The 56,974-nt window shown below is 65.4% G+C and carries 55 protein-coding genes (1 of these 55 only partly in view); 33 read left to right on the forward strand and 22 right to left on the reverse strand.

The genetic code is table 11. From position 1 onward, the window contains the following. Positions 1–202 carry the beginning of a nuclear transport factor 2 family protein gene (locus GDN70_RS29845; RefSeq protein WP_038972141.1) on the reverse strand. Its footprint begins 242 nt before the window's first position, so 202 of the gene's 444 nt are visible here — the first part of the coding sequence; its start codon is at positions 200–202; its stop codon lies beyond the left edge, outside the window. Positions 203–293: 91 nt separating this feature from the next. Here GDN70_RS29845 and GDN70_RS29850 point away from each other — a divergent pair, with 91 nt between their 5' ends. Then, positions 294–1,211, forward strand: a complete 918-nt coding sequence (locus tag GDN70_RS29850) for a LysR family transcriptional regulator (protein WP_152103756.1) — start codon at positions 294–296, stop codon at positions 1,209–1,211. A 195-nt stretch (positions 1,212–1,406) separates the two neighbouring features. On the opposite strand, the gene GDN70_RS29855 is transcribed toward GDN70_RS29850, so the two are convergent. Then, positions 1,407–2,027 carry a glutathione S-transferase family protein gene (locus GDN70_RS29855; RefSeq protein WP_152103377.1) on the reverse strand — a complete coding sequence of 207 codons (621 nt, stop codon included), beginning with the start codon at positions 2,025–2,027 and terminating at the stop codon, positions 1,407–1,409. A 126-nt stretch (positions 2,028–2,153) separates the two neighbouring features. Here GDN70_RS29855 and GDN70_RS29860 point away from each other — a divergent pair, with 126 nt between their 5' ends. Next, positions 2,154–3,434 carry a flavin-dependent oxidoreductase gene (locus GDN70_RS29860; protein ID WP_152103378.1) on the forward strand — a complete coding sequence of 427 codons (1,281 nt, stop codon included), beginning with the start codon at positions 2,154–2,156 and terminating at the stop codon, positions 3,432–3,434. A 705-nt stretch (positions 3,435–4,139) separates the two neighbouring features. Beyond that, positions 4,140–4,598 (forward strand): hypothetical protein, encoded by a 459-nt coding sequence (locus tag GDN70_RS29870; protein ID WP_028141689.1) that lies wholly within the window; start codon positions 4,140–4,142, stop codon positions 4,596–4,598. 3 nt (positions 4,599–4,601) lie between these two features. On the opposite strand, the gene GDN70_RS29875 is transcribed toward GDN70_RS29870, so the two are convergent. Then, positions 4,602–5,021, reverse strand: a complete 420-nt coding sequence (locus GDN70_RS29875) for a PaaI family thioesterase (RefSeq protein ID WP_038948304.1) — start codon at positions 5,019–5,021, stop codon at positions 4,602–4,604. Between the two features lie 52 nt (positions 5,022–5,073). Next, complete coding sequence (gene mutY / locus GDN70_RS29880) at positions 5,074–6,192, reverse strand: A/G-specific adenine glycosylase (protein ID WP_095426915.1); 1,119 nt, start codon at positions 6,190–6,192, stop codon at positions 5,074–5,076. Positions 6,193–6,390: 198 nt separating this feature from the next. On the opposite strand from mutY, the gene GDN70_RS29885 reads away from it, so the two are divergent. From GDN70_RS29885 to GDN70_RS29925, 9 genes are all read left to right on the forward strand, one after another. Beyond that, positions 6,391–6,882 carry a DUF721 domain-containing protein gene (locus GDN70_RS29885; RefSeq protein WP_028141692.1) on the forward strand — a complete coding sequence of 164 codons (492 nt, stop codon included), beginning with the start codon at positions 6,391–6,393 and terminating at the stop codon, positions 6,880–6,882. Between the two features lie 140 nt (positions 6,883–7,022). Beyond that, positions 7,023–7,679: a DsbA family protein gene (locus GDN70_RS29890; protein WP_038972146.1), complete on the forward strand. Its 657-nt coding sequence runs from the start codon at positions 7,023–7,025 to the stop codon at positions 7,677–7,679. 217 nt (positions 7,680–7,896) lie between these two features. Beyond that, positions 7,897–11,361, forward strand: coding sequence for a chromosome segregation protein SMC (gene smc, locus GDN70_RS29895; RefSeq protein ID WP_028141694.1), 3,465 nt, complete (start codon positions 7,897–7,899; stop codon positions 11,359–11,361). 111 nt (positions 11,362–11,472) lie between these two features. Next, entirely contained in the window at positions 11,473–12,453 is a 981-nt protein-coding gene (locus GDN70_RS29900; RefSeq protein WP_038948307.1) for a small ribosomal subunit Rsm22 family protein, read from the forward strand. Between the two features lie 138 nt (positions 12,454–12,591). After that, the gene (locus GDN70_RS29905) at positions 12,592–13,152 is read left to right on the forward strand and encodes a LemA family protein (protein WP_018323315.1); all 561 of its coding nucleotides are present in this window, start codon (positions 12,592–12,594) and stop codon (positions 13,150–13,152) included. A gap of 34 nt (positions 13,153–13,186) precedes the next feature. Beyond that, the gene (locus GDN70_RS29910) at positions 13,187–14,401 is read left to right on the forward strand and encodes a M48 family metallopeptidase (RefSeq protein ID WP_095426911.1); all 1,215 of its coding nucleotides are present in this window, start codon (positions 13,187–13,189) and stop codon (positions 14,399–14,401) included. A 208-nt stretch (positions 14,402–14,609) separates the two neighbouring features. Then, positions 14,610–15,362, forward strand: a complete 753-nt coding sequence (locus tag GDN70_RS29915) for a hypothetical protein (protein WP_028141697.1) — start codon at positions 14,610–14,612, stop codon at positions 15,360–15,362. A 60-nt stretch (positions 15,363–15,422) separates the two neighbouring features. Next, positions 15,423–16,091 (forward strand): hypothetical protein, encoded by a 669-nt coding sequence (locus GDN70_RS29920; RefSeq protein WP_095426910.1) that lies wholly within the window; start codon positions 15,423–15,425, stop codon positions 16,089–16,091. Positions 16,092–16,178: 87 nt separating this feature from the next. Next, entirely contained in the window at positions 16,179–16,511 is a 333-nt protein-coding gene (locus GDN70_RS29925) for a GIY-YIG nuclease family protein (RefSeq protein ID WP_028141699.1), read from the forward strand. Between the two features lie 16 nt (positions 16,512–16,527). Here the strand turns inward: GDN70_RS29925 and GDN70_RS29930 are convergent, their stop codons facing one another. The 6 genes from GDN70_RS29930 to petA all read right to left on the reverse strand — a co-directional run bounded on the left by GDN70_RS29930 (position 16,528) and on the right by petA (position 23,861). Further along, on the reverse strand, positions 16,528–17,067 hold the full coding sequence (locus GDN70_RS29930; protein WP_018323310.1) for an adenine phosphoribosyltransferase: 540 nt from the start codon (positions 17,065–17,067) through the stop codon (positions 16,528–16,530). 119 nt (positions 17,068–17,186) lie between these two features. Then, on the reverse strand, positions 17,187–19,352 hold the full coding sequence (locus GDN70_RS29935) for an anthranilate synthase component I (protein WP_152103380.1): 2,166 nt from the start codon (positions 19,350–19,352) through the stop codon (positions 17,187–17,189). A gap of 260 nt (positions 19,353–19,612) precedes the next feature. Further along, positions 19,613–20,227 carry a hypothetical protein gene (locus GDN70_RS29940; protein ID WP_240536435.1) on the reverse strand — a complete coding sequence of 205 codons (615 nt, stop codon included), beginning with the start codon at positions 20,225–20,227 and terminating at the stop codon, positions 19,613–19,615. Positions 20,228–20,259: 32 nt separating this feature from the next. After that, entirely contained in the window at positions 20,260–20,934 is a 675-nt protein-coding gene (locus GDN70_RS29945; protein WP_028141701.1) for a dienelactone hydrolase family protein, read from the reverse strand. 261 nt (positions 20,935–21,195) lie between these two features. Next, on the reverse strand, positions 21,196–23,268 hold the full coding sequence (gene fbcH, locus GDN70_RS29950) for a cytochrome b/c1 (RefSeq protein WP_095426908.1): 2,073 nt from the start codon (positions 23,266–23,268) through the stop codon (positions 21,196–21,198). Positions 23,269–23,330: 62 nt separating this feature from the next. Next, positions 23,331–23,861, reverse strand: coding sequence for a ubiquinol-cytochrome c reductase iron-sulfur subunit (gene petA, locus GDN70_RS29955; RefSeq protein ID WP_028141703.1), 531 nt, complete (start codon positions 23,859–23,861; stop codon positions 23,331–23,333). A gap of 287 nt (positions 23,862–24,148) precedes the next feature. Between petA and GDN70_RS29960 the strand changes: the two genes are divergently transcribed. From GDN70_RS29960 to GDN70_RS30015, 13 genes are all read left to right on the forward strand, one after another. Beyond that, positions 24,149–24,610 (forward strand): tRNA (cytidine(34)-2'-O)-methyltransferase, encoded by a 462-nt coding sequence (locus tag GDN70_RS29960; protein ID WP_028141704.1) that lies wholly within the window; start codon positions 24,149–24,151, stop codon positions 24,608–24,610. 15 nt (positions 24,611–24,625) lie between these two features. Further along, positions 24,626–25,258: a 7-carboxy-7-deazaguanine synthase gene (gene queE, locus GDN70_RS29965; protein WP_028141705.1), complete on the forward strand. Its 633-nt coding sequence runs from the start codon at positions 24,626–24,628 to the stop codon at positions 25,256–25,258. Between the two features lie 19 nt (positions 25,259–25,277). Beyond that, positions 25,278–26,165: an oxygen-dependent coproporphyrinogen oxidase gene (gene hemF, locus GDN70_RS29970; protein WP_028141706.1), complete on the forward strand. Its 888-nt coding sequence runs from the start codon at positions 25,278–25,280 to the stop codon at positions 26,163–26,165. Beyond that, positions 26,162–26,902, forward strand: a complete 741-nt coding sequence (locus GDN70_RS29975) for an HAD family hydrolase (protein WP_173015890.1) — start codon at positions 26,162–26,164, stop codon at positions 26,900–26,902. The genes hemF and GDN70_RS29975 overlap by 4 nt, the downstream gene beginning before the upstream one ends. Before the next feature lie 364 nt (positions 26,903–27,266). Continuing rightward, complete coding sequence (locus tag GDN70_RS29980; RefSeq protein ID WP_028141708.1) at positions 27,267–27,473, forward strand: YodC family protein; 207 nt, start codon at positions 27,267–27,269, stop codon at positions 27,471–27,473. 543 nt (positions 27,474–28,016) lie between these two features. Then, positions 28,017–30,938: a monovalent cation/H+ antiporter subunit A gene (locus GDN70_RS29985; RefSeq protein WP_152103382.1), complete on the forward strand. Its 2,922-nt coding sequence runs from the start codon at positions 28,017–28,019 to the stop codon at positions 30,936–30,938. Continuing rightward, positions 30,938–31,279: a Na+/H+ antiporter subunit C gene (locus tag GDN70_RS29990; RefSeq protein WP_152103383.1), complete on the forward strand. Its 342-nt coding sequence runs from the start codon at positions 30,938–30,940 to the stop codon at positions 31,277–31,279. The genes GDN70_RS29985 and GDN70_RS29990 overlap by 1 nt, the downstream gene beginning before the upstream one ends. Further along, the gene (locus GDN70_RS29995; protein WP_152103384.1) at positions 31,276–32,895 is read left to right on the forward strand and encodes a monovalent cation/H+ antiporter subunit D; all 1,620 of its coding nucleotides are present in this window, start codon (positions 31,276–31,278) and stop codon (positions 32,893–32,895) included. Before GDN70_RS29990 ends, GDN70_RS29995 begins: the two co-directional genes overlap by 4 nt. Further along, a complete protein-coding gene (locus tag GDN70_RS30000; protein WP_152103385.1) occupies positions 32,892–33,380 on the forward strand; it encodes a Na+/H+ antiporter subunit E in 489 nt (162 codons plus the stop codon). Before GDN70_RS29995 ends, GDN70_RS30000 begins: the two co-directional genes overlap by 4 nt. Continuing rightward, positions 33,377–33,658, forward strand: coding sequence for a K+/H+ antiporter subunit F (locus tag GDN70_RS30005; RefSeq protein WP_028141712.1), 282 nt, complete (start codon positions 33,377–33,379; stop codon positions 33,656–33,658). Before GDN70_RS30000 ends, GDN70_RS30005 begins: the two co-directional genes overlap by 4 nt. Continuing rightward, positions 33,655–34,005 (forward strand): monovalent cation/H(+) antiporter subunit G, encoded by a 351-nt coding sequence (gene mnhG / locus GDN70_RS30010; RefSeq protein ID WP_152103386.1) that lies wholly within the window; start codon positions 33,655–33,657, stop codon positions 34,003–34,005. Before GDN70_RS30005 ends, mnhG begins: the two co-directional genes overlap by 4 nt. Before the next feature lie 369 nt (positions 34,006–34,374). Next, complete coding sequence (locus GDN70_RS35235) at positions 34,375–34,545, forward strand: hypothetical protein (RefSeq protein WP_154694107.1); 171 nt, start codon at positions 34,375–34,377, stop codon at positions 34,543–34,545. A gap of 189 nt (positions 34,546–34,734) precedes the next feature. Beyond that, complete coding sequence (locus GDN70_RS30015; protein ID WP_152103387.1) at positions 34,735–35,637, forward strand: universal stress protein; 903 nt, start codon at positions 34,735–34,737, stop codon at positions 35,635–35,637. A gap of 54 nt (positions 35,638–35,691) precedes the next feature. Here the strand turns inward: GDN70_RS30015 and GDN70_RS35240 are convergent, their stop codons facing one another. The 6 genes from GDN70_RS35240 to GDN70_RS30040 form a co-directional block, all read right to left on the reverse strand. Next, entirely contained in the window at positions 35,692–35,868 is a 177-nt protein-coding gene (locus GDN70_RS35240) for a hypothetical protein (RefSeq protein ID WP_173015891.1), read from the reverse strand. A gap of 149 nt (positions 35,869–36,017) precedes the next feature. Continuing rightward, positions 36,018–36,788, reverse strand: coding sequence for a sulfite exporter TauE/SafE family protein (locus tag GDN70_RS30020; protein WP_152103388.1), 771 nt, complete (start codon positions 36,786–36,788; stop codon positions 36,018–36,020). Next, positions 36,785–38,053, reverse strand: a complete 1,269-nt coding sequence (locus GDN70_RS30025; protein ID WP_038948318.1) for a CCA tRNA nucleotidyltransferase — start codon at positions 38,051–38,053, stop codon at positions 36,785–36,787. The genes GDN70_RS30020 and GDN70_RS30025 overlap by 4 nt, the downstream gene beginning before the upstream one ends. 10 nt (positions 38,054–38,063) lie before the next feature. Beyond that, complete coding sequence (locus GDN70_RS30030; protein WP_028141715.1) at positions 38,064–38,327, reverse strand: DUF6111 family protein; 264 nt, start codon at positions 38,325–38,327, stop codon at positions 38,064–38,066. Beyond that, positions 38,324–38,995, reverse strand: a complete 672-nt coding sequence (locus GDN70_RS30035; protein ID WP_038948319.1) for a CoA pyrophosphatase — start codon at positions 38,993–38,995, stop codon at positions 38,324–38,326. The genes GDN70_RS30030 and GDN70_RS30035 overlap by 4 nt, the downstream gene beginning before the upstream one ends. Further along, positions 38,992–39,603, reverse strand: coding sequence for a DUF1285 domain-containing protein (locus GDN70_RS30040; RefSeq protein ID WP_028141717.1), 612 nt, complete (start codon positions 39,601–39,603; stop codon positions 38,992–38,994). Before GDN70_RS30040 ends, GDN70_RS30035 begins: the two co-directional genes overlap by 4 nt. Before the next feature lie 297 nt (positions 39,604–39,900). Here GDN70_RS30040 and GDN70_RS30045 point away from each other — a divergent pair, with 297 nt between their 5' ends. From GDN70_RS30045 to GDN70_RS30070, 6 genes are all read left to right on the forward strand, one after another. Then, positions 39,901–40,899, forward strand: a complete 999-nt coding sequence (locus GDN70_RS30045; RefSeq protein ID WP_018323293.1) for a MoxR family ATPase — start codon at positions 39,901–39,903, stop codon at positions 40,897–40,899. After that, positions 40,899–41,843 (forward strand): DUF58 domain-containing protein, encoded by a 945-nt coding sequence (locus tag GDN70_RS30050; RefSeq protein WP_038972158.1) that lies wholly within the window; start codon positions 40,899–40,901, stop codon positions 41,841–41,843. The genes GDN70_RS30045 and GDN70_RS30050 overlap by 1 nt, the downstream gene beginning before the upstream one ends. Then, positions 41,840–44,644 (forward strand): DUF4159 domain-containing protein, encoded by a 2,805-nt coding sequence (locus GDN70_RS30055; protein ID WP_038972159.1) that lies wholly within the window; start codon positions 41,840–41,842, stop codon positions 44,642–44,644. The genes GDN70_RS30050 and GDN70_RS30055 overlap by 4 nt, the downstream gene beginning before the upstream one ends. A gap of 7 nt (positions 44,645–44,651) precedes the next feature. Continuing rightward, the gene (locus GDN70_RS30060; protein ID WP_038972160.1) at positions 44,652–46,715 is read left to right on the forward strand and encodes a membrane protein; all 2,064 of its coding nucleotides are present in this window, start codon (positions 44,652–44,654) and stop codon (positions 46,713–46,715) included. Between the two features lie 138 nt (positions 46,716–46,853). Next, positions 46,854–47,258, forward strand: a complete 405-nt coding sequence (locus GDN70_RS30065; protein ID WP_038972161.1) for a DUF2946 family protein — start codon at positions 46,854–46,856, stop codon at positions 47,256–47,258. 148 nt (positions 47,259–47,406) lie between these two features. Further along, complete coding sequence (locus GDN70_RS30070) at positions 47,407–49,776, forward strand: TonB-dependent receptor (RefSeq protein ID WP_152103389.1); 2,370 nt, start codon at positions 47,407–47,409, stop codon at positions 49,774–49,776. A 101-nt stretch (positions 49,777–49,877) separates the two neighbouring features. Here GDN70_RS30070 and GDN70_RS30075 read toward each other — a convergent pair whose 3' ends face one another. Together GDN70_RS30075 and GDN70_RS30080 are read right to left on the reverse strand one after the other, a co-directional pair. Next, the gene (locus tag GDN70_RS30075) at positions 49,878–50,393 is read right to left on the reverse strand and encodes a GNAT family N-acetyltransferase (protein WP_152103390.1); all 516 of its coding nucleotides are present in this window, start codon (positions 50,391–50,393) and stop codon (positions 49,878–49,880) included. A gap of 149 nt (positions 50,394–50,542) precedes the next feature. Continuing rightward, the gene (locus GDN70_RS30080) at positions 50,543–51,034 is read right to left on the reverse strand and encodes an NUDIX domain-containing protein (RefSeq protein ID WP_038948327.1); all 492 of its coding nucleotides are present in this window, start codon (positions 51,032–51,034) and stop codon (positions 50,543–50,545) included. Between the two features lie 107 nt (positions 51,035–51,141). On the opposite strand from GDN70_RS30080, the gene GDN70_RS30085 reads away from it, so the two are divergent. Beyond that, entirely contained in the window at positions 51,142–52,023 is an 882-nt protein-coding gene (locus tag GDN70_RS30085; protein ID WP_152103757.1) for a metallophosphoesterase, read from the forward strand. 122 nt (positions 52,024–52,145) lie between these two features. Here the strand turns inward: GDN70_RS30085 and GDN70_RS30090 are convergent, their stop codons facing one another. From GDN70_RS30090 to GDN70_RS30100, 3 genes are all read right to left on the reverse strand, one after another. Next, entirely contained in the window at positions 52,146–52,700 is a 555-nt protein-coding gene (locus GDN70_RS30090; protein ID WP_028141726.1) for a hypothetical protein, read from the reverse strand. 196 nt (positions 52,701–52,896) lie between these two features. Beyond that, complete coding sequence (locus GDN70_RS30095) at positions 52,897–53,106, reverse strand: hypothetical protein (RefSeq protein WP_018323282.1); 210 nt, start codon at positions 53,104–53,106, stop codon at positions 52,897–52,899. Between the two features lie 30 nt (positions 53,107–53,136). Then, the gene (locus GDN70_RS30100; protein ID WP_028141727.1) at positions 53,137–54,771 is read right to left on the reverse strand and encodes an isocitrate lyase; all 1,635 of its coding nucleotides are present in this window, start codon (positions 54,769–54,771) and stop codon (positions 53,137–53,139) included. A 231-nt stretch (positions 54,772–55,002) separates the two neighbouring features. On the opposite strand from GDN70_RS30100, the gene GDN70_RS30105 reads away from it, so the two are divergent. Next, on the forward strand, positions 55,003–56,448 hold the full coding sequence (locus tag GDN70_RS30105) for a short-chain fatty acyl-CoA regulator family protein (RefSeq protein ID WP_028141728.1): 1,446 nt from the start codon (positions 55,003–55,005) through the stop codon (positions 56,446–56,448). A gap of 145 nt (positions 56,449–56,593) precedes the next feature. Here the strand turns inward: GDN70_RS30105 and GDN70_RS35245 are convergent, their stop codons facing one another. Further along, positions 56,594–56,887: an antibiotic biosynthesis monooxygenase gene (locus GDN70_RS35245; protein WP_014497428.1), complete on the reverse strand. Its 294-nt coding sequence runs from the start codon at positions 56,885–56,887 to the stop codon at positions 56,594–56,596. Positions 56,888–56,974: the final 87 nt, after the last annotated feature.

Here is a 56,974-nt window from a genome sequence, read left to right on the forward strand (position 1 = left end):
TGCGCACATAGCCGTGCAAATCGTTGAGGATCGACTCCTTGCCTGAGAAGGTGCGCGACCAGGAATACTGGCCGGTCACGACCCATTTGGCGTCTTCGGCAAGGCTTGCAGCGAACAGGGCTCGATCGCGCGCGTTCGGATCGGGATTGGCGGCGGCGGCGAAAATATCCTGCATCAGTTTCTTGTTGGCGATCGCATTCATGGCGGCATCTCCGTTTGGTGGGAACGCGGAGATGATCGCCGCAGCATCAGAATTCTTCAAATCGATAGAGAATATGATATCTATTCGCCTGATGAATTTGAATTCGCTTGACCTCAACCTGCTGACCGCGCTCGACGCCCTGCTGCGCGAGGCCAGCGTGAGCCGCGCCGCGCTGCGGATGGGCCTGTCGCAGCCGGCGGCCAGCCACGCGCTACAGCGCCTGCGCGACATTCTCGGCGATCCGCTGCTGGTGCGCACGGGCGCGCGGATGGAGCTGACGCCGCGGGCGCAGGCCCTGCGCGCGCCGCTGGCGCAGGCGCTCGATCAGGTACGCGGGCTGTTCGTGCCTGATGACTTCGACGCCGCACGCAGCGAGCGGCAATTCCGCCTGATGATGCCGGATCTCGCAGTCGAACTGCTGATGCCGCCGCTGATGGAGAAGGTGACGCGGGCCGCGCCCAACGTCCGCATCGACATCGTGCCATGGCGGGGATCGGCGATTTTCCACGCCGAGTTCGCCCGCACCATCGACCTCGTGATCTCGATCGGCAACGCCTTCAAGGGCTTTCACCGCCAGCTGCTCTACGTCGACAGCGACGCGCTGGCGGTGCGGCGCGGCCACCCCTTGGCGGCGAAGCTGAAGCGGCGCGAGACGTTCCTGGGCGCGCGCCATGTCGGCGTGATCATCCGAGGCAGCAACGAGGATCTGATCGACACCTGGCTGCGCGCCAAGGGCATCGAGCGGCACATCTCGCTGGTCGTGTCAGGCTATCTCGAAGCGCTGCACGTCGCTGCCCGCACCGATCTCGTCGCCTTCGTGCCGCGCCGGCTGATCGCGGCACTGTCAAAACAGCTCGGCCTCGTCACCGTGACGCCACCGCTCGACCCCGGGATCGACGAGCAGTTCATGTTCTACCCGACCCGCGCCCAGATGGACCCCGGCTCGATCTGGCTGCGCCGACTGATGCTGCAGACGGGGCGGGAGCTGGAGAAGCGGAAGGCTGGGTAGGATGCTGCTTCACCAAACACGGTGTCGTCCCGGACAAGCGCAGCGAAGCGGAGCGCCGATCCGGGACCCATAACCACAGGATGCGGTTTGGCGAAGACTGCTCGTTCGGGATTGCTACCGATCGCAATCGATAGATTCCGCGGTATGGGTCCCGGGTCTGCGCTTGCGCTTGCCCGGGACGACACCGCGTATTTGTCACGCCTTCTGCGCGTCCATCACCTTGCGCACAGCGGGGCGGTCAGACATCCGCTTGAAATGCTCGGCGATCTTCGGGGTCGCGTTGATGTCGACGCTGTCGCCTTCGAGCCAGGTCGAGAGGGTGTAGAGATACGGATCGCAGATCGTGAACTGATCGCCCATCACCCAGGGCCCCCGAAACATCTTCTGCTCGATCAGGGCGAAGCAGGCGGCCATGGTCTTCGGGACCATCGCCTTCATGTCGGCGAACGAGCTCTCCTGCGTCGCCCAGCGCGGACCGCGCATCTTGTGGGCATGATTGATGTGCACGGTCGAGCAGAGGTAGGAGTTGAACGACTGCACCTGGGCGAAGTCGAAGGGATCATCGAGCGGCGCGAGCTTCGCCTTGGGGAAGGTCTGCGCGAGATAGGCCAGCATCGCCGGCGTCTCGGTGAGGATGCCGCGATCCGTCACCAGCGCCGGCACACGCCCCTTCGGGTTGATCTTGAGATAGTCCGGGCTGTTCTGCTGGTTGTCCTTGAAGCTCAGCCGCTCGGCCGCGTAGTCGGCGCCGGCCTCCTCCAGGGTGATGTAGGTGGCGAGCGCGCAGGTGCCGGTGGCGTAGTAGAGCTTGAGCATGTCGGACCTCATGGGAAAGCCCGAGGTTAACGGCCCTCCGCCGCCCCGTCCATAGGGGACCTCTTCGCAGTTGCCCACCGCCGCCCGGCTGTGCGAAGACGCCGTCAATCGGAGGGGGATTTTGTCATGACCGTACTCATCGCCGGTGGCGGCATCGGCGGGCTGACGCTTGCGCTCAGCCTGCACCAGATCGGCGTTCCCGCAAAAGTCTTCGAAAGCGTCGCGGAACTGAAGCCGCTCGGCGTCGGCATCAACGTGCTGCCGCATGCGGTGCGCGAGCTGATCGAGCTCGGGCTGATGGACAGACTGGACGCCAGCGGGGTGCGGACGCGCGAGCTCGCCTATTTCTCCAAGCACGGCAAGCCGATCTGGAGCGAGCCTCGCGGGCTGGAGGCCGGCTACAAATGGCCGCAATTCTCGATCCATCGCGGCACGCTGCAAGAGCTCCTGCTCGACACCGCGATCGAGCGGCTCGGCCGCGACAACATCCTCACCAGCCACCATCTGACCGGCTGGACCGAGACGGCAGATGGCGTGCGCGCCGACTTCATCGACCGGGCAACCGGCAAGGCCGCCGGGACTTACGACGGCGCGATCCTGATCGCCGCCGACGGCATCCATTCCGCCGCGCGCGAAAAGCTGTATCCCAATGAAGGTCCGCCGATCTGGAACGGCCGCATCCTCTGGCGCGGCGTCACGCCTTCCAAGGCCTTCCTGACCGGCCGCACCATGATCATGGCCGGCCATGAGATCCTGAAATTCGTCTGCTATCCGATCAGCAAGGCGCCGGACGCGGCGGGCAACCATCTGATCAACTGGGTCGCCGAGCGCCACATGCCGCCGACCTATCAGTGGCGGCGCGAGGACTATAACCGCACCGCGCGGCTGGAGGAGTTCCTGCCCTGGTTCGAGAGCTGGCAGTTCGACTGGCTTGACGTGCCCGGCCTGATCAAGAACTGCCCGCACGCCTATGAATATCCGCTGGTCGACCGCGATCCGGTCTCGCAATGGACCTTCGGCAAGGTCACGCTAATGGGCGATGCCGCGCATCCGATGTACCCGATCGGCTCGAACGGCGCCTCGCAGGCCATCCTCGATGCCCGCACCATCACCCGCGAGATTCTCGCGCATGGACCGACGACCGCGGCGCTGCTCGCCTATGAGGCCGAGCGCCGCCCCGCGACCACCGACCTCGTCCTGCTCAACCGCAAGAACGGACCCGAGCAGGTCATGCAACTGGTCGAAGAGCGCGCGCCCGACGGCTTTGAGGTCGTCACCGACGTGCTGTCGCAGAAGGAACTGGAAGACATCGCCGCCAACTACAAGCGCGTTGCGGGCTTCCAGGTCGAGGCGCTGAACGCGAAGCCGCCGATCGTTAGTGGAGATGCGAAGCGAGCGAGCGCCTGAAGGCGGGGCGGTAAGAGTTGTCCAACCGCCCCGCCTCCGTCACGGCCCATCAATATCCATACTGTCCGGAACACACCCAATTGCCGTAGGCATCGTAGCAACGGTTGTTGTAGTAGCCGTATGCACCAGCCGCCGCCGCTCCGATTCCTACTGCCGCGGCTCCGTATGCCGCTCCCCGGTAGACGCCTCTACGCGCCGCAGTACGTGCGACGGGGTACCCTGCTATCGGCCGGGAGACGTGAGCGCGGCCGCCGTAGCGACCAGCGTGAACGGCACCGCCTCTGTAATGCGCGCCTCCTCCGTGAAATCCCCCTCCCCGATAGGCACCACCTCCTCCGCGGCCGCCGCGGGCGAGTGCGTCATCGGGAACAAGGCTTGCGCCGACAAGAGCGGCTGCGGCCAAGCCAACCAGAGCATATCGAAACATGGGCGTCCTCCCGTCATTGGAGTGCCGGTTCTATCCGCAGGGTGATGCCGTCAACGGGACAGGCACTTGCCCCCATCATTTGGCGCGCCGTGCACGTCCAATTGACCTAGATCAACGCCTGTCTGTTTCAAAGACCCGGGATGGTCCAGCACTTTCAGGCCGAGGCTGAAGACCATGAGCGGCCGCAACCGCCCGCTGGTGCGCTTCGATCTAAGCCAATCCTTGGATGCGAGAGAAATTTGTTCATTCGATAGACGCGAATAACCGAGGCTGCGATCATGAAGTTCCGGGCGGGGTTGCTTGCGGCGGCTATTTTGCTGGCCGAAATGCACGCAAGTCATGCGGCGATACGGATCGCCGGCGATCGTGGCGGGCTAATCGACACCTATGTTGACAGATATGAACGCCTGCGCACTTCCGGAGAGACCGTCATCATCGATGGACTTTGTGCCTCATCGTGCACCATCGTTCTCGGTGCAGTTGCCGCTGACAAAATCTGTGTGACCTCGAAGGCCGCTCTCGGCTTCCACGCTGCTTGGGATTTCGGTCGGAAGGGAAGGACGATTACCGACCCTGACGCCACCAATTACCTATACTCCATGTATCCCGGGCCGGTGCAGCGTTGGATCGCGGCGCGCGGCGGGTTGAGGCCGCAACTCATCTTGCTGCGCGGCAAAGCACTTCGGGCGCTGTATAAGCCTTGCGCGCAGCACTCCGCGACACGGCCCCGACGGTAACGACTACCGCACCACCCTTGCCGCTTCCAGCAACCGCTCGGTCGCGCTTGCCGTTGCCAGCACCGTGCCGTTCTCCGCCATCAGCTTGGCCTCGACGAACGCAATCGTCTTGCCGAGCTGCGTCACCGTCGCCTCCCCGATGATCGGACCGGGCTTGGCGGGGCTGAGGAAATTCACGGTCATGCTGATGGTGGTGGTATAGAGCCGGCCCTCGCTCATCACCAGCACGGCCGGGCCCATGGTGTCGTCGAGCATGGCCGAGAGCATGCCGCCCTGGATGAAGCCCGCGGGATTGCAGAACTCCGGCTTGCCCTCGAAGCCGAGCTTGATCCAGCCCTCCTCGGGGCGGGCATCGAGCAGGCGCCATCCCAACAGCTCCGCACAGGGTGGCCTGGGAAAATTGTCGAGCGCGGTCTTGACCATTGGCAGCCTCCGTTTCGCACCCCGATAGCGTAGCGCTGCTGCCAGCGTGCTGTCAGGAGGACGAGCCCGCTGAAAGGTTGAGCGCGTGCGCAATGACCTTGCGCATGACATTGGGCAGCGCCTCGTCCGCAAGGGTGGCGAGCGGCACCCAGCGCATGCCCTCGGGCGCACGGGTGCGGGCTGCGGCCTTCGCCGTGTAGACCACCAGCTCCAGCGGAAAATGTGTGAAGACGTGGGTGACGACGCCCATTTTGCGCTGCCAGCGCGACAGCCCCTTCAGCGCCGGCGCCTGCAGCTTCGCCGCCGCGTCGTCCTGGCCGGCGAGCCAGTCCGAGCCGGGCACTTCGGTCATGCCGCCGAGCAGGCCCTTTTCGGGCCGGCCGCGGACCAGCAGATCCTCGCCGCGTGTGACGACGAAGGCCGCTCCGCGCCGCAACGTTCCGCTCTTCTTCGGCGCCTTGCGCGGAAAGGTCTCCTGCGTGCCTTGGAGGCGCGCCGTGCAATCCTCGTTCAGCGGACACAGCGAGCAGGCCGGCTTTTTCGGCGTGCAGATCGAAGCGCCGAGATCCATCAGCGCCTGCGCGCTGTCGCCGGCGCGGGAGTTTGCAAGCAGCGTCGCCGCTAGTTGCTGGATCAGAGGTTTCGCCTGCGGGAGCTGATCTTCAACTGCAAAGAGCCGCGACACCACGCGCTCGATATTGCCGTCGACCGGCATGGTGTGGCGATCGAAGGCGATCGCCGCGATCGCCGCCGCCGTGTACGGCCCGATGCCCGGCAGCGCACGCAGCCTCTCCTCGGTGTCGGGAAAGATGCCGCCATGCTCGCGCGTCACCGCGACCGCGCAGGCGTACAGGTTACGCGCGCGCGAGTAATAGCCTAGCCCGGCCCACATCCGCAGCACATCATCCTGCGAGGCCCGTCCGAGCGCAGTGACATCCGGCCAGCGCGCGACGAATTTTTCGAAATAGGGCCCGACCGCCTTCACCGTGGTCTGCTGCAGCATGATCTCCGACAGCCAGACGCGGTATGGGTCCGACGTCTCGCCGGGCGCGGCACGCCAGGGCAACCGGCGGCGGTGGCGGTCGTACCAAGCAAGCAACGCCACCGGGCGTGATGATGTCTCCGGCTGAGAAGGTTCCGGCTTCGGCTTACGGACGGATCTGGAACTCATTCCTGCACTGTAACGGCAATGCACCGGCCTCTCTACGTCATGCCCGCGCTCGTCGCGGGCATCCACGCCTTTCTTCGAGGGAAGAACGGGATGGCCGGGACATAGGCGAGCGGAAGCGACGCCGTCCTTCGGACGGCTAGGCCCGGCCATGACGCGCCGCGGGTCTGTGGCCCGCCCGCCGAAGTGCTATAAGGACCCATGTCCAAATTCCCTCCCAAACCCGGTCCGATCAGCGCCAAGCCGCTGGGCATCCTGCTCAACGACGTCTTTGCCGAGGCCTATGCCAAGCAGGGCTTTGCGGCGCGCGAGCTGGTGACGCGGTGGGCGCAGATTGCAGGTCCCGAGATCGCGGCCCATGCCGAGCCGCTGAAGATGCAATGGCCGCGCCCGGTGGAGGGCCAGCCGCAGGAGCCCGCGACCCTGGTGCTGCGGGTCGAGGGGCCGATGGCGCTGGAGATCCAGCATTCCGCGGACGTGATCCTGGAGCGCGTCAACCGCTTCTTCGGCTGGAGCGCGGTCGGCAAGCTCGCCTTCCGCCAGGCTCCACTGTCGCGCCCGCGTCGACCGGTCCGGCCCGGCCCGCCCGATCCCAAATCGGTGGCCAAGGTGGCGGAGAGCCTGGGCGATATCGAAGATGAACAACTGAAGACGGCGCTGGCGCGGCTGGGGGCCGCCATCAAGCGAAATTGAGCCTTATTTCGCGGCCAATCTGGACCCGTCTCTACCGCTCGCCATTGCCTCAAGCTACGTTTCAAGCTAGCGACAGGCCGCCCGGGCGGGAACCTCATAGACCCCCTGGGGCGACATTTTTGCCAATTCGGGAGCCGACCTTGATCATCACCCGCCGCGCCTTCACCACGATGCTGTCGCTGACCGGGCTTGCCGCGCTCGCCGGGCTGTCGCCGCTGCGGTTCATCTCGGAGGCCGCGGCTCAGTCCGCCGCCGACGTCACCAAGCCCGTGTCACTGCCCGACATGGCGCTCGGCCCGAACGATGCCGCCGTCACCATCACCGAATACGCCTCGATGACCTGCCCGCACTGTGCCGCCTTCAACGAGCAGGTGTTCCCGAAGATCAAGAAGGAATACATCGACACCGGCAAGGTGCGTTACATCTTCCGCGAGTTCCCGCTCGACATCAAAGCCGCCGCCGGCTCGATGCTGTCGCGCTGCATCGCCAATGGTGATGGGCCGAAATACTTCGCCGTCACCGACATGCTGTTTCGCCAGCAGAACGACTGGGTGGTGAAGAACACCACCGAGACCCTGACGCGGATCGGCAAGCAGGCCGGCCTCACCCAGCAGCAGGTCGAGGCCTGCCTGAAGGACCAGGCGCTGCTCGACAAGATCGCCGCCGACCAGAAATATGCCAGCGACGTTCTGAAGGTGGATTCGACGCCGACCTTCTTCATCAACGGCGAGAAGATCAAGGGTGAGGCCTCGTTCGAGGAATTCGCCAAGAAGATCAATCCGCTGCTGAAGAGCTGATTCGCTCGTCAAGATTCTGATTCGCATCTCGAAATCCGTATCTTTCCCGGCATAAATCCCTTGGGAAAAGCGGCTTTGGCCGGTTGCCCTCGCGGGGCACCGCGGCCATTGTCCAGCCGCATGAGGCGCCTCGCGCGACTCACCCGGATAGCGACACTGTCTTCCATGGTAGTGTCCCGGCAGGGGGATTCGCGCCTGCCAACAGAGATGCGTGCTTATGAAAATCACCCGCCTGCGCCTTCACGGTTTCAAGTCCTTCGTTGAGCCCACGGACTTCGTCATCGAGCCCGGCCTGACCGGCGTGGTTGGCCCCAACGGCTGCGGCAAGTCGAATCTCGTCGAAGCGCTGCGCTGGGCGATGGGTGAGACCTCGTACAAGTCGCTGCGCGCCGCCGACATGGACGCGGTGATCTTCGCAGGCTCCGGCAACCGTCCCGCGCGCAACCACGCCGAAGTGACGATGACGATCGACAATGCCGATCGCACCGCGCCGGCGGCGATGAACGACAGCCAGCTGCTCGAAATCTCCCGCCGCATCGAGCGCGAGGCGGGGTCGGTCTATCGCATCAACGGCCGCGACGTGCGCGCCCGCGACGTGCAGATCCTGTTTGCGGATGCCGCCACCGGCGCGCGTTCGCCGGCTCTCGTCCACCAAGGCAAGATCGGCGAGATCATCCAGGCCAAGCCCGAGCAGCGCCGTCGCGTGCTGGAAGACGCTGCCGGCGTCGCCGGTCTGCACGCCCGCCGCCACGAGGCCGAGCTGCGGCTGAAGGCGGCCGAAACCAACCTCACCCGCGTCGAGGACGTGATCGGCCAGCTCGCAGGACAAATGGAAGGCCTGAAGAAGCAGGCCCGCCAGGCCGTGCGCTACCGCGAGGTCGCGGCCAAGGTCCGCAAGGCCGAAGCAACCCTGTTCCACCTGCGCTGGGTCGGCGCGCATGCCGACGTCAACGAATCCGGCCAGACCCACGATCTCGCGGTGCGCGAGATGGCCGAGCGCACCCAGCACCAGGCCGAAGCCGCCCGCATCCAGGCGATCCGCGCCGCCGAAATGCCGGCGCTACGCGATGCCGAGGCGCGCGCCGCCGCAGGCTTGCAGCGCCTGACCAATGCTCGCGAGCTGCTCGACCGCGAGGAGGAGCGCGCCAAGGAGCGCGTCGCCGAGCTCGAGCGCCGCCTTGCCCAGTTCGAAGGCGATATCTCCCGCGCCCAGCAGCAGACCATGGACGCCGACGTCGCGCTGCAGCGGCTCGACACCGAAGATTCCGAGCTGAAGGAAGAGATCAAGTCGCGCGTCGAGAAGCGCTCCGGTGTCGACGAGCGCGTCGGCGAAGCCGAGGCGGTGTTGACCGAAACCGAACAGCAGTTCGCGGAGCTCACCACAGCGCTGGCCGACCTCACCGCCAAGCGCAACCAGCTCGAAGCCAACGTCCGCACCCACCGCGACAAGCTGGCCCGGCTCGACCAGGAGATCGCGAACGTCGCTGCGGAAGAGCAGAAGCTTGCCGCCGAGACTGGCGGCTTTGGCGATCTCGACGAGCTGACCGCGACGGTCGAGACCGCGGAGCAGACGCTGGCCGCCTCGGAAGCCGCGGCGCAAGCGAGCGAAGCCGCCCACGTCGCGGCACGCCAGACGCTGGAATCCTCGCGCTCGCCGCTGGTCGAGGCCGACAAGCGCGCACAGCGGCTCGAAACCGAGGCGCGCACGATCTCCAAGATCCTCAACGGCGAGACCAAGAATCTGTGGCCGCCGATCATCGACGGCATCACCGTCGACAAGGGCTTTGAAAAGGCCATCGGCGCCGCGCTCGGCGACGATCTCGATGCCCCGATCGACCCGTCGGCGCCGATGCGCTGGACCAATGTCGGACACACCGACGGCGATCCGGAGCTGCCGGAAGGCGCCGTGCCGCTCGCCAATCATGTGCAGGCGCCGGCCGAGCTGACGCGCCGTCTGGCCCAGATCGGCGTGGTTCCGCGCGAGCGCGGTGCCGAGCTGGTCTCGCAGCTCAAGACCGGCCAGCGGCTGGTCTCGCCCGAGGGCGACGTCTGGCGCTGGGACGGCTTTGTCGCGGCGGCGCATGCGCCGACCGGTGCAGCCCGCCGCCTCGCCGAGCGCGCCCGTCTCGTCGACATCGAGAACGAGCTGGAGCAGGCCCGCATCGACGCGCAGATCAAGCGTCAGGCGCTGGAGAACGCCGAGTCCGAGCTGCAGATGGCCGCGAGCACCGAAGGCGCCAGCCGCGAAGCCTGGCGCGCCGCGCAGCGCGAGCTCAACGTCGCGCGTGAACGCCATGCCACCGCCGAGCGCGAGATCAGCCGCCACGCCGCGCGCAAGGCGACGCTGTCGGAAGCGCACAGCCGTCTCGCCGCCGACCGCGCCGAGGCCGAGGCCGCCTACGAATACGCAGAAGCCGGCATCTCCGAGCTGCCGTCGAGCGAGGATACCGAGACTCGTCTGGCCGCGGTCCGCAGCGACATCGAAGGCCATCGTCGCATGGCCGCGCAGGTCCGCGCCGAGGCGCAGGCGCTGGCGCGCGAGGCCGAGCTTGCCGACCGCCGCGTCCAGGCGATCCTCGCCGAGCGCACCGAGTGGGCGAACCGCAAGGAGAGCGCGGCCTCTCATATCGACACCATCCAGGCCCGCATTGCCGAACTCACGATCGAGCGCAGCGATCTCGAAAACGCGCCGCAAGTGTTCGCCGAGAAGCGCAGCGCGCTGATCACCGAGATCGAATATGCCGAGAACGACCGCCGCATGGCCGCCGACGCGCTCGCCACCGCGGAAAGCGCGATGGCGGAGACCGATCGCGTCGCCAAGCTGACGCTCGAAGCCCTCTCCAGCTCGCGCGAGGCCACCGCCCGCGCCGAGGAGCGCATGGAGGGCGCGCGGCGCCGTCTCGAGGACATCGAACGCGAGATCCGCGACATGCTTGAGGTCGAGCCGCAGGCCGTCGCCGGCCTCGCCGAGATCGAGCCCGGCGCGGAGCTGCCGCCGCTGCACGACATCGAGGAAGACCTCGAAAAGATGCGCCGCGACCGCGAGCGCCTAGGGGCCGTCAACCTCCGCGCTGAAGAAGAGCTGCGCGAGGTCGAGACCCAGCACACGGGTCTGGTCACCGAGCGCGACGACCTCGTCGAAGCCATCAAGCGGCTGCGCCAGGGCATCCAGAGCCTCAACAAGGAAGCGCGCGAGCGTCTCCTGACCTCGTTCGAGGTCGTCAACAACCACTTCAAGCGCCTGTTCGTCGAGCTGTTCGGCGGCGGCGAGGCCGCGCTGCACCTGATCGAGAGCGACGACCCGCTGGAAGCCGGCCTCGAAATCATCGCCAAGCCGCCGGGCAAGAAGCCGCAGACGCTGTCGCTGCTGTCGGGCGGCGAGCAGGCGCTGACCGCGATGGCGCTGATCTTCGCGGTGTTCCTCACTAACCCTTCGCCGATCTGCGTGCTGGACGAAGTCGACGCGCCGCTCGACGACCACAACGTCGAACGGTACTGCAACCTCCTCCACGAAATGACCGGCTCGACCGACACGCGCTTCATCATCATCACGCACAATCCGATCACGATGGCGCGGATGAACCGGCTGTTCGGCGTCACCATGGCCGAGCGCGGCGTGTCGCAGCTGGTGTCGGTCAGCCTGTCAGAGGCTGTGGACATTCTCGACCAGAACGTGGCTTGAGAAGATTGACCGTCATTCCGGGGCGATGCGCAGCATCGAGCCCGGAATCTCGAACCACAATCTCTGGATTCCGGGTTCGCGCTTCGCGCGCCCCGGAATGATGTGAGGTTGATGATGATCTCACCCACCCTCCCCGCCGAATTGAAAGCCGCCCTTGACGGCAGGCTGCAGGGCTTCTCCCGTACCGACGCCGCACAGCGTTCGCAGAAAATCTCGACCAGCTACCGCGCCGGCGGCGGCTCCGGCACGATCAAGTCGGACGCCGATGCGCTCGCCTATGCGCTCGCGCGCATGCCGGCGACCTACGCGGCCGTCGCCGCAAGCCTGAATGCGCTGACCGAGATCGCACCGGATCTGGCTCCGGAAACGCTGCTCGACGTCGGCGCAGGTCCGGGCACCGCGAGCTGGGCCGCCGCGGAGGCCTTTCCCTCGCTACAGGATTTTACGCTGCTCGACGCCAATGCCACTTTGAGCCGGCTCGCGCTCGAACTCGCGCGCGACAGCACGCGGCTGGCGGAATGCCGCTATCTGCCGGGCGATGCCGGCGGCAACCTCGCCGAGGTCGCGCAAGCGGATCTCGTGGTTGCGAGCTATGTCATCGGCGAGCTCAGTGAAAGCGAGCAGCGCGCGCTCGCCGCGGCCATGTGGGCGAAAGCGCGTCACGCCCTGGTCGTGATCGAACCCGGCACGCCCGCCGGCACCGCGCGCATCCTCGCGCTGCGCCAGCAATTGATCGCGGCCGGCGCCTTCGTCGCCGCCCCCTGCCCGCACGAAAAACCTTGCCCGCTCACCGCGCCCGACTGGTGCCATTTCAACCAGCGCCTGCCGCGCTCGCAGGCACACCGGCAAATCAAGGCCGCGGAGGTGCCATTCGAGGACGAGCGCTTCATCTACGTCGCGCTGACCCGCACGCCGCCCGCCGTGCGCGCCGCGCGCGTGCTGGCGCCGCCGGATGTCGGCAAGGCCGAGATCACGGCCAAGCTCTGCACCGAGGATGGCGTCGCCATCACGAGGGTGCCTCGTCGCGACAAGGCCGCCTATGCCGGGGCACGCCGCTGGCGCTGGGGCGACGCCATTTTGTCCGAAAGTTAACCTCGTTCCAGACTTTTGCCTTGAACGCGGGCGGCTCCCCATTCGACCAAGCCTTACCTCTCCTCTGCGCCGGGCTCTCATCCTGCGCCAATTTGGTCTAGGCTAGCGCCCGCCTTCTTCCCCCTTCAGGAGTTCTCCATGTCGACCGGCTGGATCGTTCTCGGCGTCATCGTCGTCCTCGCACTGTTCGCCTTCAGCGCCTACAACCGCCTGGTGGCGCTGAGCCAGCGCGTCGGCCAGGCCTTTGCCGATATCGACGTGCAGCTCAAGCAGCGCCACGACCTGATCCCGAACCTGGTCGAGACGGTGAAGGGCTACGCCTCGCACGAGCGCGGCACGCTCGACGACGTCATCAAGGCACGCAATTCGGCGATGTCGGCGCAGGGGCCGGCGCAGGTGTCCGCGGCCGAGAACCAGCTGTCCGGCGCGCTCGGCCGGCTGATCGCGCTGTCGGAGGCCTATCCCGACCTCAAGGCCAACGCCAATTTCCAGCAGCTCGCATCCGAGCTTTCCGACCTCGAGAACAAGATCGCGGCGAGCCGCCGCTTCTTCAACAACGCGGTCCAGGAATACAACACCGGCATCCAGCAGCTGCCCGCCGCTTTGTTCGCCGGCATGTTCGGCTTCACCAGGAAGGACTTCTTCGATCTCGGTGCCAGCCGCACCGAGGTCGAGGCCGCGCCGCAGGTGAAGTTCTGATCTTGAGCCGATAGGCCGGCAGGGCACCCGCGTCATGGCCGCGTATGGTCTCTACACGCACATCGCCTCGAACAAGTTTCGTTCGATGCTGCTGCTCGCCGGCCTGTTCATGCTGGTCTACGTGCTGGTCTATGCTGGCGCGTTGGTCGCCGAAGTCGTCATCAACGGCAATGAGACCGTCGTCTATTACCTGAGGCGCGCCCTCCACGATCTGATCGTGGCCGCACCGGTTGCGACAATCGTGGCGGCGGTCTGGGTCGTGATCGCCTATTTCTTCCACCAGTCGATGATCGACGCGGTGACCGGCGGCCACGACGTTACCCGGCAGGAGGAGCCGCGGCTCTACAATCTGCTGGAAAACCTCTGCATCTCGCGCGGCATTACCATGCCGAAGCTGAAGATCATGGAGAGCCCGGCGCTGAACGCGTTCGCGACCGGCCTCAATCCCAGGCAATATTCGATCACCGTCACCACGGGTCTGCTCGATGCGCTTGATGACAAGGAGATCGAGGCGGTGCTGGGCCATGAGCTGACCCACATCAAGAACGGCGACGTGCAGCTGATGGTGGTCGCCGTCATCATCGCAGGCGTGGTCGGCTTCTTCGGCGAATTGTTCTTCCGCCTGTTCACCAATTTCAATTGGAGCTCCGGCTCCGGCGGCTCATGGTCCTCGGGCTCCTCCTCCTCGTCGTCGCGGTCGTCCTCGTCATCGAGCGACAACAAGAGTTCCGGCGGCGGCGCGGTGATCGTCATCATCATCGCGATCGTGCTGATCGTGGTGGCCTGGCTGCTGTCCCAGGTTGTCAAGCTCGCACTGTCGCGTTCGCGCGAATATCTCGCCGACGCGGGCTCCGTCGAGCTGACGAAAGACCCCGATGCGATGATCTCGGCGCTGCGCAAGATCGAGAATCGCGGCGAGCTGCCCGGCGCGACCTCGGCCGTGATGGAGCTCTGCGTCGACAATCCCCGCGAGGGCTTTGCCGATCTGTTCGCGACCCACCCGTCCGTGCAATCCCGGGTCGACGCGCTCGTCAAGTTCGCCGGCGGCCACGATCCGGGCCCGCTGCCGCCGACCGAGGAGACGGACGAGCCCGAGGCGCAAGCTGACCCGCAGGACGCCCCACCGCCGCTGCGTCATGGCCCGTGGGACGATGCGGCCGCTCCGCCGCCCCTGCCCGCACCCGGCCCCTCCGGGACCGCGAGCAGCAACCCGGCGGGCAATCTCATGGGTCCCTGGGGCCGTCATTAAGCACGCGATGTCCTGCCACGCGCAGCGGGTTTCGCCGCGATTGGGAAAAACTTCGGGAATTGCCGTATCGGCATGCCAAGGAATTGAATTCTCCCTTGTTTCTGCCATGTTCGCGCCCAACAGCAGACTTGGGACATCCTTCGGACATCGATTTGGGGCCCGGCCGATTGCGACCCTCGCGATCGGGGGCGCGCGTTAGGGGACAGCAATGGCAAAGCCGGCAGTGGTTGTGGTGGGCGCGGACAAGGGCGGGGTCGGCAAGACCACGGTATCGCGCACCTTGCTCGATTATTTCTCGGCCAACAACGTGCCGACGCGCGCCTTCGACACGGAATCGCCGCGCGGAACCCTGAAGCGCTTCCACCCCGACATCACCGAGATCGTCGACATGACGACGACGGCCGATCAGATGAAGATCTTCGATACGCTCAACGCGACCAGCCCGTCGGTCACCGTGATCGACGTCCGCGCCGGCCTGCTCTCGCCGGCGCTGGCCTCGCTGCGCGACATCGGCTTCTTGGATGCCGCCAAGGCAGGCCAGATCACCTTCGCGGTGTTCCACATCCTCGGACCCTCGATCGCCTCGCTGGACGAGATCGCCGAAACCGCGGGCTTCATGACCGGCGCAAAATATTTCCTGGTGAAGAACTTCATCAACGACACCCAGTTCTTTCAATGGGACCAGGCGACCTACAATTCCTACTTCCACCGCATCAAGGACGCGACCGAGCTGACCATCCCCAAGCTCAACGAGATGGCCTATGAGCAGGTCGAGGTTTCGTCCGTCCCGTTCCTGAAATTCGTCGCCAACAAGGGCATCAGCGACGAGGCCGCGAACTATTCGTTCGTGCTGCGCGGCTATGTCCGGCACTGGCTGGCCAATGTCTGGAGCGAGTTCGACCGGATCCGGCTGACCGACATCGTCGGCTCGAAGCCCGCGACCCGCAACAGCGAAAAATAGTTGCGCAAGCAGGGCTGATACGGCTGGATTGGTCGCCAGGTTCGACTGATATAGCTGCCGATGCCCGCCACGCCCGTCTACATCATCTGCTCGTCCCGCCCGCAGGTCGGCAAGACACTGCTGGCGCGGCTGCTCGCCGAATTTCTGCTGCTCAAGAACGGCAACGTCGCGGCCTTCGACGTCAATCTGAAGGAACCGTCGCTGCTCGACTACCTGCCAAAGATCACGGAGACCGCCGACGTGATCGACACCTACGGCAAGATGCAGCTGATGGACCGCGTCATCGTCGATGACGGCATGGCCAAGGTGATCGACCTCGGCTTCCACGCCTTCGACGAGTTCTTCAAGATGACCGACGAGATCGGCCTCTTGAAGGAGGCCGCCCGCCGCCATGTCGCGCCTCAGATCCTGTTCGTCGCCGACACCGATCGCGCCTCCGCCCGCGCCCACGAGATGCTGCGCGGGCAGATCCCGCGGATGAACCTGATCACCGTGGACAATGAATATGTCGTGCGCGGCGAGCTGCCGGCCGCGATGGCCGGCGGCCGGCTGTTCCGCCTGCCTGCCTTGCCCGGCTTCCTCAAGACCTATGTCGACCGGCTGAACTTCTCCTTCACCGGCTATCTGCGCCAGGAGAAGGACGCCTCCACCGAGCTGCACCAATGGACCCGGCGGAATTACTTTGCCTTCCGCGAGCTCGAGCTCAGCCTGATCCTTCAGCGATCCTAGATAATTTCACCCGGATAATATTGACTGCGGGTTGGAGCGGGCTTATTGAGGCGGGCATCGGTATCCCCCTCAGCAAGGCCCGTCACCGTGAGCATCGACCGGAAAGCAGCGATTGCCGCCTACAAGGAGCGGAAGACCATTGCGGGCATCTTCGTCGTGCGTTGCGCGGTCTCGGGCGAGGCCTGGGTCGGCCAGGCGCCGAACCTGGAGACGATCCGGAACCGCATCTGGTTCTCGCTGCGCCAGGGCAGCCACACCTGCCGCAGCCTTCAGGCTGCCTGGAATGCGCATGGCGAGCCCGGCCTGACCTTTGGCGAATGCGAGCGCCTGGAGGATGAGGAAACCGCCTATGTCAGGAACGCGCTCCTGAAGGAGCGCCTGCTGCATTGGCGGGATGAACTGAAGGCCGAGGCGATCTGAAGATCGTGGCGACCTCTCAGTGTCCCTCGAACGTCATCAGCGTGCGCACCGGCACGTCCATGGCGCGCAGCTTGGCGGCGCCGCCGAGCTCGGGCAGATCGATGATGAAGCAGGCGGCGACGACGTTGGCGCCGATCTGGCGCAGCAGCTTCACCGCGCCTTCCGCGGTGCCGCCGGTGGCGATGAGGTCGTCGACCAGGATGACGCGCTCGCCGGGCTGGATGGCGTCGACATGCATCTCCATCTCGTCGATGCCGTATTCGAGCGAATAAGCGATGCGCACGGTGGTGTGCGGCAGCTTGCCCTTCTTGCGGATCGGCACGAAGCCGGCCGAGAGCTGGTGCGCCACCGCACCGCCGATGATGAAGCCCCTCGCCTCCATGCCGGCGACCTTGTCGATCTTGTTGCCGGCCCAGGGGTTGACGAGCTCGTCGACCGCGCGGCGGAACGCGCGCGCGTCCGCGAGCAGGGTCGTGATATCGCGGAACATGATCCCCGGCTTGGGATAGTCGGGAATGGTCCGGACGCTCGCCTTGATGTCGTGGTCAAAGGTCATTCGGTTCTCATCTCAGTTGTCATTCCGGGGCGATGCGTCAGCATCGAACCCGGAATCTCGAGATTCCGGATCTGGTGCTGACGCACCATCCCGGAATGACGAGGTGAAATATCCTGCACTCAATTCGCCCCAGCATCCAGCCGGAACGCATTCTCGACAATACGTAGTCCCACCTCATTGCTGAGCGACATCAGCGATTCCGGATGGAATTGCACGCCGGCGACCGGCAGCGTCTTGTGCTCCAGCGCCATGGCGACGCCGTCCTCGGTGCTGGCGGTGACGGACAACACCTCCGGCATGCTGTCGCGCTCGACAAAGAGCGAGTGATAGCGGCCGATGACGATCTCGTTCGGCAAATTGCGCATCAAGCGTCCGCCGCGCACCTGCACCCGCGAGGGACGGCCGTGCGCGGGATGGGTGAGCTGCCCGAGCTCGCCGCCGAAATATTCGCCGATCGCCTGCACGCCGAGGCAGACGCCAAACACCGGCAGCTTCTGCTCCAGCGCCGCGTCGATCGTCTTCTTGATCCCGAAATCTTCCGGTCTGCCGGGGCCCGGCGACAGCACCAGCAAATCCCATGTCTTCCGCTTGAGCATGTCGAGTGCATGCACATGGCGGACCACGGTGACGTCGGCGCCGACCTGGCGGAAATAATCGGCGAGCATGTGCACGAAGCTGTCGTCGTGGTCGATCAGCAGCACCCGCTTGCCCGAACCGGTCGCATCCGGCGCAAAAGTCGACAGCGGCTTTGGCGGATCGCCGCGCAGCGCCTGGAACAGGGCTGCGGCCTTGACCTGGCATTCGCGGTCTTCCGCGGCAGGATCCGAGTCGAACAGACAGGTGGCGCCGACACGCACTTCAGCCAGACCATCCTTCATGCGAATGGTGCGGATGGTGAGGCCGGTGTTGATGCTGCCGTCGAAGTTCACGGCGCCGATCGCGCCCGCATACCAGCGGCGCGGCGAGCGCTCGTGATCCTCGACGAACTGCATCGCCCACAGCTTGGGTGCGCCGGTGACGGTCACGGCCCACGCGTGGGTGAGGAAGGCGTCGAGCGCGTCGAAGCCGGGACGCAGCATGCCCTCGACATGATCGACGGTGTGGAAGAGCTTTGAATAGGTCTCGATCTGGCGCCGCGCCAGCACCTTGATCGTGCCGGGCACGCAGACGCGCGCCTTGTCGTTGCGGTCGACGTCGGTGCACATGTTGAGCTCGAACTCGTCCTTCTCCGAGTTCAGGAGCTGGCGGATCTGCTCGGCATCGCCGATCGCGTCGGTGCCGCGCGCGATCGTGCCTGAGATCGGGCAGGTCTCGACCCGACGTCCGTCCGAGCGCACGAACATTTCCGGCGAGGCCGACACCAGGAATTCGCCCTCACCCAGATTCATCAGCGCGCCGTAGGGCGACGGGTTGATGACGCAGAGCCGCTGGAACACTTCGGCAGGCGAGCGATCGCAGGGCTCGGCGAACAGCTGGCCCGGCACCGCCTCGAACAGATCGCCGCGCGCAAACGCAGCACGCGCCGTCTCGACGGTGGCCTGATATTCGCCGGGCGCGTGATCGGCAAACCCCTGCCGCGGCGTCTTCAGATACGGACTCTCGGCGGTCTCGCGCGGCAGGCCCTCGGTCGACTTGCCCTTCCAGGCAAAATCGTAGCTCAGCACCACGCCGCGGCCGGTGGCGCGGTCATAGGCCAGCAGGCGGTCGGGCACATAGAGAACGATGTCACGCTGGTCGCTCTCTCGTGCGCGCTTCTGCACGAGGTCCTCGATCTGGAACACGAGGTCGTAGGCGAAAGCGCCGAACAGGCCGAGCAACCCGTCGTCATTGGCCGAGAAGGCGGCAATGATATCGCGCACCAGCGACATCACGCTGGCACGCCGCGTGCGCTGGTCTTCCTCGACCGGCGCATCGCCGCGGATGATGTGACCGGCAAGGCGCGTGGCGGTCTTCTCGGAGAAGACGACGCAGGGCTCGCGCAGCACATCGCCGAGGAAGGCGATCAGCACCTGCCCGCGCGCGTTCAGCGCCTCCAGCTTGAAATTGACGCCAGATGTCTCGAGCTTGACCGGGGGGTCGGAGAAGCCGAGATCAAAGCTCTCGTAGCGGCCGGGCACGGTCGTGCCCGAGGACAGCACCACGCCGCGGCGGCGGTCGAGCAGGTTGATCAGGTCGTCGAGCCTGTTGGCGCCGCCGGTAAACTGCTCCGCCACGCGCGTGATCGCCAGACCCGCGCGGGTCGCGTAGTCGCTTCTGGCCGGGAGGGCAAAGACTGTCCTGTTCATGTCGTCCTCTTACGAAACTTGCCGAGGGAACGCCACACAGGACAAACGAGAAGGCCGCCGCACTGTGCAGGCGACCTCAGACGATTTGGGAAAGGTAAATCGCACCGGCCACCTCTTAGGAGGTGCGCCACCAAAGACGGGCTGGGCAGGCTGCGGTGCTCATGGGCGGATACTCACCATGGCGCGGGGGCGGCGTCAAGGTGAGAAACCTACTCCCCGCGACCGGGGCGCGCAGCGTCCAGCTGCCGCTTCTGCTTGGCTCAGGGCTCCTCGGCCTGCGGCTCCCAGCCGAACCGGTTCTTCTTCCGATCCCATTTGAGGACGGAATAGCCGTCGCATTCCATGCATCCCCAAAGGACGAGCTTGCCGCCCTTGTCCTTCGAGAGAGCGGCGAACTGGCGGTTCGTGCGTATGGCGTCGACAAAGCGGATCTTCGGCTTCTCGCCGTCCGCCTGATCGAGGAGCAGCATGAACCTGCCCTTGGGACCCGCACACTCCTGAAACACGCCGACCACGGCGATCTGCTTCGTGGCGCCGCCGTCGAAGCGCCCCTCAATGGTAAAGGACATGCCGGCGCCCTTCATCGCGTCGGTGCCGTTCTCGAACATCAGCTCTTTGGGGATCAGGTCCTTGCGGAATTCAGTCGCCTTGCACCAGCTCTTGCGGATCTGGTTCGCGGGGATACCGCGAACCTCCGTCGTGAAGGGTTGGAATTCCGCGATGACCCACCAGGCCTCGGTTTTGAGATTACCGTTCAGCGTGACGAAGGCTTGTTGTCCCGGCGCCTGAGCTGCCGTCAGCAGCAGGACGCCAAGGACGATCACCGGTCGAACGATCGAGCCGAGCACGCGGCGCGTGAGAAACGATGTCGACATTCCCTCGCTGCCCCTGGTCGATTGCTCCCATCTCAACCCAGATGCTTCCTGAAAAACTCCGTCGCCCGTCCCCAGGCGAGTTCGGCGGCTTCGCGGTCGTGCACGGCCTGGCGCTGCTCGTTGACGAAGGCGTGCTCGGCGTCATAGCGGAACAGCTCCAGCGACTTCCCGGCGGCCTTCATGGCCTTCTCGAAGCCGCTGACCAGCTCCGGTGTGCACCAATCGTCCTTGTTGGCGAAATGGGCCTGGAGCGGGATCTTGACGTCGGCGGGCTTGGCCGCCTGCTCCGGCGGGATGCCGTAGAACACGACGCCGGCCGCGAGCTCTGGCACATGCACCGAGCCGATGATGGTGACGGCGCCGCCGAGACAGAAGCCGGTCAGCCCGACCTTGGCGCCGTTACGCGACAGATATTGCGCGGCGCCGCGCACGGTCTGCGTGGTGGCGTCCATGAAGTCGAGCGAGTTCATCTCCTTGTTGGCGCTGTCCGTGTCGTGATACGGCACCACCTTGCCCTTGTAGAGATCGGGTGCCAGCGCGTCGAAACCGGCCAACGCGAAGCGGTCGCACAGGCCCTTGATCTGGTCCGACAGGCCCCACCATTCCTGGATCACGACCACGCCCGGCGCGTTGCCGCGCGCGGCATTGGCGAGATAGCCCGAGGCGTCCTTGCCGTCCGGGCGCTTGAAGGTGATGGCGGTTCCCATGGTGTCCTCCGATGAGATCTTGGGGGAGCGGTTGGTGGCATTTTGGCGGGTGCATGCGAACGACGCAATCGCCGCGCAAACAAACTCTCGTGCCCCGGATGCAGCGCAGCGCGCCGCCCCATGCGGCGTGATGCGCCGCCGATCCGGGGGTCCAGCTACGAGCATTCTGGGTCCCGGCTCGCGCTTCGCGCGTCCGGGACACGGACCCAACAAAAAAGCCCCCTTGCGGGGGCTTCTTCATTTCTCGTCGCATCAGAGCGCTCAGTGGGAGCTGGCCCAGACCTTCTTCTTGGTGAAGTACATCAGCCCCGCGAACAGGATCAGGAACACGAAGACCTGGAATCCGAGGCGCTTGCGCGCTTCCATGTGCGGCTCGGCGGTCCACATCAGGAAGGTGGTGACGTCCTTGGAATATTGCGCGACCGTGGTCGGCGAGCCGTCGTCATAGGTCACCTGGCCGTCGCTGAGCGGCTTCGGCATCTTGATGGCGTGGCCCGGGAAGTACTTGTTGTAGTACGAGCCCTCCGGAATGGTCACGCCTTCCGGCACCTTGTCCTCGAAGCCCTGCAGCAATGCCGAGACGTAGTCCGGGCCCTGCTCCTGGAACTGGGTGAAGAAGTCGAAGATGAACCAGGGGAAGCCGCGCTTATAGGAGCGCGCCTTGGTGATCAGGGAGAGGTCCGGCGGCGCCGCGCCACCGTTCGCCGCGCGAGCGGCCTGCTCGTTCGGGAACGGCGAGGGGAAATAGTCCGCCGGACGCCCCGCACGCTCGAACATGTCGCCGGCATCGTTCGGACCGTCCTTGACCTTGTATTCCGACGCGAAGGCCGCCGCCTGCGCCACCGAATAGCTGGGCCCACCGGGCTCGGCGAGGTTGCGGAAGGCCACATAGGACAGGCCGTGGCAGCTGGCGCAAACCTCCTTGTAGACCTTCAGGCCGCGCTGCAGCGCGCCGCGGTCGAACTTGCCGAATGGGCCGGAGAACGACCATTTGTTGCCCGGAGGCGTATCGCTGCCTTCAGACGCCTTCGCGCTGTCGACCGAGCCTGCGAACAACGAACCGGCGAGCGCCAGCATGATCGCGGTCGAAACCATCGGCGTCGATCGGCTGCCGGTCTTGGCCAGCACCGCATCCGAGATCGAGTTCGGCACCGGCCGCGGCTTCTCGATGCGCGAGAGCAGCGGCAGCACGATCAGGAAGTAGGCGAAGTAGCAGACCGTCAGGACCCGGCCGGCAATGACGTAGATGCCTTCCGGCGGCTGCGCCCCGAGATAGCCGAGCAGGATGCAGACCACGACGAAGATCCAGAAGAACTGCTTGGCCAGCGGGCGATACTTCGACGACCTCGTCTTCGCGGCGTCCAGCCAGGGCAGGAAGCACAGGATGATGATCGCACCGAACATCCCGATGACGCCGGCGAGCTTGTTCGGGATCGAGCGCAGGATCGCGTAGAACGGCAGGTAATACCATTCCGGCACGATGTGTGGCGGGGTCACGCCCGGGTTCGCCGGAATGTAGTTGTCGGCGTCGCCGAGATAGTTCGGCATGTAGAAGATGAACCAGGCGTAGAGCAGCATGAAGCAGGCGACGCCGAACATGTCCTTGATGGTGGCATGCGGCGTAAACGGCACCGTATCCTTTTCCGTCTTCGGCTCGACACCGTCGGGGTTGTTCTGACCGGCGACGTGCAGCGCCCAGACGTGGAGCACGACGACGCCCGCGATCAGGAACGGCAGCAGGTAATGCAGCGAGAAGAAGCGGTTCAGCGTCGGATTGCCGACCGAATAGCCGCCCCACAGCAGCGTCACGATGCTCTCGCCGACATAGGGAATGGCGGAGAACAGGTTGGTGATGACCGTGGCGCCCCAGAAACTCATCTGACCCCAGGGCAGCACGTAGCCCATGAAGCCGGTCGCCATCATCAAGAGGTAGATGATGACGCCGAGGATCCACAGCACCTCGCGCGGCTCCTTGTAGGACCCGTAATAGAGGCCGCGGAACATGTGAACATAGACGGCGACAAAGAACATCGATGCGCCGACCGCATGCATGTTGCGCAGCAGCCAGCCGTAGTTCACGTCACGGACGATCAGCTCGACCGACTTGAAGGCGAGATCGGCATGCGGCGTATAGTGCATCGCCAGGATCACGCCGGTCAGGATCTGCATCCCCAGCATGAAGGAGAGGATGGCGCCGAAGGTCCACCAATAGTTCAGGTTACGCGGGGTGGGATAGGCAACGAACGAGGAGTGCATGAGGCCGAGGATCGGCAGGCGCCGCTCGATCCATTGCAGGGCCGGATTGCTCGGCTGGTAGTCGGATGGTCCGCTCATGATGCGATCCTGAGGAAATAGTACGACGAGACGGCGGGAAGCTTCGGACGAGGATCCGAGGCTCAGCCGATCTGGATTTTGGTGTCGGAAACGAACTGGTACGGCGGCACCGGCAGGTTAGCGGGCGCGGGCCCCTGGCGGATGCGGCCGGACGAATCGTACTGCGAACCATGGCAGGGGCAGAAGAAGCCGTCGTAGCTGCCTTCATGAGCGATCGGGATGCAGCCGAGATGGGTGCAGATGCCGATCACGACCAGCCATTGATCATGGCCGGACTTGACCCGCGCCTCGTCGGTCTCGGGATCAGGCAGGCTCGCCACGTTGACGGCGCGCGCCTCGTCGATCTGCTTCTTGGTGCGGTGGCTGATGTAGATCGGCTTGCCGCGCCAGAACACCTTGATGTCCTGACCTTCGGCGACCGGACTGAGATCGACCTCGATCGGCGCACCGGCGGCGATAGTCGAAGCGTCAGGATTCATTTGGGAGATGAAGGGCCAGAGCGCGGCTGCGCCCCCTACTGCTGCAGCTGCCCCGGTTGCAACGAATAAGAAATCACGGCGTGTCGGATGGTCCGCCGAAGACGCTGTCGTCACGATTCCAACCCTTTCTTCTTACGCCACCGGTGGAACCGCTCCAGGAGCCCCCAAGGTCCCCGGAACAGTCTGCCGGCGCCCGCGGCCCCCCGCGGCGGCAGAACTTCGCCCATTCACCTCTAAACGGGTGAAACAGCAGTCCAGAATCGTTCTATTGGCACCCTTGCCGGGCGAGCGCAAGCCCGCTATCGGCGCGGGAGCGTGCCATGCACGAATTCCCGGGCAGGCGATGTTTTATTGAGACATTTCCGGCCCGCATCGCCCCCGATATAGCCCTCGCACAGCCCATGCAGATAGCGCTTTTCCAACCCGACATCGCCCAGAACACCGGCACGATTCTCAGGCTTTGCGCCTGCCTGGGCATCGCCGCCCATATCATCGAACCGGCGGGCTTCCCCGTCTCCGACCGCCTGTTCCGCCGGGCGGGAATGGACTACCTCGACCACGTCAGCCTTATCAGACACGACTCCTGGGCCAAATTCGAGGACTGGCGCGCCGCACATGGCTACCGCCTGCTGCTGTTCACCACGAAAGCTGCCACCGACTACCGCGATTTCCGTTACCAGACGTCGGACATCCTGCTATTCGGGCGCGAGAGCGCCGGTGTCACGGACGCGGTGGTCGAGGCCGCCGATGCCCGGCTGGTGATCCCGATCAAGGCGGGGCTGCGGTCGCTCAATGTCGCCATGACCGCGGCCATGGCCGCCGGCGAGGCGCTGCGGCAGATCCGGAACCCGCAAGCCCGATAGATTGAGGAGAGACGATTGAGTTACGCGGTCAAGGAAATCTTCCTGACCCTGCAAGGCGAAGGCGCCCATGCCGGGCGCGCGTCCGTGTTCTGCCGTTTTGCCGGCTGCAACCTCTGGAGCGGCCGCGAGGCGGACCGCCTTGAGGCCACCTGCAAGTTCTGCGACACGGATTTCGTCGGAACCGACGGCACCTTCGGCGGCCGCTACGGCTCGGCCGCGGAGCTCGCCGACACCATCGCCGCGCAATGGACTGCGGCCGCCGCCAACCGCTACGTGGTGCTGACCGGAGGCGAGCCGCTGCTCCAGGTCGACGCCGCGCTGATCGAGGCGCTCCACGCCCGCGGCTTCGAGATCGGCGTCGAGACCAACGGCACCATCGCAGCGCCGGAGGGGCTCGACTGGATCTGCGTCAGTCCCAAGGGCGGCAGCGAGCTGGTGCTGCGCCAGGGCCACGAGCTGAAGCTGGTCTATCCGCAGGCCCTCGCCGCGCCCGAGACGTTCGAGGGCCTCGCCTTCGAGCGCTTTTCGCTGCAGCCGATGGACGGACCGGAGGTCATCGAGAACACCGCGCGCGCGATCGACTATTGCCTGCATCATCCGCAATGGCGGCTCAGCGTGCAGACGCATAAATCGCTCGGCATCAGATAGGACGCGACTGGGAATGCAGATGGACATGTCGACGATCGACGACCGCAAGACCCGCGCCCGCACCTGGTTCGAAGCCTTGCGCGACGACATCTGCGCCAGCTTCGAGCGGCTCGAGGACGACGCCCCGCAAAGCCTTTATCCAGGCGAAGCCGGCCGCTTCAAGCGCACGCCCTGGCAGCGCACCGACCATACCGGCGCGGCTGGAGGTGGCGGCGTGATGTCGATGATGCACGGCCGCCTGTTCGAGAAGGTCGGCGTGCACTGCTCGACCGTGCACGGCGAGTTCGCGCCCGAATTTCGCGCCCAGATCCCCGGCGCCGCGGACGATCCAAAATTCTGGGCCTCCGGCATCTCGCTGATCGCGCATATGCGCAATCCGAACGTGCCCGCCGTGCACATGAACACCCGCTTCGTGGTCACCACGAAAGCCTGGTTCGGCGGCGGCGCCGATCTCACACCGGTGCTCGACCGACGGCGCACCCAGGACGATGCCGACAGCATCGCCTTCCACGCCGCGATGAAGCAAGCCTGCAACCAGCCGAACGGCGTTGCCGACTACGACAAGTACAAGAAATGGTGCGACGAATATTTCTACCTGCCGCACCGCAAGGAGGCCCGCGGCATCGGCGGCATCTTCTACGACTGGCACGACAGCGGTGACTGGGACGCCGACCTCGCCTTCACCAAGGACGTCGGCCGCGCCTTCCTGAAGATCTATCCCGACATCGTCAGGCGCAATTTCGCGGCAGGCTGGACCGCCGCGGACCGCGAGGAGCAATTGATCCGGCGCGGCCGCTATGTCGAATTCAACCTGCTCTACGATCGCGGCACCATCTTCGGGCTGAAGACCGGCGGCAATGTGGATTCGATCCTGTCGTCGATGCCGCCGGAGGTGAAGTGGCCATGACTGTTTCGAGGCCGCTGCCGCGCGCCATGCTGATCGACATGGATGACACCATCCTGTCGGCCTATGGCCGGCCCGAGATCGCCTGGAACACGATCGCGAACGAGTTTGCCGAAGAGCTGGCGCCGCTGCCGCCGGCGCAAGTCGCAACCGCGGTGCTCGCCTTTGCGCGGCAGTTCTGGTCGACCGCGGAGCCGATCTGGCGGATGAAGCTCGGCGAGGCGCGGAGGCTCACCGTGCGCGGCGGCTTCGCCGCGCTCGCCGCAAACGGCCATCGCGCCCTGTCCGACGATCTCGCCGATCGCATCGCCGACCGCTTCACCACCTATCGCGAGGAAGCAATCTTCGTCTTCCCCGGCGCGCATGATGCGATCGACGCGTTCAGGGCACGCGGCATCAAGCTCGCGCTGGTCACCAACGGCGCCGCCGACATGCAGCGCGCCAAGGTCGAGCGGTTCGAGTTGACTCATCGCTTCGACCATATCCAGATCGAGGGTGAGCACGGTTTCGGCAAGCCGGAGGAGCGCGCCTATCTGCACGCGATGGAGGCGCTGGGCGTTTCCGCAAGGGACACCTGGATGATCGGCGACAATCTGGAATGGGAAGTGGTGACGCCGCAGCGCCTCGGCATCTATTCGATCTGGATCGACGTGCACGGCGACGGCCTGCCCGAAGGCTCGACGGTCAGGCCCGACCGCATCATCCGCTCGCTGACCGAGCTGGTGCCGGAGCGGCCGTAACCGAGCCCGAAGACAAAATATCGAAAACAACCCCATGCACAGTAGGGCGCTGCTGCAATTACAACGGCTTACAGCACGCGCAAAATGAATTTCTGATTTTACGAAATGATTTGACCTGTCGGGCAAAACAGGCGCATGATGCCATCATCGCGACGCACGGGACGTACCCCCTGCGCACCCCATCCGAGAAGCGCCTTTGCCTCTCGCAATGGGACTGCTCCGGCTTGACACTCCATCATCGGCGTTTCAGCAGTCTGGCAGCGGATGCGCGCTGCCGCAGGACATCCACTGATCCCGCATCCCGTGATCGGCGCGTCATGCCGGCTTGTTAGCTTCTTAAGTCAATCAACCGAAAGGACCATCCATGGAACTGAAAGCCGGCGATATCGTCATGCTGAAATCCGGCGGCCAGCCGCTGACCGTCGCGAACGTGAAGGGCGACGACGTGATCTGTCTCTGGATGGGCGTCGAAGGCGACCTGTTTCGCGAGACGCTGCCGCTCGCCGTGCTCGAGCGCCTGGAAGAAGTGGACGAGGATGATGACGACGAGGACGACGAAGACGAGGAGTAGGCACACCTAAGACTGCATCCTCGTTAGATCGGAGCGCTTCGCTCCGGCGCTCGTGATGTCCGCTTCTCCGCCAACAACGGCGCGGTAGCGGACATCGCCAGATGATTGCGGGACTTGCGATGAAGGCCTTTGTAGACAGCTCGTCTGATTTCGAATCATGCTGGGGCGCGCGTCGCTAAAGGCGATCATTCGCTCTCCAGCAGACAGGGGCGACAGTTTGACGCGACTGTGAGCCGCAATTTTGGACCGCGGTGGATATAGTCGAACGCAGCATCCACGCGCACCTGCGATGGAACAACGAACGTTCCGGCAGATAGCGTGACACCGTTCCGAATTTCCGCCACGTCGAGATGAGTGGCTGGCGCACATCGCGCCCCGGGGCTTCTATGCTCTGCGCGGCGCTCTCGCGGCCGCAATTTCCGCCCGCTCAAGTCGGCACCATCGCGAAAATCTAGCAGTAGAGATATCCGCCCGCGTCGGCTAAGCAATTGAGGACCAGCGGACGACCTCTCGCCACCTCGCAGTTTGGGGCAATGAACGCAAATGTTCCTCCTTGCCGTTCTCGTCCTTCCTTTCGCCGGAAGCTTCATTGCCGCCCTGTTGCAGGTCAATGCGCGCAACGCCGAGGCATGGCTCGCCGGAGGAGTTGCACTCGCCGCGTTCGGCCTCATCGCCACGGCTTATCCCGATGTCGCGAATGGTGGCGTCATCGGGTGGCGAACGGAGTGGGTGCCCGAACTCGGACTCGCGTTTGCGCTGAGACTTGATGGCTTCGCATGGGCCTTCGCAATGCTGGTCACCGGAATTGGCTTTCTGGTGGTGCTGTATGCCCGCTACTATATGTCGGCAAGCGATCCCGTTCCGCGCTTCTTTTCCTTCCTGCTCGCGTTCATGGGCGCAATGCTGGGGATCGTATTCTCCGGCAACCTGTTGCAACTGGTTTTCTTCTGGGAACTGACCAGCCTGTTTTCGTTCTTGCTGATCAGCTACTGGCATCACAATTCGGCTGCAAGGGACGGCGCACGAATGGCGCTGGTGATCACTTCGACCGGCGGACTTTGCCTCTTCGCCGGCGTGCTGCTGATCGGTCACATCGTAGGCAGCTATGACCTGGACAAGGTGCTCGCTTCCGGAGACGCGATCCGTTCGCACGCGCTCTATGTCCCTGCACTCGTGCTGGTCCTGCTCGGCGCGCTGACCAAGAGCGCCCAATTTCCGTTCCATTTTTGGCTGCCGCACGCGATGGCGGCTCCGACGCCCGTATCCGCTTATCTCCATTCGGCAACGATGGTGAAGGCGGGCGTGTTTCTTTTGGTCAGGCTCTGGCCGGCCCTGGGCGGATCGAACGAATGGTTGTGGCTGGTGGGATCGGCTGGTTTGATCACCTTTCTCTTGGGAGCATTTCTCGCGGTGTTCCAGCAGGATTTGAAGGGGCTGCTGGCCTACTCGACGATCAGCCACCTCGGCTTGATCACGCTCCTGACCGGACTGGATACGCCGTTCGGGCAGATCGCAGCGATCTTCCACATCATGAACCATGCCACGTTCAAGGCATCGCTGTTCATGGCCGCGGGCATCATCGATCACGAAACCGGCACTCGCGACATTCGCCGCTTGAGCGGTCTCTGGGCGTTCATGCCGATCACGGCGACTCTGGCCATGGTCGCCGCCGGGTCGATGGCCGGTGTGCCGCTGCTGAACGGATTCCTCTCGAAAGAGATGTTCTTCGCCGAGACGATCGAGATTCATGACAACTCGCTGGTCGATCGAGCGCTTCCCTATATCGTCACCGCCGCGAGCACTTTCAGCGTGGCCTATTCGCTCCGGTTCATTCGCGACGTGTTCTTCGGCCCGGCCCCGGTCGGCCTCCCGCGCACGCCTCACGAGCCCCCGCTCCTGATGCGACTTCCGGCCGAGCTTCTCGTGCTCGCATGTATCGTCGTGGGCATCGCTCCCGCGTTAACCGTCGCACCGATCCTCGATACCGCTGCTGGAGCAGTTCTCGGTTCCAGGATGCCGGAGTACAGCCTGAGAATATGGCATGGCTTTACCCCCGAACTGCTGATGAGCATCCTGGCGATGGTGGGTGGGGTGGGCGTCTATGTGATGCTGCGCTCCTACCTCCTCGTCAACGAGGGACCGCCCTTGCTCGGCCGCTTCAGCGGCAAGCAGATCTTTGACTGGATGATGGTGACGTTATCCTGGCGACTTGCACGCTGGCTGGCGAGCAAGCTCGGGACGAGACATCTCCAGCCACAGTTGAGGATCCTGGCCGGCGTGGCGTTCGTCGCTGCCCTGCTGCCACTCTATTCACGTGGCATCATGCTGGCGAATCCCTTAGGGGCCAAGTTTGACCTCGCCTTTGCATTGCTCTGGGCGGTGGGCGCTGCCTGCGCCATCGGCGCTGCGGTCCAGGCTAAATTCCATCGCGTCGTCGCGCTGATCCTGCTCGGGACTGCCGGTCTCGTGACCTGCGTCAGCTTCGTGTGGCTGTCCGCTCCCGATGTCGCGCTGACGCAGATCGTCGTCGAGACGGTGACGACGGTTCTCCTGTTGCTCGGCTTGCGATGGTTGCCGAAGCGCGTCGCACCGGTCGACGCGAGCCAGGCCGCCGGCAGGATTCGATGGCACCGCGTGCGTGACTTCGCTATCGCGCTCTTCGCCGGCGTCGGGCTGGCCGCGCTCGCGCTGGCAGTGATGCAGCACCCGGCTACGGACAGCATCTCGCGATACTTCGTCGAAAACGCGTACACGAAAGGTGGCGGAACCAACGTGGTCAACGTCATCCTGGTGGACTTCCGCGGATTCGATACGATGGGCGAGATCACGGTGCTCGCGGTCGTTGCACTGACCGTCTACGCTCTCTTGCGCCGCTTCCGTCCGGCGCCCGAGAGCATTCCCGTTCCCGAACAGCAGCACGCGCAGGATAGCCACGACGAAGCGCATCCCGATCGACAGAAGGGAGACACTGCCAAGGATACAACGGAGACTGCGGCCCTGATGATGGGGCTGCTGTTTCCGGTGATCGGCGTCGTGGCGATCTTCCTCCTGTTGCGCGGGCATGACCTTCCAGGCGGAGGCTTCGTGGCAGGCGTCGCAATGGCGACCGCGTTCATCCTGCAGTACATGGCTCGCGGCACGGCATGGGTGGAAGCTCGTCTTCACGTCATGCCCGTGCGCTGGATGGGCTTCGGGCTTCTGTTGGCGGGGGGCACGGGAGCCGCCGCCTGCGTCCTCGGATACCCCTTCCTGACCTCGTACTTTGCGTATGCCGAGCTGCCTCTGGTCGGCCGTGTCCCGATGGCCAGCGCCTTCCTTTTCGACATCGGCGTGTTCTCGCTCGTGGTCGGTGCCACGGTGCTGATGCTCATCGCAATCGCGCATCAATCGTTGCGTCGCTACGGAGGTCCACTCCAGACCGGCCAGCGCTTGCCCGGCGAGCGGTCGAAGGAGGAACTGGTCTGATGGAGCTCGTGCTGGCGATCGGTATCGGTACGCTTGCGGCGTCCGGCGTGTGGCTGATCCTCCGGCCGCGCACGTTTCAAGTCATCATCGGGCTGTCATTGCTCTCTTACGCCGTCAATCTCTTCATCGTGGCCGTGGGGCGGGTGCGGAGCGGGGCTCCGGTGCTTATCGCAAAGGAGATCGGCGATGTCGCCAAGCACGCTGATCCGGTCCCGCAGGCGCTAGTGCTGACTGCAATCGTCATCAGCTTCGCGACCACCGCCCTGTTCCTGGTGGTTCTGCTCGCATCGCGCGGCCTGGCACGGACCGATCATGTGGACGGTCAGGAGCCGGAAGCGTGAGCGGCGCTGCAAGTCTGGTCATCGCGCCAATCCTCCTGCCTTTGCTGGCAGGTGCCGGCATGCTGCTGCTCAACGGAGAAAGACACCGAGCCATCGTGGCAGGCCTCAATGTCACCGGAACCGTTGCACTCGTTTGCATCGCGGTGGTCTTGCTCGGAATGTCCGATGCAGGAACCAGGGAAGTCTACCGTCTGGGCAATTGGCCTGCTCCGTTCGGAATCGTCCTCGTTCTCGATCGGCTGTCCGCCCTCATGCTGCTCCTGACCAACGTCCTGGCGCTGGCCTCGGCGGTGTTCTCTCTTGCCCGTTGGCACCGGGCAGGCGCGCATTTCCATTCCCTGTTTCAATTCCTGCTGATGGGCCTCAACGGCGCCTTCCTCACCGGCGATCTTTTCAACCTGTTCGTGTTCTTCGAGCTGTTGCTGGCGGCATCATACGGCCTTCTGCTGCACGGTTCCGGCATTGCACGGGTGAAGGCGGGGCTGCATTACATCGTCGTGAACCTGGCGGCGTCGCTGTTGTTTCTGATCGGGGTCAGCCTGATCTACGGCGTCACCGGGACGCTCAACATGGCGGATCTCGCGGCAAGAGTGCCCGCCATCGCCGCCGAGAGCCGGGGCTTGCTCGAAGCAGGTGCGGGCGTGCTGGCGGTCGCCTTCCTGCTCAAGGCCGGAATGTGGCCTCTGAGCTTCTGGCTCCCGACGGCCTACGCAGCCGCAAGTCCGCCGGTGGCGTCGATCTTTGCGATCATGACGAAGGTCGGCGTGTATGTCTTACTGCGTCTGTCGCTTTTGCTTTTCGGCGAAGGCGCCGGCGCATCGGCCGGCTTCGGCAGCGACTGGCTATTGTGGGGCGGCTTGGCGACGACCCTGTTCGGAGCGATCGGCACGTTGGCATCGCAGGATACCGCACGCCTCGGCGGCTTTTCGGTGCTCGTATCCTCCGGAACGGTGCTCGCTGCCACGGGGATGGGACAGGTCGGCATCACCAGTGCAGCGCTCTTTTACCTGGTCAGCTCGACGCTCGGCATCAGCGCCTTCTTCCTTCTCGTCGAGCTCATCGAACGCGGCCGCGAACCTGGAGCGGACATGATCGCCGTCACCCGGGAAGCCTATGGAGAAGAGGACGAGACAGGCGAAGCGGAAGAGGACGTCGGCACCGCCATCGTAGCCACGATGGGCTTACTCGGCGTCGCTTTCATCGGCTGTGCGCTGGTCATCGCCGGGCTGCCTCCGCTGTCCGGCTTCATCGCTAAATTCGCGCTGCTCGCGGCGGCGCTCAATCCGACAGAGACGCATCAAAACGGCGCCGTTCCCGGCAGCGGATGGGCGCTCCTCGTTGTGCTGATCTTCTCTGGTTTCGCGACGTTGGTCGCGATGGCCCGCGCGGGAATCCGCATCTTCTGGGCCTCGCCCGATCGCACCGTGCCGCGCGTGCGCGTGATCGAGATGGCGCCGATCATGTTCCTGCTGATCATCTGCGCCGCCCAAACGGTCCTGGCCGGTCCCGTGATCCGTTTCATGCAGGCTACGGCACAATCTCTGCACGCGCCGGCGGGCAACGTCAGCGACGTCCTGGCCGCCCCCCAAGGCAGCCGAAAAGCGGGGGGCAAATGACACGCTTTCTGCCCTTTCCGATCGTGAGCTTCTGCCTTCTCGCATTGTGGCTGCTGCTCAATCAAGCAGCCACGCTCGGGCACATCCTCCTTGGCTGCATGGTCGCGCTCGTCGGCGGGCGGATTCTCACCGTGCTGGAGTTACCGAGCGTGCGGGTCAGACGACCCCGCGTCATTCTGCGACTGTTGGGGCTGGTCGCGGTCGACATCGTCCGCTCCAATCTGGCGGTTGGACAGATCGTTCTCGGTTTTGGACGGCGACAGCGAACGTCGGGGTTCGTGAAAATTCCCCTCGACATGCGCAACCCGTACGGGCTGGCCTCATTGGCTTGCATCATCACGTCGACCCCCGGAACGCTGTGGGTGAATTTCGACGCTCAGAAGGGTTCGTTGATGATCCATGTTCTGGACCTCGTCGATGAAAACGAGTGGATCCGCACGATCAAGGACCGCTACGAACGCCATCTGCTGGAGATATTCGAATGAGCCAGCTCATGCTGACCTACTCGCTCGTTGCCGCGCAAGTGCTGCTCGGGTTGGCGATCGGCTGCGGCGCCTTCCGCATCTTTCTAGGGCCGCGGGCACAGGATCGCGTCCTGGGCTTCGACACGTTGTCCGTGAACGCGATGTTGTTGCTTCTGACGTTCGGGATTCGATCCGGCGAAGCGCTTTATTTCGAGGCGGCTCTGGCCATGGCGCTGTTCGGCTTCGTCGCGACGGTTGCACTGGCCAAGTTTCTGCTCCGCGGCGAGGTGATCGAATGAACGGCATCGAACAATTGCCGCCCTGGACTGCGGTTCTCACGGCAGTTCTTCTGCTCACTGGCGCGGCCGTCACGCTTGTCGGTTCGCTCGGCCTGTTGCGTCTCGGCACATTTTACGAGCGGGTCCATGCGCCGACGCTGGGGACGACGCTCGGCACCGTCTTCATCGCGGCCGCTTCGATGGTCTACTTCTCGGTCCTGCAGAGCAGACCGGTGTTGCACGAAATCCTGATTGTAGGGCTTGGCGTCGTGACCACCCCTATCGCGCTGACTGTGTTGGTCGGCGCAGCCCGATTCCGCGATACCGCCGAACAAAGTCCGCCAGCGCGTGAACCAGAGAATAATTAGGACGAAGCACACGGCGCCACAAACGACCACGCGCTGATTGCAGGCGGATCTGCGGATCGGCCAAGGCCGGCTAAATGTCGCATTTGATTCTCGCGGCGAATGCCTACGTCTAGCGCGTGGATGATGCCGAGCTGCGCGCGAGTTCGCCGCAACCTTCAGCCGGCCGTGCGACCGGAGCAATTGGCTCCGCGTTCGGCACGCGCCGCACTTCCGAGGGGCGAGGCTTCAGACACGCCAGCAATGCGGGATGCCGCTCGGAAATCGGCCGCATCCCAAACAGAGGCCGTGATGACCAAAGTGCCACGAGATCGAATTCAGGGGAACCGGCTGCAGATCGGCCGGTGACCCGGGCGATTGCGGATCGCCCGGGTGCGGCAACTCGACGATTCCAAACCAAGCCGGGAGTTCCTCATGTCGGTATTTTCAGCGTTGCTCGTCCTGACCTCGTGGATGATGTTCATCTGGATTTGCGATCCCGACGGATTCCGCGCGGCATTTGCGCGCCGTCCGCCGCCGATTCCTCGCGATCCGAAAAGGTGACTTTGGAGGGTGCTTTGTCACCCCCTGCCGCCGTGTCCACCATTTGCTTTTGACCGCGACGCGTTACCGCGCTCCGCCTCTCGCGGCGGGTCCGCGCGTTCGCGGGCATGAGCCGCTTCCAAGCCAATCGAATTTCCGCCGCTGGCACGAAATCGACTTGCCATCGTTGGCCAATATGAGGGTCCTGACATGATCATCGTCGCTGCGACGGATTTCTCTACGCGCTCCCATCGCGCGCTCCGGCAAGCTGGCCTTCTGGCTCGCTCCCGCCGTGCCGAGCTGCACCTTGTTCACGTCGTTGATGAAGACCAGCCGGCCGATCTGGTCCGCATGGAAGAGCGGGAGGCACAGCGGGTGCTGGTGGAGCAGATCGGGTCCATGCCCGAGCTGCATGACGCTCGCTGCTATCCGACCGTCGTCAAGGGCCATCCCTTCGACGGGATATTGCGCGCGGCCGCAGCAGTCGGCGCAGATCTCATCGTGATGGGCGGCCATCGCAAGCAATTTTTGCGCGATATTTTTACAGGGACCACCATCGAACGTGTCATTCGCGGTGGAAAATATCCCGTGCTGATGGTGAACAACGAGGCCCAGCGGCGCTATGAACGGGTTGTGGTGCCGGTCGACATGTCAGAAACATCGGCTGAAGCAATCCGCATCGGCCTGTCCACCGGACTTCTGGAAGAAGACGGAGCGACGCTTCTTCACGCCTTCTCGCCGATGGCCAAGACGCGATTGATCAGCTCTGGGGCTAGCTCGGCCGTCATCACCGGATATGTCGAGAGCGAACGTCACAGGGCAATGGAGGAACTGACCAGTTTTCTGGTGACCAACGAGTTCGGCACGCGACGATGGTCTCTTCGCGTCGGCGAAGGCGGACCCATGCAGATCATCACCCGTGCCGTCGAGGAGAAGCGGCCCGACATGCTCGTGATGGGTACGCACGGCCGATCCGGATTGCTTCGGGCGTTGATCGGGAGCGTAACGGAGGAAGTCCTGCGCTCGCTGAACGTGGACGTCCTGGTCGTCCCCCCCGCCAGCCCCAAGCTCGGGATGGCCAAGGAGGCAGTCGCGCCCGAACCGAAGGCGTGAAGCGTGCCGTGGCTCATCCCCGTGCCGCTCACAGGGCCGAGAGGGGCGCCGAACCTAGCGGCGTCGTCGTTCGGCGTCGCGGGCAGCCAACCTTGGTGCGGTTCGTCTGATCGGACTCCGCGTGATTTTCGGCGGATCACTGGCTGGAAACGTCTGCTGCAATTGTCGATCGAGTTCCTCGTCGAGTTCACGCTTCTCCCGCTGCTCCGGCGTCTCGTACTGCTTGGGCATAGCCTAATCTCCACGTCTGGCACTTGGCTACCAACCGGTCTGCCACCAGGATTGTGACGCCAAAGTCCAGAGTCAACGCAATGAAGCGAAAGGTGTTGCGTTCAAGCTTCAACGATATTCAGACGGGTCCTCGGCACTGAAGGAAGCAGCTACCCGATCAGTTGCCTCACCGCCGCCGAGATCATCACCAGCCCTCCGGTGATCACCGCGGCATCGAGGATCACGGTGTGGATGTGCACCGGCATCCGCTCCACGAAGGCCTTTGCCAGGAACGCGCCGGGGATCGCGATCGCTCCGATCAGCAGCGCGAAGGCGAGCACCTGCGCGGTCACGGCACCGGCGAGGCCGAACACCGAGATCTTGATGAGGCCGGTGCCGAGCGAGATCATCGCGTCTGTTGCGATCACGGCGGCGCCTTCGAGGCCTGCGGCCATCAGCAGCGACAGCAGGATCACGCCTGAGCCCGAGGTGCCGCCGACCAGCACGCCGTAGCCGACCGACCCGGCGGCAAGGCCGCTGTCGCCGATCTTGACCTTTCGGCGGCGGAGGACGCGGCGCAGCGGCACGCTCAGGATCAGCATGGTGCCGATCACGAGCGCCGCGCCGGCATTGGTGAGACGCGTATAGCCGTAGGCGCCGAGTGCGGTCGTCAGCGCGGCGCAGGCGAGCACGATCAGCGCGCGGCGGCGGTCGGCGTAGCGCAAGTAAGCAACGGCTCGGCTGGAATTGGTGAAGATGGCGGAGATCGCGATGATCGGCACCACCGGCTCGGCGCCGACCAGCGGCACCAGCACCAGCGGCATCAGGGCGCCGGTGCCGTAGCCGGCGAGACCACCGATGATCGAAGCAAACAACGCCATCAACGCCACCAGCAGGAGCTGAAAGATCGAGATGTCGGCGAAGCCTGAGACGATGGTCACGTTCTCTCGTCGCGGCTGATGCGTGCCGCAGCTTGATCGGCGATGGAAGCAAGTGCGGCTTCCTCTAAGGGAAAATCCGCCGCAAGCCAAGCGTCCTCGGCGAGCGTCAACACATGTCCGAGCGCTGGTCCTTCGGCCAGACCGCGCGCGATGAAGTCGGCGGCCTTCAGCGGAAATTTCGGCGCAGTCCAGCGCTGCGGCAGCTCGGCGAGAGCGCGCCAGCGCATCGAGGTGACGTCGCCACCGGCGCGCGCCCAGCCGAGCAACACACGATCGTGATAGCGCTCGGGGCCGAGCCGATAGAGCAGCCGCCGTGCATTGGCCTCATCCTTGGCGGCGAAGCGCCACCAGCGGTGGCCCATCGAATCCAGTGCCTTGGTCTCGGCATTGGAGAGCCGCAGACGCGCGGCGACGCGCTTGGCATCCTCGGTCACGGCGACGGTCAGCGCGGCGAGGCGCCGCGTGCTGCTGGCGATGAGGCCGAGTTCGCGCTCGATCGCGATCATCGCCGACAGCGGCCCGGTATAGGCAACGCCGCCGATCAGCGCTTGCAGCAATCCGCCCTCGGCCATGGCCAGCACGGCCGCGGATGCGCCGCCGGCCACCAGCAGCTTCAGCATCTCCATGCGCACCCGCTCGGCCGAGAGGCTGGCAAGACCCGCACGCCCCCGGATGCAGGCGAGATAGCCGTCGCGGTCGGGATCGCCGGCACCAAAGGCGGCGTGGATGCGGAAGAAGCGCAGGATGCGCAAATAATCTTCAGTGATGCGCTGGTCGGGATCGCCGATGAAGCGCACGCGGCGCGCTTTGGCATCCGCGATGCCGCCGACATGGTCGTAGACGACGCCGCGCGCATCGACCGACAGGCCGTTCATGGTGAAGTCGCGCCGCTCGGCGTCCTTGACCCAGTCGCGGCCGAACGCGACCTTGGCCTTGCGGCCGAAGGTTTCGGTGTCCTCGCGCAGGGTCGTGACTTCATAGGGGTGGCTGTCGATCACCAGCGTGACGGTGCCGTGGTCGATGCCGGTCGGCACGCTCTTGATGCCGGCGGCCTTGGCGCGCCGGATCACCTCCTCCGGCCGCGCGGTGGTCGCGATGTCGATGTCGCCGGGCTGAAGACCGAGCAGCGCGTTGCGTACGGCGCCGCCGACCACGCGCGCTTCCTCGCCGTCGACGTTGAGCAATTGCAGGACGCGCGCGGTCCCGCCTGCGGTCAGCCAGGGCGCATCGGCAAGAATCGGGGCAAGTATCGGCTCCGCGCTCATCGTGCGGCCCCTATTTTTCCACGCCCGGCACCAGCCGGCCGTTCTCGATATGGGCGGGAACGTAAGTCGAATCCGGAGCGGCGCCGGAGAAGTGCGCAAGTCCGATCAGGCCCGCAATGACCAGCACGATCGCCGCCAGCGCAAGACGCGCGACGACCGCGACCGGCCAGGAGGAACGCGCGAACAGGCCGGACCGCGTCGCGGCCAGGAACAATGCGTAGACGGCAAAGGGAATGAGGAAGATTCCGATCTCGGTCAGAACCGGCCGGATCATGATGAATAGATCCGCTCATACAGCACACGCAGCATGCCGGCCGTCGCACCCCAGATGTAGCGTTCCGCGAACGGCATCGCGTAGTAGAACCGCTCCATGCCGCGGAATTCCTTGCTGTGCACCTGGTGGTTCACTGGGTTCATCAGGAAGGATAGCGGCACCTCGAACGCATCATCAACCTCGGAATGGTTGATGGTGAGCTCGAAGCCGGGCCTGACCCTGGCGACCGTCGGCAGGATGCGGAAGCCGAAGGCGGTGCCGTAGAGATCGAGATAACCGATCGGCTCGACGAAGTCTCTGGACAGCCCGACCTCCTCCTCGGCCTCGCGCAGCGCCGCGTCCAGCGGCGAGGAATCGGTGGCGTCGATCTTGCCGCCGGGGAAAGCGATCTGGCCGGCATGGTCGTTGAGATGCGCCGAGCGCTGCGTCAGCAAGATGGTCGGCTCGGGATGATCGACCACCGCGATCAGGACCGCCGCGGGGCGCACCGGCTGCTCGCGCGCGACGATCTCGAGCATCTTGTCGGTGCCGGGATCGCCCGAGGCGGGAATGATGTTCGGATCGTAGAGGCCGAGCGGAACGTCGAAGCCGAGCTTCGCCCTGGAGCGGGCGAAGAAATCCGCCGCGCCGGCGGCGACAGGATCGCTCTTCAAGATAGGCTTGTTCAAAGCGCGGCCCTCACCTGCTCCGCATCGGCCATGGCGAAGAATTCGCCAGCCGATTCGACGCCGAACATCGGCTGGCCATCGACCATCCGCTCCTCGCCCATGTCAACCAGATCGTAATAGAGCGCCCTTGTGACCTTGGCCCAGAGCTCGGCGCGAACGTGCAGATACGGCGTCAGCCCGCCGTCCCTGGCCTGCTCGAAACGCAGCCGGTGCGTGGCATCGCAGGTGACCCAGTCGTCGACATTGGTGCGGAAGCGCAGCACGCGATGGTTGCCCTCGCCGTCCTTCTGCATCTCGACCGCCATGAAGGGCGCGTCGTCGACCCGGATGCCGACCTTCTCCACCGGCGTGACCAGGAAATGCTTGTCGCCCTCGCGCTTGAGGATGGTCGAGAACAGCCGCACCAGAGCGGGGCGCCCGATTGGCGTCCCCAAGTAGAACCAAGTACCATCGGAGGCGATTCGGATGTCGAGATCGCCGCAAAACGGCGGATTCCACAGATGCACCGGAGGCAGCCCCCTCTTGGCGCCTTCGGCATTGGCAGCACTTTTGGCGGCGGCAGTCAGCCCCTCAAGACCGCGATCGGCGCTCTGCCCTTGGTTCGCCATGGTTTGCCCTGACTTTGTCCTTTGGCACGATTGGTGCAGGCCTGACTTGTACGTCTACGTTGTAATCGGGTGCACGGTTCCACCCCGGATTAGTCCGGTGGGGGAGGTCGCCACTTCGTGATGCCGTACATAACCCGAAGCCGATAAGGTGGGGATAGGTTAATTCAACGAATACATGGCCTTCCTGCAAGTCTAGCATAGGCCCATGAGTTGACGTGATGATCTGACGTGATGATCCGTGACGTGGTGACGTGACGGCGCAAGCAAGCCGCGTGGCAGGCTGAAGGAGCTAAACGGATGGCGGAGAGTGTCGAGAAACTCGAGGACGGGATCGTTCGTTCGGCCGAGCAGGTGTCGAGCCAGATTCGCGCGGCGAAGGATGCGATCGCGTCCGTCATCTTCGGCCAGGATCGCGTGATCGAGAACACGCTGGTCACCATCCTCTCCGGCGGCCATGCGCTGCTGATCGGCGTGCCCGGCCTTGCCAAGACCAAGCTGGTCGAGACGCTCGGCGTGACGCTCGGTCTCGATGCCAAGCGCATCCAGTTCACGCCCGATCTGATGCCGTCGGACATTCTCGGCGCCGAGGTGCTGGATGAGAGCACCGCGGGGAGGCGCGCCTTCCGCTTCATCGCAGGTCCGGTGTTCGCGCAGCTCTTGATGGCGGACGAGATCAACCGCGCCAGCCCGCGCACGCAATCGGCGCTGCTGCAGGCGATGCAGGAGCAGCACATCACCGTGGCCGGCGCGCGCCACGATCTGCCGAAGCCTTTCCACGTGCTCGCGACGCAAAACCCGCTGGAGCAGGAAGGCACCTATCCGCTGCCCGAAGCGCAGCTCGACCGTTTCCTGATGGAGATCGACGTCGACTATCCCGATCGCGACGCCGAACGCCGCATCCTGTTCGAGACCACCGGCGCCGAGGAGACGCTGGCGAGGGGTTCGATGACCGCGGACGCGCTGATCACGGCGCAGCGGCTGATCCGGCGCCTGCCGGTCGGCGATTCCGTCGTCGAGGCGATCCTGTCGCTGGTGCGCTCGGCCCGTCCCGGTCCGGACGCCGGCGAAGCCGGCAAGTTCATCGCCTGGGGCCCCGGCCCGCGAGCCAGCCAATCCTTGATGCTGGCCGTGCGCGCGCGCGCGCTGATCGACGGACGCCTGGCGCCGTCGGTCGACGACGTGCTCGACCTCGCTGAACCCGTGCTGAAGCACCGCATGGCGCTGACGTTCCAGGCGCGCGCCGAGGGCCGCACGATTCCGGACGTGATCCGGCAATTGAAGACACGGATCGGTTGATGGCAGCGGAGAACGGGCACACAGCGAAGGAGATCATCGCGATCCGACGTGCCGATGGCGAAAGCCGCACGCTCGCAGCTTCCTTGCCGCGCCTGGTGCTCGAAGCCCGCCGCATCGCCGCCAACGTCATCCACGGCCTGCACGGAAGGCGCCGCGCCGGCTCCGGCGAGAATTTCTGGCAATACCGCCGCTTCGTCTCCGGCGAGCCGGCACAGAACGTCGACTGGCGCCGCTCGGCGCGCGACGACCATCTCTATGTCCGCGAGCTCGAATGGGAAGCCTCGCACACGGTGTGGATCTGGCCGGACCGCTCGCCGTCGATGGCGTTCGCCTCGAAGACCGCGCGCGAGTCCAAGCTCGAGCGCACGCTGATCGTCGCCTTCGCGCTGGCCGAGCTGCTGGTGTCCGGCGGCGAGCGTGTCGGCATTCCCGGCCTGATGGCGCCGACCGCGAGCCGCAGCGTGATCGACAAGATGGCGCAGGCGATGCTGCATGACGATGCCGACCGCCTCAGCCTGCCGCCGTCCTTTGTGCCGGCGGCGCTGGCCGAGATCATCGTGCTGTCGGATTTCTGGTCGCCGATCGCGGAAATCAAGACGACGCTCACAGGCCTCTCCGGCTCCGGCGCGCATGGCACGATGGTGCAAATCGTCGATCCCGCCGAAGAATCGTTCCCCTATTCCGGCCGCGTCGAGTTCGTCGAGCCGGAAGGCTTCGGCGTGATCACCGCCGGCCGCGCCGAGAGCTGGGCGCAGGATTACACCGCGCGGCTCGCGCTGCACCGCGACCAGATCCGCGCCGAGACCAACAAGCTGGACTGGCTGTTCACCACGCACGCCACCGACCGCTCCGCCGCCGAGCTGCTGCTGTTCCTGCATGCCGGCATGCAGGTGAGCAAGTCGGGCGCCCGCACCACGACGATCAAGGTGGGGCCGGCCGCATGATGGGACTGCCGCTCGCCTTCACCGAACCGCTGCTCCTGATCGGCCTCGTCAGCCTGCCCGTGCTGTGGTGGCTGCTGCGCGTGATGCCGCCGCGGCCGCGCCGCATCGAGTTTCCGCCGACGCGCCTGTTGTTCGACATCTCCCCCCGGGAGGAGACGCCCTCGCGGACGCCGTGGTGGCTGACCGCGTTGCGTCTCCTGGCAGCGGCTCTCGTCATTTTCGCGGCTGCCGGCCCGATCTGGAATCCGCAAGTTGGCGCAGCCGACAGCAAGGCGCAGCTGATGATCATGCTCGACGACGGCTGGAGCGCCGCGTCGCACTGGGACGTCAGGATCAGGGCCGCCGACGAGCTGATCGCCAATGCCGAAAACGACCGCCGCGCCATCGCGCTGGTGCCGCTATCCGAGCCGAACCGCGACATCACCCTGATGCCGGCGGGCGCGGCGCGCGTCGCGCTGCGGCAGCTCGCGCCAAAGCCCTATTCGATCGACCGCGTCGAGACGCTGGCCGCGGTCGACCGCTTCCTGAAAGCCACCGGCGACTGCGAGATCGCCTGGCTGTCCGACGGCGTCGACACCGGCCGCGGCGAGGACTTCGTCGCTGGCCTCGGCAAGACCGTCGGCGATCGCAGCCTGACCGTGTTCGAAGGCGGCACCTCCTCGCCGCTGGCGCTGGTCGCGGCCGAGAACGCCGCGGCGAAGATGACGGTGAAGGTGCTGCGCACCGACAGCGGCATCGCCATGGGCACCGTGCGCGCGCTGGACCAGAAGGCCTCGCCGATCGGAGAGGCCCGCTACACGTTCGGTCCGCAGGACAAGGAGACCGACGCTGCGTTCGATCTGCCGGTCGAGCTGCGCAACGACATCACGCGGCTCGAGATCTCGGGCGAGCGCTCCGCCGGCGCGGTGCAGCTGCTCGACAAGCGCTGGCGCCGCCGCGCCATCGGCATCGTCTCGGGTGCGACCAGCGAGACCGCGCAGCCGCTGCTGGCGCCGACCTTCTATCTCACCCGCGCGCTGGCGCCGTTCGCCGACGTCAGGCTCGCCGACAAGGGCTCGCCACAGCAGGGCATCACACAATTCTTGGACCAGAAACTGCCGATGATCATCCTCGCCGATGTCGGCACCATCGCGCCGGAGCTGCGCGAGCGCCTCAATGCCTGGGTCGACCAGGGCGGCGTGCTGGTGCGCTTCGCCGGCCCCCGGCTGGCGCAGGCCGAGGACGATCTCGTGCCGGTCAAGCTGCGCAAGGGCGGCCGCACGCTCGGCGGCAGCCTGACCTGGGAGAAGCCGCAGCATCTTGCGACCTTCGCGGCCGACGGACCGTTTGCCGGCGTCGCTGTCCCCAAGGATGTCACCGTGAGCCGCCAGGTGCTGGCCGAGCCCGATGCCGTGCTCGCCACCAAGAGCTGGGCCTCGCTGGAAGACGGCACGCCGCTGGTCACCGGCGAGCATCGCGGCAAGGGCCTCGTCAGCCTGTTCCACGTCAGCGCCGACATGCGCTGGTCGGATCTGCCGATGTCGGGCACCTTCGTCGAAATGCTCCGGCGGGTCGTCGACATGTCGGGCTACACGTCAAAGCCAGGCCCAGGCGTTGCCAGCGAAGCGACCATCGAGACGGTGGCGCCGCTGCACATTCTCGACGGTTTTGGCGCGTTCGGCCCGCCGCCGGCGACCGCAAAGCCGCTGCCCGCGGATTACCGCGACCGCGCCACGTCAGATCATCCTCCGGGCTTCTATGGCCCGGCCGAAGGACCGCTTGCCGTGAACACACTTGCCAGCGCCGACCGCATCGCCGCGCTCAACACCGCGAGCCTGCGCGCCCGGCACGCCACCTACACCAATGCCGAGCCGCGGGACCTGCGCGGCTGGCTGCTGTCGACGGCGCTCGCGCTGTTCCTGATCGACGCCATCATCGTCGCGGTGCTCGGCGGCGGGATCGCCGCGCTGCTGCGCCGCCGCGCAGCGCCCGCAATGATCGTGCTTGGCCTGCTGTTCGCCTCGCTCTCGCCCGCGCCGTCACGCGCCGACAGCGCCGCGGACGATTTCGCGATGAAGGCGACGTCGCAGACCCGCCTCGCCTATGTCGTCACAGGCAATGCCGACGTCGATTCCATCGTCAGGGCCGGCATGTCCGGACTGACGCTGTTCCTGGCGCAGCGCACCGCGCTCGAGGCCGGCGATCCCGTCGGCATCGACCCCGCGCGCGACGAACTCGCCTTCTTCCCGCTGATCTACTGGCCGATCGTGCCGGGCGCGCCCAAGCCGCCGCAGGACGCCATCAACAAGATCGACGCCTACATGAAGCAGGGCGGCACCGTGCTGTTCGACACCCGCGACGCGATCGAAGCGCCGCCGGGCGCCAACGGCGCCGCGCAGACCCCGGGCATGCAAACGCTGCGCGAGATCCTGTCGTCGCTCGACGTGCCCGAGCTCGAGCCGGTGCCGCGCGAGCACGTGCTGACCAAGACCTTCTACCTGCTGCGCGACTTCCCCGGTCGCTTCGTCACCGGCCAGACCTGGGTCGAGACCCTGCCGCGCGACGAGGACGAGGACAGCGCGCAGCGGCCGGCGCGCGGTGGCGACGGCGTCTCGCCGATCATCATCACCTCGAACGATCTTGCCGGCGCCTGGGCGGTGCGGCCCGACGGCCAGGCCATGCTGCCGGTGACCGGCGGCGACACCCGCCAGCGCGAATTCGCCTACCGCGCCGGCGCCAACATCGTGATGTACACGCTGACCGGCAATTACAAGGCCGACCAGGTGCACGCACCGGCCCTGATCGAACGGCTGGGGCAATAGGATTGAGATGAATTACGGCATCGCATTCACGCCGCTTGTCCCCGCGATCGTGCTGTGGATCGCGCTCGCCGCGATCGTCGTCATCGCGATCGTGCTGCTGGTCGCGCGCGCGCGCGGCGCCGCCGTGCGCGTGGCCGCGCTGGCGCTGTTCCTGCTCGCGCTCGCCAATCCCTCCTTCACCCGCGAGGACCGTGATCCCCTCACCTCGGTCGCGGCTGTCGTCGTCGACAAGAGCCCGAGCCAGAATTTCGGCAACCGCAATCGGGAGGCTGCGCAAGCGCAGGAAGCGCTGGTCGACAGCCTGAAGAAGGTCAAGGGGCTCGAAGTCCGTGTCGTTGAGGCCGGACAGGCCGACGGCGAGACCGACGGCACCAAGCTGTTCGGCGCCCTCGCCTCGGTCTTGTCGGACGTGCCGGTCGACCGGGTCGCCGGCGCGTTCCTGATCACCGACGGCCGCGTCCACGACATTCCGGCCAGCGCCACGGCGCTTGGCTTCCAGGCGCCGGTGCATGCGCTGATCACCGGCCAGAAGGACGAGCGCGACCGCCGCATCGCGATCACGGCCGCTCCGCGCTTTGGCATCGTCGGCCAGACCCAGACCATCAGCTACCGCCTCGACGACCAGGGCGTCACGGGCGAGCGCGCCAAGGTCACGATCCGCAGGGACGGCGAGGTCATCAACGAGCGCACGCTCTCGAGCGGCCAGGCTGCGAGCGTCGACGTCGACATCAAGCATGCCGGCCCGAACATCGTCGAGATCGAGGCCTCGCCGCTCGAGAGAGAGCTGACGCCGGTGAACAACCGCGCCGTCGTCGCCATCGACGGCGTGCGCGACAAGCTGCGCGTGCTGCTGGTCTCGGGCGAGCCGCATTCGGGCGAGCGGACCTGGCGCAATCTGCTCAAGTCCGACGCCAGCGTCGACCTCGTGCATTTCACCATTCTGCGTCCGCCGGAGAAGCAGGACGGCACGCCGATCAACGAATTGTCGCTGATCGCGTTTCCGACCCGCGAGCTGTTCCAGCAGAAGATCAACGAATTCCAGCTGATCATCTTCGATCGCTACGCCCGCCAGGGCGTGCTGCCGATCGCCTATTTCGACAACATCGCGCGCTATGTGCGCGGCGGCGGCGCGGTGCTGGTCTCGGCCGGCCCCGACTACGCCTCCAACACCAGCATCTGGCGCACGCCGCTGGATTCGGTGCTGCCGGCCGAGCCGGTCGGCGTGACGGAAAAACCGTTCTATGCGCATCTGTCCGACATCGGCAAACGCCACCCCGTCACGCGCGGCCTGGAGGGCTCCGCCAGCGAGCCGCCGCACTGGAGCCGCTTCTTCCGCACCGTCGACACCCGCAATTCCGTCAACCCGCCGGTGATGACGGGGGCGGACGGCAAGCCGCTTCTGTTCCTGTCGCGCTTCGGCGAGGGCCGCGTCGCGCTTCTGCTCTCCGACCACATCTGGCTGTGGGCGCGCGGCTATGAGGGCGGCGGCCCGCACCTGGATCTGCTCAGGCGGATGTCGCACTGGCTGATGAAGCAACCGGACCTCGACGAAGAGGCGCTGCGTCTGCAGGTGCAGGGCAAGAACCTCGTCGTGGTGCGTCAGACCATGGCCGACAGCGTCCAGCCGGTGAGCGTCACCTCGCCATCAGGCGTGTCGCAGGATCTGACGCTGAGCCCCGGCGATCCCGGCGAGTGGCGCGCCAGCCTTCCCGCGAGCGAGCTCGGCCTGTGGCAGGCTACCGACGGCACGCTGAAGGCGCTGATCAATGTCGGCCCGACCAATCCGAAGGAGTTTTCGGAGGTCACCTCCACCATCGATACCTTGAAGCCGTTGACACAGGCGACCGGCGGCAACGCCGTGCGGGTGGCCAGCGGCGCCGATGTCGAGCTGCCGCGCATCCTGCCGGTGCGCTCGGCCAGCGTCTTTGCCGGCGACGGCTGGATGGGGGTGCGGATGCGCGACGCCAGCGTCGTCAAGGGCGTCGGCGTGCTGCCGATCTTCGCCGGCCTGATCGGGCTATTGCTGCTGCTCGGTGCCTTCGCCGCGACATGGGTGCGCGAAGGACGGTGACCTCGATCCGTTGCTCGAACGACACATCGGCCCGCCACCGGCGCTGGCCGGTCTGAGTGCGATTGACATCCGCAGACCGATCGGGCGATGTTATATTGTTACATCGCGATATCTCGCGATGCGGGGTGGCGTTTCCAGATGAAGTGGTTCCGGTCGAATATCAGGCACGGCGCCCGGCTCGCGTTGTTCGCGATGCTGGTGCAGTTCGCGCTGACGTTCGGGCACAGCCACTGGTTCGCGCAGGCCGCGCCGCTTGCCCAGACTTCGCTCCAGCAGACCGATAGCGCCAACGGCGTTGCTGCGGTCGACCGCGCCGCGGTCCAGAAGCAATCGCCCGCCGCTCCCGACCGCGAGCATCAAGGCGAGGACAATTGCGCGATCTGCGCCGTCGTCGCGATGGCGGGCACCGTCATATCGGCGACGCCGCCGGTGCTGCTGCTGCCGCAGGCGATCGAGCTGCTCCACCGCACCACTGATGCCGAATTTCTCCATCTGAAATCGGCCGGCACGGCATTCCAGCCGCGCGCCCCTCCCGCGTCCTGACTCTCAACATCGCTTGATCACGCCCGGGCTCGCCGCGCATCGGCAAATGCCCGGGAGACGTTGAAGTCGAATTCCGTCGCGCCGCGACGGCAGGCCGCCTCCGATCAGCACACAATCATGCGGACGGCGCCTGACTGGAATCAGGACCATGTCATTCAAATTGCGACGCGCGCAGCGTCTTGGCGGAGCGAGCCTGCTCCTGCTCGGCGCCGCCGCCACGCCCGCTTTCGCCCAAACGCCTGCGCAAGACAAATCGTCGACCGAGATCCCCGCCGTCACCGTGACGGCGCCGAGCCCTATCGTGCGCAGAGCGGTGGTGCCGTCGCGCAACCCCGGCCGCGGCACGCGGACCGCGCGGGTGCGCAGCCGCCAACAAGCGGCGGAAGCAGAGCCGGCAGCCGCCGTGCCCGCCGCGCCTCAGCAGGGCGTGCTGCCTATTGTGACCAACCAGTTCGCGACGGTCACGGTGGTGCCGAACGAGGAGATCCGCCGCGAGGGCGGCGGCCAGCTCGGCGATCTGCTGTTCTCCAAGCCGGGCATCACCGGCTCGAGCTTCGCGCCCGGCGCCTCCAGCCGGCCGATCATCCGGGGTCTCGACGTCAACCGCGTCGGCATCGTCGAGAACGGCACCAATTCGAGCGGTGCGTCCGATCTCGGCGAGGATCATTTCGTCCCGATCGATCCGCTGGCGACCAACCAGATCGAAGTGGTGCGCGGGCCTGCCGCGTTGCGCTACGGCTCCACCTCGATCGGCGGCGTCGTCAGCGCCACCAACAACCGGATTCCGGATGCGGTGCCGAACTGCGCGCCGTCATTCCAGGCTTACGGCCTGCCGACCAAGGCGCCGCTAGCGAGCGCAGCGACATCGCCTTGCGTCACCGCCGAGACCCGTACCGCGTTCTCTTCGGTCGACCGTGGCGTGGAAAGCGGCGTACTGCTCGACACCGGCGGCGGCAATTTTGCGTTCCACGCCGACGCCTATGGCCGCACGACCTCGGACTATTCGATTCCGGGCTATCCCTATCTGAACGATCAATCGCGCCCCGTGAACGGCCGTCAGCCCAACTCGGCGACGCGCTCGGACGGCGCCTCGATCGGCGGCTCCTACTTCTTCCAGGGCGGCTATATCGGCGCGTCGATCACGCAGAACGATTCGCTCTACCACATCCCCGGCATCGACGGCGCCGACCACCGCACGCGGATCGACGGCCACCAGACCAAGATCAACGTCAAGGGCGAGTACCATCCCGACGCCGTCGCGATCGACGCCGTCCGCTTCTGGGCCGGCGCGACCGACTACCGCCACAACGAGATCGGCCTTGCCGATCCCGCCGACCTCAACAGCGACGGCATCAGGCAGACCTTCACCAACAAGGAGCAGGAAATCCGCACCGAGGTGCAGCTGATGCCGTTCAATGCGCGCTTCGCCGAAGTGACGACGGCGCTGGGCTTCCAGGTCGGGCATCAGGAATTGAGCGCGCCGAGCCCGGACAATCCCGGCACGCTGTTCAACGGCCTGTGGGACCCGAACAACAGCACGCGCGTCGCCGGCTACGCCTTCAACGAGTTCAAGTTCACGGAGGCGACGCGAGCGCAGATCGCCGGCCGCATCGAGCATGTCGAGCTGCACGGCACGACGCCGGACTTCCCGGCCGATTATTTGCCCGACGGCACGCCGCAGGCGGCGATCGCGCGCAATCCGTCCTTCACGCCCAAGAGCGGCAGCATCGGCCTGCTGCAGGATCTGCCGGGCGGCATGGTCGGCAGCATCACCGCGCAATATGTCGAGCGCGCGCCGAAGGCGGCCGAGCTGTTCTCGCGCGGCGGCCATGACGCGACCGCGACCTTCGACATCGGCAATCCCAACCTCACCATCGAGACCGCCAAATCGGTCGAGCTCGGCGTGCGCAGGGCGACGGGGCCGTTCCGCTTCGAGGCAACCGTTTACTACACGCATTTCGACAATTTCATCTATCGCCGCCTCACCGGCGTGTCCTGCGATGACGACTTTGCCTCCTGCGGCACGCCGGGCGCCGAGCTGAACCAGGCGGTCTACTCGCAGCGCAATGCCAATTTCCGCGGCGGCGAATTCCAGTCGCAGCTCGACGTCGGCGCGTTCCAGGGTGGCATCTGGGGTATCGAGAATCAGCTCGACTTCGTCCGCGCCACCTTCAGCGACGGCACCAACGTGCCGCGCATTCCCCCCATGCGAATGGGCGGCGGCGTATTTTGGCGCGACGACAACTGGCTGATGCGCGTCAACCTGTTACACGCCTTCGCGCAGAACAACATCGCATTGATCGCGGAGACGCCGACGGCGGGCTACAATCTGTTGAAGGCCGAGGTCAGCTACAAGACCAAGCTCGACCGCAACTGGTTCGGCGCGCGCGAGATGATGGCCGGCATCGTCGGCAACAATCTCCTCAACGAGAACATCCGCAACTCGGTGTCCTATACCAAGGACGAGGTGCTGATGCCCGGCATCGGCGTGCGCGCATTCGCGAACTTCAAGTTCTGATCTTGGGTGCGTCGGGGCCAGGGGGCCCCGGCACACCGGCTTTCTCAGCCCGTCATTGCGGAGCCGCTGTCGTCTCGTAGTGCACAGAGTGGTAGCCCGAACTACTTCCGCGCCTTGCTCCAGTCCGGGTCGACCGGGCCCGACACGCCTTCGAAGGCGCCGTGGACGAGCTCGAACACCAGGATGCGGGCGGCGTCGACCGGGCCAGGCATGGTGACGCGGCCCTTCGGGACCGGCTTGAATCCGACGCGGCTGTAATAGGGCTCGTCGCCGACCAGCAGCACGAGGCGGTGACCTTTCGCCTTCGCATCCTTTAGCGCGCGCTCCATCAGCAGACGGCCGACACCGCGGCCGCGGAATGGCGGCTCGACCGTCAGCGGGCCGAGCAGCAGCGCCGGCGTCTCGCCGACCAGGACCGGCAATTGCCTGACCGAGCCGACCAGCAGCGTGCCGATGCGCGCGGTGAAGGACAATTCGAGCAGATGGTCGACGTGCTCGCGGATCCTGTAGGCGCTGAGCACGAAGCGGCCGGGACCGAAGGTGCGTTCGTGCAGCCGCTCGATCGATTGGGCATCGCCAGCGGCCTCGGGGAGGATGGTCAGTGAGAGATCGGTCATGTTAATCGCGGGATAGCACCTGAACGCAGCGCGGTCCATCGGGCAACAAGGCGCTCAGCTCCTTTTCAAGGTCGACGGGAGAGGTGTTCTGAAACCCTCGGCTTGCACTCGTTCAACTACAACTTCTGACGCACTCGCACAGGCCGTCCTCAGCGCCACGTCGCAACCATTGGCCGGCCGTCCAGCACTTCGGCGATCCGCAGCCGCGTCCCTCGCGTGGTGCCGTCGGGCAGCGCCGTGACAGCGAAGAACCCGCATTCGACGATCTCGCGGTTGGCCTCGGGCAGGCGGTCCTGCCTGAACTGCCTGACGACGTAGACCGCTACGTGGTCGCGGCGGGAAACGTGGCTGTTGAGGAAGATGCCATGCAGCACGGCCTCGCCAGTGAGGTCGATATCGCCCTCCTCCTTGAGCTCGCGCCGCATCGCCTGCTCCATGGTCTCGCCGTGGTCGACGCCGCCGCCGGGCAGGTACCAGCCGCTGACGTAGCTGTGCCTGACCAGAAACACCCGATTCTCGGCATCCAGCACCACGGCGCGGACGCCGAGCGTCATACCGCGAACGATAAGGAAATAGGCGTGGAAGACTCGCCGCAGCAGCGGCTCGAATTTTCGTCGAATACGGTCCAGACGATCTCCCATCAGGCTTCCTTGAGGCCGCTGTCCCGGCCCCGCTTGCACAGTCCCCGCGACCTTGCCATTACAACGGAGCAATAGCGAGGCAATCGCACGCCATGACTCCCAACACGCTGGCCCCCTTCACGCTCGCCCATCTGTCCGATCCGCATCTAGCGCCCTTGCCGAAACCGCGGCTGATCGAGCTCGCCGGCAAGCGCGTGCTCGGCTACGTCAACTGGACGCGCAACCGCCACAAGTACCAGCGTCGCGAGGTGCTCGATGCGCTGGTCGCCGACATGAAGGCGCAGGCGCCCGACCACATCGCGGTGACGGGCGATCTCGTCAACCTCGCGCTGGAAGCCGAGTTCGCCCCTGCCCGCGCCTGGCTCGAGGGCGTCGGCCCGCCCGACCGCGTCACCACGATTCCCGGCAATCACGACGCCTATGTCCGCGCCACGTCGCATCGTTTCGGCGAGACGTTTGCGCCGTATCTCGCCGGCGACGACGGCGGCATCGGCTTTCCATCCGTGCGCCGGCGCGGGCCGCTCGCGCTGATCAGCCTGTCCACGGCGGTGCCGACCCTGCCGCTGATGGCGACGGGTACGCTCGGGCGCGATCAACTCGACTCTCTTGCAGCAATGCTCGAACGGCTCGCGGCCGAGGACGTCTTCCGCGTGCTCCTGGTGCACCATCCCCTGAAGTCCGATGCACGGCAGAAGCGGATGACAGATTCGGCCGCGCTGCTGGCGCTGCTCAAGCGCCACGGCGTCGAACTGATCCTGCACGGGCACGACCACATTCATTCGACGATGTGGTTCGAGGGTCCCAACGGCAACATTCCCGCGCTCGGCGTGCCCTCGGCCTCCGCGCTCGCGCACGGGCGCTACCCGGCGGCGGCCTATAATCTTTTCAGAATCGAGAAGGACAATGCCGGCTGGCGCTGCGAGCAAACGGTGCGGAGCCTCGGGGCGGGATTTCAGATGGGGCAGATCAAGCATGTGAGGCTGATCTAGTTCGATGTCATTCCGGGGCGCGCGATGCGCGAGCCCGGAATCCATCGGGCCGCAGAATTGGTGGATGAATGGATTCCGGGCTCGCGCCTTTGGCGCGCCCCGGAATGACGGCGGAGAATACCTCACCAGCTCCGCAAGGCCGCCAGCACGGCGAGGCCGAACAAGGCGGCGGCGCCGAGCACGAAGCCGAAGACGAACGGCCACAGGCGCGAGCGGCGCGGCGGAGGCGCGACCGCGGGCTTCGGTTCGGGCGGGACCACCATCGCATGCTCGCGCTCGACCATGCGGCGCGCGACATAGTCGGTGACGGCCTCGACGATCACAGTGGTGTCGTGCGATTCGGCGAGCACGATGCGGCCAAAGCGTGTGTCCTGAACGAAGCGGTACATCCGCTTGTCGCGCCCCATCACGATGTGGGCGACGACGTCGATCCAGAGTCTGGGCGTATCGCCCTGGCTGATGCCGCGGTCGAACAGATCGATCCTGTCAGGCACCTGCGCGAACAGGGGATCGAGCGCGTCGTTGAGGATCTCGAGCCGCGCCACCTCGGCGTCCCGGAGATCGACGACGACGCCCGTTCGGTCGGCGGCCTCGATCCGCGCGCGCAGCAGCGCATCGCGCAGCCGCACCGGGCGCGGCTGGCCGGGATGGGTCCCGCTGGTCTCGGGCTCTGACATGGTCGGCCTCGTCCTCGACTTTCCTCCATTAACCTATCAGCAACCTTGAGGCCCGCAAAGGGTCCATAATTCCAGATACTTACGGCGCCCACAGGCGATTGACCTGTGCCAAAAACAGACGATCCCACCCAGGCAGAGCCTGGATGGGACCATCCGTCCTTGGACGTCTTCTTAATTCAGGTCGGCAGCCAAGCCCTTAGGCCGAGACGCGCGACGGCTCTTCCACGATGGAGAAGCGGACGCCGGCCTTGTGGCGGTTCTCTTCCGAGACCGTGCGCCAGGCGTCCTCGGCCTCCTTGCGGGTCTTGAACGGACCCTGCACCTGGGCCGAGCCTTCCACGAGCTTGTGGAAGTTCATCGAACCGAACTCGCCGCCGATCACCCAGAAATTGCTGCCTTTGGTCATTGTCAGTCTCCTGTCCAATAGCGTGCTGCGTTAGCCGAACTGGTTCATCGTGTTGTGGACGCCGCCCGCCTTCAGGGCAGCCTCGCCGGCGAAGTATTCCTTGTGGTCGTCGCCGATGTCGGAGCCGGCCATGTTCTGATGCTTGGCGCAGGCGATGCCCTGACGGATCTCCTGGCGCTGGACGTTCTTGACGTAGCCGAGCATGCCCTGGTCGCCGAAATATTCCTTCGCCAGATTGTCGGTCGAGAGCGCCGCCGTGTGATAGGTCGGCAACGTGATCAGGTGATGGAAGATGCCGGCGCGCTTGGCCGAATCCGCCTGGAAGGTACGGATGCGCTCGTCGGCTTCCTTCGCCAGCGGCGTATCGTCGTATTCCGGCTTCATCAGCTCGGCACGGTTGTACTTGCTGACGTCCTTGCCGGCTTCCTTCATCGCGTCGTAGACCTGCCAACGGAAGTTCAGCGTCCAGTTGAAGGACGGCGAGTTGTTGTAGGCCAGCTTCGCGTTCGGAATGACCTTGCGGATGCGATCGACCATCTTGGCGATCTGCTCGATATGCGGCTTCTCGGTCTCGATCCAGAGCAGGTCCGCGCCGTTCTGCAGCGAGGTGATGCTGTCGAGCACGCAGCGGTCTTCGCCGGTACCCGGGCGGAACTGATACAGATTGGAGGGCAGCCGCTTCGGACGCATCATCTTGCCGTTGCGGTTGATGATGACGTCGCCATTGCGGGCGTTCTCCGCGGTGATTTCCTCGCAATCGAGGAAGCTGTTGTACTGGTCGCCGATGTCACCGGGCTTGTGGCTGACGGCGATCTGCTGCGTCAGGCCGGCGCCGAGCGAGTCGGTGCGGGTCACGATGACACCGTCTTCGACGCCGAGCTCGAGGAAGGCGTGGCGGCAGGCGCGGATCTTCGCGATGAACACTTCGTGCGGCACGGTGACCTTGCCGTCCTGGTGGCCGCACTGCTTCTCGTCCGAGACCTGGTTCTCGATCTGCAGCGCGCAGGCGCCCGCTTCGATCATCTTCTTGGCGAGCAGATAGGTCGCCTCGGCGTTACCGAAGCCGGCGTCGATGTCGGCGATGACGGGTACGACGTGGGTCTGGAAGCCGTCGATCTTCGCGATCAGCTCCTTCTCGCGGGTCTTGTCGCCTTCCTTGCGCGCCTTGTCGAGGAGGCGGAAGATGTCGTTGAGCTCACGCGAGTCCGCTTGGCGCAGGAAGGTGTAGAGCTCTTCGATCAGCGCCGGCACCGAGGTCTTCTCGTGCATGGACTGGTCGGGCAGCGGGCCGAACTCGGAGCGCAGCGCCGCGATCATCCACCCCGAGAGGTACAGATAGGTGCGATCGGTCTTGCCGCCGAAATGCTTCTTGACCGAGATCAGCTTCTGCTGGGCGATGAAGCCGTGCCAGCAGCCCAGCGACTGGGTGTACTTGGTGGGGTCGTTGTCATAGGCGGCCATGTCGGCCCGCATCAGCGCCGCGGTGTAGCGGGCGACGTCGAGGCCGGTCCTGAAGCGGTTTTGCAGGCGCATGCGTGCGACGGCCTCGGCCGACACCCCGTTCCAGGTCGGCTGGGTCTCGAGGAGCGCCTGGGCCGCCTTGATCTCGTCTTGATACGAGGCCGGGCGCTGAAGCGCGTTGATGCCGCGGGGCTGGTAATTCATGTGCCTATCCTTTCGCTGACGATGACCGATAGCTGGCCATCGACATTCTTGACAATGCATTGCGAGATGCGTGTCAGGAGCTAAACGCGAAAACAGAAACTTCGTATAGATGGCTTGTTTTTTATTGGTGATGTCATGTAACATCAGAACATGTAACAGATGTTATTTTGTAAAGTTTGTAAAAAATATAGGTCAGTCAAGCTGTCCTTCATGTGCACGGAGATCTGAGATATGGCCGCCGAATCCGGCAAGAAACTCTTCGTCGGCCCGCGCTTCCGAAGGATTCGGCAGCAATTGGGGCTGTCCCAGACCCAGATCGCCGAAGGCCTCGGGATCTCGCCGAGCTACGTCAACCTGATCGAGCGGAACCAGCGCCCGGTGACCGCCCAGATCCTGCTGCGGCTGGCCGAGACCTACGACCTCGATTTGCGCGACCTTGCGACCGCCGACGAGGACCGATTCTTCGCCGAGCTGAACGAGATCTTCTCCGATCCGCTATTCCGCCAGATCGACGTTCCCAAGCAGGAGCTGCGCGACCTCGCCGAACTCTGCCCCGGCGTCACCCATGCGCTGCAGCGGCTCTACGCGGCCTATACCGAGGCGCGCCAGGGCGAGACGCTGGCCGCGGCCCAGATGGCCGACCGCGACGTCGGCACGCGTTACGAGACCAATCCGGTCGAGCGCGTGCGCGAGCTGATCGAGGCCAACCGCAACTATTTTCCGGAGCTCGAGCAGGCCGCCGAAGCCTTGCGCGACGAGCTGAACGTGCCGGCCGAAGGGCTCTATGCGGCGCTGGCCGCGCGTTTGCGCGAAAAGCATTCGGTCCAGACCCGCATCATGCCTGTCGACGTGATGCGCGAGACGCTCCGGCGCTTCGACCGCCACCGCCGCCAGCTCCTGATCTCGGAGCTGGTCGACCCGCCCGGCCGCGCCTTCCAGCTGGCCTTCCAGCTGGGCCTCGGCGAATGCGCGCAGCAGTTGGAGACCATCATCGGCCGCGCCGGCCCGCTCGAGGACGCCCCGCGCCGGCTGTTCCGCATCACGCTCGGCAACTACTTCGCCGCCGCTGTCATGATGCCCTATCCGGCATTCCTCGCTGCTGCCGAGGCGCTCAACTACGACATCCACGTGCTGGCGCAGCGCTTCAATTCCGGCTTCGAGCAGGTCTGCCACCGGCTCACCACTTTGCAGCGGCCGAACGCGCGCGGCATCCCGTTCTTCCTGCTCCGCGTCGACAATGCCGGCAACGTCTCCAAGCGTTTTTCCTCCGGCACCTTCCCGTTCTCGAAATTCGGCGGCACCTGTCCGCTGTGGAACGTGCACTCGACCTTCGATACGCCCGATCGCCTGCTCAAGCAGGTGATCGAGCTGTCCGACGGCACGCGCTATTTCTCGATCGCGCAGATGGTGCGCCGCCCCGTTGCGCCGCACCCGCTGCCGCAGCCGCGCTTCGCCATCGGGCTCGGCTGCGAGATCCGTCACGCCGCGCGCCTGACCTACGCCGCCGGCGTCGACCTGGAGAAAACCGAAGGCACGCCGATCGGCGTCAACTGCCGCCTGTGCGAGCGCGAAAACTGCGCCCAGCGCGCCGAGCCGCCGATCACACGCACGCTCATCCTGGACGAGACGACGCGGCGGGTGTCGAGCTTCGCGTTCTCGAATGCGCGGGAGTTGTGAGGGGCACTCTCTCCTCCGTCATGGCCGGGCTTGACCCAGCCATCCACGCGCTTCAGCGTGCGAGGAAAGACGTGGATGCCCGGGACAAGCCCGGGCATGACGACCGAATATGCGGCCGCTGCTCGCCACTATCGCAAACAAGGCCCTACGCCAGCGTATGCACGATCACCGGCCCCGCAGCCGCGCTCGCATGGCCCGCAAGCAACGGCCCGAGATCCTTCTCGATCCAGGCGATCGCGCGCCGGTTCGCCTCCTCCGCCTGCTCGAACTTGTCGAAGATCGAGATCGCGGTCACCGTGTCGTCGCCGGCATAGACGACGTAATAGGCGCGGAAACCGTCGACGTCGCTGATGATCGGAACGGCGCCGTCCTTGATGCGGCGCGCCAGCTCTTCCGCGCTCCCGCTCTTTGCCTTGGCCTGACGGATGGCGGCATACATAACTTCCTCCTCCCGGCTATTGATGTGGGCTTTGTGCCCGAACCGGATGTTACGCCGAAGCGCCGGGCCCGGATACCCTCCTTGGTT

It is taken from the genome of Bradyrhizobium sp. TM102 (assembly GCF_009176685.1).
GTDB lineage: Bacteria > Pseudomonadota > Alphaproteobacteria > Rhizobiales > Xanthobacteraceae > Bradyrhizobium > Bradyrhizobium ottawaense.

Coding starts and splice junctions, on each gene's coding strand:
- GDN70_RS29850 (WP_152103756.1), top strand. CDS start 294: ATGAATTTGAATTCGCTTGACCTCAACCTGCTGACCGCGCTCGACGCC.
- GDN70_RS29855 (WP_152103377.1), bottom strand. CDS start 2,027: ATGCTCAAGCTCTACTACGCCACCGGCACCTGCGCGCTCGCCACCTAC.
- GDN70_RS29860 (WP_152103378.1), top strand. CDS start 2,154: ATGACCGTACTCATCGCCGGTGGCGGCATCGGCGGGCTGACGCTTGCG.
- GDN70_RS29870 (WP_028141689.1), top strand. CDS start 4,140: ATGAAGTTCCGGGCGGGGTTGCTTGCGGCGGCTATTTTGCTGGCCGAA.
- GDN70_RS29875 (WP_038948304.1), bottom strand. CDS start 5,021: ATGGTCAAGACCGCGCTCGACAATTTTCCCAGGCCACCCTGTGCGGAG.
- mutY (WP_095426915.1), bottom strand. CDS start 6,192: ATGAGTTCCAGATCCGTCCGTAAGCCGAAGCCGGAACCTTCTCAGCCG.
- GDN70_RS29885 (WP_028141692.1), top strand. CDS start 6,391: ATGTCCAAATTCCCTCCCAAACCCGGTCCGATCAGCGCCAAGCCGCTG.
- smc (WP_028141694.1), top strand. CDS start 7,897: ATGAAAATCACCCGCCTGCGCCTTCACGGTTTCAAGTCCTTCGTTGAG.
- GDN70_RS29900 (WP_038948307.1), top strand. CDS start 11,473: ATGATGATCTCACCCACCCTCCCCGCCGAATTGAAAGCCGCCCTTGAC.
- GDN70_RS29905 (WP_018323315.1), top strand. CDS start 12,592: ATGTCGACCGGCTGGATCGTTCTCGGCGTCATCGTCGTCCTCGCACTG.
- GDN70_RS29910 (WP_095426911.1), top strand. CDS start 13,187: ATGGCCGCGTATGGTCTCTACACGCACATCGCCTCGAACAAGTTTCGT.
- GDN70_RS29915 (WP_028141697.1), top strand. CDS start 14,610: ATGGCAAAGCCGGCAGTGGTTGTGGTGGGCGCGGACAAGGGCGGGGTC.
- GDN70_RS29920 (WP_095426910.1), top strand. CDS start 15,423: ATGCCCGCCACGCCCGTCTACATCATCTGCTCGTCCCGCCCGCAGGTC.
- GDN70_RS29930 (WP_018323310.1), bottom strand. CDS start 17,067: ATGACCTTTGACCACGACATCAAGGCGAGCGTCCGGACCATTCCCGAC.
- GDN70_RS29935 (WP_152103380.1), bottom strand. CDS start 19,352: ATGAACAGGACAGTCTTTGCCCTCCCGGCCAGAAGCGACTACGCGACC.
- GDN70_RS29940 (WP_240536435.1), bottom strand. CDS start 20,227: ATGTCGACATCGTTTCTCACGCGCCGCGTGCTCGGCTCGATCGTTCGA.
- GDN70_RS29945 (WP_028141701.1), bottom strand. CDS start 20,934: ATGGGAACCGCCATCACCTTCAAGCGCCCGGACGGCAAGGACGCCTCG.
- fbcH (WP_095426908.1), bottom strand. CDS start 23,268: ATGAGCGGACCATCCGACTACCAGCCGAGCAATCCGGCCCTGCAATGG.
- GDN70_RS29960 (WP_028141704.1), top strand. CDS start 24,149: ATGCAGATAGCGCTTTTCCAACCCGACATCGCCCAGAACACCGGCACG.
- hemF (WP_028141706.1), top strand. CDS start 25,278: ATGGACATGTCGACGATCGACGACCGCAAGACCCGCGCCCGCACCTGG.
- GDN70_RS29975 (WP_173015890.1), top strand. CDS start 26,162: ATGACTGTTTCGAGGCCGCTGCCGCGCGCCATGCTGATCGACATGGAT.
- GDN70_RS29980 (WP_028141708.1), top strand. CDS start 27,267: ATGGAACTGAAAGCCGGCGATATCGTCATGCTGAAATCCGGCGGCCAG.
- GDN70_RS29985 (WP_152103382.1), top strand. CDS start 28,017: ATGTTCCTCCTTGCCGTTCTCGTCCTTCCTTTCGCCGGAAGCTTCATT.
- GDN70_RS29990 (WP_152103383.1), top strand. CDS start 30,938: ATGGAGCTCGTGCTGGCGATCGGTATCGGTACGCTTGCGGCGTCCGGC.
- GDN70_RS30000 (WP_152103385.1), top strand. CDS start 32,892: ATGACACGCTTTCTGCCCTTTCCGATCGTGAGCTTCTGCCTTCTCGCA.
- GDN70_RS30005 (WP_028141712.1), top strand. CDS start 33,377: ATGAGCCAGCTCATGCTGACCTACTCGCTCGTTGCCGCGCAAGTGCTG.
- mnhG (WP_152103386.1), top strand. CDS start 33,655: ATGAACGGCATCGAACAATTGCCGCCCTGGACTGCGGTTCTCACGGCA.
- GDN70_RS30015 (WP_152103387.1), top strand. CDS start 34,735: ATGATCATCGTCGCTGCGACGGATTTCTCTACGCGCTCCCATCGCGCG.
- GDN70_RS35240 (WP_173015891.1), bottom strand. CDS start 35,868: ATGCCCAAGCAGTACGAGACGCCGGAGCAGCGGGAGAAGCGTGAACTC.
- GDN70_RS30025 (WP_038948318.1), bottom strand. CDS start 38,053: ATGAGCGCGGAGCCGATACTTGCCCCGATTCTTGCCGATGCGCCCTGG.
- GDN70_RS30030 (WP_028141715.1), bottom strand. CDS start 38,327: ATGATCCGGCCGGTTCTGACCGAGATCGGAATCTTCCTCATTCCCTTT.
- GDN70_RS30040 (WP_028141717.1), bottom strand. CDS start 39,603: ATGGCGAACCAAGGGCAGAGCGCCGATCGCGGTCTTGAGGGGCTGACT.
- GDN70_RS30045 (WP_018323293.1), top strand. CDS start 39,901: ATGGCGGAGAGTGTCGAGAAACTCGAGGACGGGATCGTTCGTTCGGCC.
- GDN70_RS30050 (WP_038972158.1), top strand. CDS start 40,899: ATGGCAGCGGAGAACGGGCACACAGCGAAGGAGATCATCGCGATCCGA.
- GDN70_RS30055 (WP_038972159.1), top strand. CDS start 41,840: ATGATGGGACTGCCGCTCGCCTTCACCGAACCGCTGCTCCTGATCGGC.
- GDN70_RS30060 (WP_038972160.1), top strand. CDS start 44,652: ATGAATTACGGCATCGCATTCACGCCGCTTGTCCCCGCGATCGTGCTG.
- GDN70_RS30065 (WP_038972161.1), top strand. CDS start 46,854: ATGAAGTGGTTCCGGTCGAATATCAGGCACGGCGCCCGGCTCGCGTTG.
- GDN70_RS30070 (WP_152103389.1), top strand. CDS start 47,407: ATGTCATTCAAATTGCGACGCGCGCAGCGTCTTGGCGGAGCGAGCCTG.
- GDN70_RS30075 (WP_152103390.1), bottom strand. CDS start 50,393: ATGACCGATCTCTCACTGACCATCCTCCCCGAGGCCGCTGGCGATGCC.
- GDN70_RS30080 (WP_038948327.1), bottom strand. CDS start 51,034: ATGGGAGATCGTCTGGACCGTATTCGACGAAAATTCGAGCCGCTGCTG.
- GDN70_RS30090 (WP_028141726.1), bottom strand. CDS start 52,700: ATGTCAGAGCCCGAGACCAGCGGGACCCATCCCGGCCAGCCGCGCCCG.
- GDN70_RS30095 (WP_018323282.1), bottom strand. CDS start 53,106: ATGACCAAAGGCAGCAATTTCTGGGTGATCGGCGGCGAGTTCGGTTCG.
- GDN70_RS30100 (WP_028141727.1), bottom strand. CDS start 54,771: ATGAATTACCAGCCCCGCGGCATCAACGCGCTTCAGCGCCCGGCCTCG.
- GDN70_RS30105 (WP_028141728.1), top strand. CDS start 55,003: ATGGCCGCCGAATCCGGCAAGAAACTCTTCGTCGGCCCGCGCTTCCGA.
- GDN70_RS35245 (WP_014497428.1), bottom strand. CDS start 56,887: ATGTATGCCGCCATCCGTCAGGCCAAGGCAAAGAGCGGGAGCGCGGAA.